Annotated in this window: 62 protein-coding genes and 1 pseudogene (1 of these 63 running past the window's edge); 8 read left to right on the forward strand and 55 right to left on the reverse strand. The window is 36.4% G+C overall.

The features are described from left to right. Positions 1-510: 510 nt before the first annotated feature. The 3 genes from AZF04_RS04020 to AZF04_RS04030 are packed head-to-tail and all read right to left on the reverse strand — an operon-like array spanning position 511 to position 2664. Positions 511-1119, reverse strand: a complete 609-nt coding sequence (locus AZF04_RS04020) for a YesL family protein (RefSeq protein ID WP_061947674.1) — start codon at positions 1117-1119, stop codon at positions 511-513. Positions 1120-1132: 13 nt separating this feature from the next. Next, on the reverse strand, positions 1133-1930 hold the full coding sequence (locus AZF04_RS04025; RefSeq protein WP_061947675.1) for an inositol monophosphatase family protein: 798 nt from the start codon (positions 1928-1930) through the stop codon (positions 1133-1135). 8 nt (positions 1931-1938) lie between these two features. Continuing rightward, the gene (locus AZF04_RS04030; RefSeq protein WP_061947676.1) at positions 1939-2664 is read right to left on the reverse strand and encodes a GntR family transcriptional regulator; all 726 of its coding nucleotides are present in this window, start codon (positions 2662-2664) and stop codon (positions 1939-1941) included. A gap of 249 nt (positions 2665-2913) precedes the next feature. On the opposite strand from AZF04_RS04030, the gene AZF04_RS04035 reads away from it, so the two are divergent. The 5 genes from AZF04_RS04035 to AZF04_RS04055 are packed head-to-tail and all read left to right on the forward strand — an operon-like array spanning position 2914 to position 8487. Next, on the forward strand, positions 2914-3876 hold the full coding sequence (locus tag AZF04_RS04035; RefSeq protein WP_235599920.1) for an ABC transporter permease: 963 nt from the start codon (positions 2914-2916) through the stop codon (positions 3874-3876). Continuing rightward, positions 3876-4739 (forward strand): carbohydrate ABC transporter permease, encoded by an 864-nt coding sequence (locus AZF04_RS04040; RefSeq protein WP_061947677.1) that lies wholly within the window; start codon positions 3876-3878, stop codon positions 4737-4739. Before AZF04_RS04035 ends, AZF04_RS04040 begins: the two co-directional genes overlap by 1 nt. Before the next feature lie 23 nt (positions 4740-4762). Continuing rightward, complete coding sequence (locus AZF04_RS04045; RefSeq protein ID WP_061947678.1) at positions 4763-6319, forward strand: type 2 periplasmic-binding domain-containing protein; 1557 nt, start codon at positions 4763-4765, stop codon at positions 6317-6319. A 30-nt stretch (positions 6320-6349) separates the two neighbouring features. Further along, positions 6350-7108 carry a PHP domain-containing protein gene (locus AZF04_RS04050; RefSeq protein WP_061947679.1) on the forward strand — a complete coding sequence of 253 codons (759 nt, stop codon included), beginning with the start codon at positions 6350-6352 and terminating at the stop codon, positions 7106-7108. Then, entirely contained in the window at positions 7105-8487 is a 1383-nt protein-coding gene (locus AZF04_RS04055) for a sulfatase family protein (protein WP_061947680.1), read from the forward strand. Before AZF04_RS04050 ends, AZF04_RS04055 begins: the two co-directional genes overlap by 4 nt. A gap of 97 nt (positions 8488-8584) precedes the next feature. Here AZF04_RS04055 and AZF04_RS04060 read toward each other — a convergent pair whose 3' ends face one another. Next, positions 8585-8812 (reverse strand): hypothetical protein, encoded by a 228-nt coding sequence (locus tag AZF04_RS04060; protein ID WP_045486868.1) that lies wholly within the window; start codon positions 8810-8812, stop codon positions 8585-8587. 148 nt (positions 8813-8960) lie between these two features. On the opposite strand from AZF04_RS04060, the gene pdaB reads away from it, so the two are divergent. Next, positions 8961-9722: a polysaccharide deacetylase family sporulation protein PdaB gene (gene pdaB / locus AZF04_RS04065; protein ID WP_061947681.1), complete on the forward strand. Its 762-nt coding sequence runs from the start codon at positions 8961-8963 to the stop codon at positions 9720-9722. 431 nt (positions 9723-10153) lie between these two features. Here the strand turns inward: pdaB and AZF04_RS04070 are convergent, their stop codons facing one another. After that, entirely contained in the window at positions 10154-10831 is a 678-nt protein-coding gene (locus tag AZF04_RS04070; protein WP_061947682.1) for a KinB-signaling pathway activation protein, read from the reverse strand. 143 nt (positions 10832-10974) lie between these two features. Here AZF04_RS04070 and gerD point away from each other — a divergent pair, with 143 nt between their 5' ends. Beyond that, positions 10975-11595, forward strand: a complete 621-nt coding sequence (gene gerD / locus AZF04_RS04075) for a spore germination lipoprotein GerD (RefSeq protein ID WP_061947683.1) — start codon at positions 10975-10977, stop codon at positions 11593-11595. Positions 11596-11650: 55 nt separating this feature from the next. Here the strand turns inward: gerD and AZF04_RS04080 are convergent, their stop codons facing one another. The 31 genes from AZF04_RS04080 to AZF04_RS04220 form a co-directional block, all read right to left on the reverse strand. Next, positions 11651-12718, reverse strand: a complete 1068-nt coding sequence (locus AZF04_RS04080; protein WP_061947740.1) for an Mrp/NBP35 family ATP-binding protein — start codon at positions 12716-12718, stop codon at positions 11651-11653. An 81-nt stretch (positions 12719-12799) separates the two neighbouring features. Continuing rightward, positions 12800-13537, reverse strand: a complete 738-nt coding sequence (gene cwlD / locus AZF04_RS04085; protein WP_061947684.1) for an N-acetylmuramoyl-L-alanine amidase CwlD — start codon at positions 13535-13537, stop codon at positions 12800-12802. A gap of 78 nt (positions 13538-13615) precedes the next feature. Next, positions 13616-14059, reverse strand: coding sequence for a DUF2521 family protein (locus AZF04_RS04090; RefSeq protein ID WP_061947685.1), 444 nt, complete (start codon positions 14057-14059; stop codon positions 13616-13618). Positions 14060-14200: 141 nt separating this feature from the next. Beyond that, on the reverse strand, positions 14201-14770 hold the full coding sequence (locus tag AZF04_RS04095; protein ID WP_061947686.1) for a glycerol-3-phosphate responsive antiterminator: 570 nt from the start codon (positions 14768-14770) through the stop codon (positions 14201-14203). Positions 14771-14789: 19 nt separating this feature from the next. Continuing rightward, positions 14790-15581 carry an HAD-IIA family hydrolase gene (locus tag AZF04_RS04100; RefSeq protein ID WP_061947687.1) on the reverse strand — a complete coding sequence of 264 codons (792 nt, stop codon included), beginning with the start codon at positions 15579-15581 and terminating at the stop codon, positions 14790-14792. An 11-nt stretch (positions 15582-15592) separates the two neighbouring features. Next, on the reverse strand, positions 15593-17317 hold the full coding sequence (locus tag AZF04_RS04105; protein WP_061947688.1) for an ABC transporter permease: 1725 nt from the start codon (positions 17315-17317) through the stop codon (positions 15593-15595). After that, the gene (locus AZF04_RS04110) at positions 17314-18441 is read right to left on the reverse strand and encodes an ABC transporter ATP-binding protein (RefSeq protein WP_061947689.1); all 1128 of its coding nucleotides are present in this window, start codon (positions 18439-18441) and stop codon (positions 17314-17316) included. The genes AZF04_RS04105 and AZF04_RS04110 overlap by 4 nt, the downstream gene beginning before the upstream one ends. 45 nt (positions 18442-18486) lie before the next feature. Next, positions 18487-19518, reverse strand: a complete 1032-nt coding sequence (locus AZF04_RS04115) for an ABC transporter substrate-binding protein (protein ID WP_045486836.1) — start codon at positions 19516-19518, stop codon at positions 18487-18489. 247 nt (positions 19519-19765) lie between these two features. After that, the gene (locus tag AZF04_RS04120; protein WP_061947690.1) at positions 19766-21421 is read right to left on the reverse strand and encodes a glycerol-3-phosphate dehydrogenase/oxidase; all 1656 of its coding nucleotides are present in this window, start codon (positions 21419-21421) and stop codon (positions 19766-19768) included. A gap of 181 nt (positions 21422-21602) precedes the next feature. Beyond that, positions 21603-21800, reverse strand: a complete 198-nt coding sequence (locus AZF04_RS04125; RefSeq protein ID WP_045486893.1) for a hypothetical protein — start codon at positions 21798-21800, stop codon at positions 21603-21605. 211 nt (positions 21801-22011) lie between these two features. Continuing rightward, a complete protein-coding gene (locus tag AZF04_RS04130) occupies positions 22012-22944 on the reverse strand; it encodes a peptidoglycan recognition protein family protein (RefSeq protein ID WP_061947691.1) in 933 nt (310 codons plus the stop codon). Then, positions 22928-23185, reverse strand: coding sequence for a phage holin (locus tag AZF04_RS04135; protein WP_061947692.1), 258 nt, complete (start codon positions 23183-23185; stop codon positions 22928-22930). Before AZF04_RS04135 ends, AZF04_RS04130 begins: the two co-directional genes overlap by 17 nt. 12 nt (positions 23186-23197) lie before the next feature. After that, entirely contained in the window at positions 23198-23443 is a 246-nt protein-coding gene (locus tag AZF04_RS04140; protein WP_235599921.1) for a hemolysin XhlA family protein, read from the reverse strand. A gap of 66 nt (positions 23444-23509) precedes the next feature. Next, entirely contained in the window at positions 23510-23641 is a 132-nt protein-coding gene (locus tag AZF04_RS20525; RefSeq protein WP_082795304.1) for an XkdX family protein, read from the reverse strand. Continuing rightward, on the reverse strand, positions 23642-24022 hold the full coding sequence (locus tag AZF04_RS04145; protein WP_061947694.1) for a hypothetical protein: 381 nt from the start codon (positions 24020-24022) through the stop codon (positions 23642-23644). It abuts the gene before it with no gap. A gap of 15 nt (positions 24023-24037) precedes the next feature. Continuing rightward, positions 24038-26812 carry a pyocin knob domain-containing protein gene (locus AZF04_RS04150; protein ID WP_061947695.1) on the reverse strand — a complete coding sequence of 925 codons (2775 nt, stop codon included), beginning with the start codon at positions 26810-26812 and terminating at the stop codon, positions 24038-24040. Positions 26813-26814: 2 nt separating this feature from the next. Beyond that, positions 26815-27084 (reverse strand): hypothetical protein, encoded by a 270-nt coding sequence (locus tag AZF04_RS04155; protein ID WP_061947696.1) that lies wholly within the window; start codon positions 27082-27084, stop codon positions 26815-26817. Then, positions 27081-27659 (reverse strand): putative phage tail protein, encoded by a 579-nt coding sequence (locus tag AZF04_RS04160; protein ID WP_061947697.1) that lies wholly within the window; start codon positions 27657-27659, stop codon positions 27081-27083. The genes AZF04_RS04155 and AZF04_RS04160 overlap by 4 nt, the downstream gene beginning before the upstream one ends. Then, the gene (locus AZF04_RS04165; protein ID WP_235599922.1) at positions 27646-28722 is read right to left on the reverse strand and encodes a baseplate J/gp47 family protein; all 1077 of its coding nucleotides are present in this window, start codon (positions 28720-28722) and stop codon (positions 27646-27648) included. The genes AZF04_RS04160 and AZF04_RS04165 overlap by 14 nt, the downstream gene beginning before the upstream one ends. Then, positions 28712-29131, reverse strand: a complete 420-nt coding sequence (locus tag AZF04_RS04170; protein WP_061947698.1) for a DUF2634 domain-containing protein — start codon at positions 29129-29131, stop codon at positions 28712-28714. Before AZF04_RS04170 ends, AZF04_RS04165 begins: the two co-directional genes overlap by 11 nt. Before the next feature lie 15 nt (positions 29132-29146). Beyond that, a complete protein-coding gene (locus tag AZF04_RS04175) occupies positions 29147-29455 on the reverse strand; it encodes a DUF2577 family protein (RefSeq protein WP_061947699.1) in 309 nt (102 codons plus the stop codon). Beyond that, entirely contained in the window at positions 29452-30444 is a 993-nt protein-coding gene (locus AZF04_RS04180) for an XkdQ/YqbQ family protein (protein WP_061947700.1), read from the reverse strand. Before AZF04_RS04180 ends, AZF04_RS04175 begins: the two co-directional genes overlap by 4 nt. 8 nt (positions 30445-30452) lie before the next feature. Beyond that, the gene (locus AZF04_RS04185; RefSeq protein ID WP_061947701.1) at positions 30453-31124 is read right to left on the reverse strand and encodes a LysM peptidoglycan-binding domain-containing protein; all 672 of its coding nucleotides are present in this window, start codon (positions 31122-31124) and stop codon (positions 30453-30455) included. Beyond that, positions 31117-34938: a phage tail protein gene (locus AZF04_RS04190; RefSeq protein ID WP_061947702.1), complete on the reverse strand. Its 3822-nt coding sequence runs from the start codon at positions 34936-34938 to the stop codon at positions 31117-31119. The genes AZF04_RS04185 and AZF04_RS04190 overlap by 8 nt, the downstream gene beginning before the upstream one ends. Before the next feature lie 14 nt (positions 34939-34952). Beyond that, positions 34953-35108, reverse strand: a complete 156-nt coding sequence (locus AZF04_RS21375) for a hypothetical protein (protein WP_169802514.1) — start codon at positions 35106-35108, stop codon at positions 34953-34955. Between the two features lie 29 nt (positions 35109-35137). Beyond that, on the reverse strand, positions 35138-35596 hold the full coding sequence (locus tag AZF04_RS04195; protein WP_061947703.1) for a phage tail assembly chaperone: 459 nt from the start codon (positions 35594-35596) through the stop codon (positions 35138-35140). 55 nt (positions 35597-35651) lie between these two features. Next, entirely contained in the window at positions 35652-36098 is a 447-nt protein-coding gene (locus tag AZF04_RS04200; RefSeq protein ID WP_061947704.1) for a phage tail tube protein, read from the reverse strand. A gap of 3 nt (positions 36099-36101) precedes the next feature. Continuing rightward, positions 36102-37448 carry a phage tail sheath family protein gene (locus AZF04_RS04205; protein WP_061947705.1) on the reverse strand — a complete coding sequence of 449 codons (1347 nt, stop codon included), beginning with the start codon at positions 37446-37448 and terminating at the stop codon, positions 36102-36104. Between the two features lie 3 nt (positions 37449-37451). Next, positions 37452-37691: a hypothetical protein gene (locus AZF04_RS04210; RefSeq protein WP_235599923.1), complete on the reverse strand. Its 240-nt coding sequence runs from the start codon at positions 37689-37691 to the stop codon at positions 37452-37454. After that, positions 37688-38131 carry a hypothetical protein gene (locus tag AZF04_RS04215; protein WP_061947706.1) on the reverse strand — a complete coding sequence of 148 codons (444 nt, stop codon included), beginning with the start codon at positions 38129-38131 and terminating at the stop codon, positions 37688-37690. The genes AZF04_RS04210 and AZF04_RS04215 overlap by 4 nt, the downstream gene beginning before the upstream one ends. Positions 38132-38139: 8 nt before the next feature. Beyond that, a complete protein-coding gene (locus AZF04_RS04220) occupies positions 38140-38646 on the reverse strand; it encodes an HK97 gp10 family phage protein (RefSeq protein ID WP_061947707.1) in 507 nt (168 codons plus the stop codon). 346 nt (positions 38647-38992) lie between these two features. On the opposite strand from AZF04_RS04220, the pseudogene AZF04_RS04225 reads away from it, so the two are divergent. Beyond that, positions 38993-39268 (forward strand): annotated as a pseudogene (locus tag AZF04_RS04225) (3-oxoacyl-[acyl-carrier-protein] synthase III C-terminal domain-containing protein); the annotation flags it as partial. A 110-nt stretch (positions 39269-39378) separates the two neighbouring features. Here the strand turns inward: AZF04_RS04225 and AZF04_RS04230 are convergent. The 19 genes from AZF04_RS04230 to map all read right to left on the reverse strand — a co-directional run. Continuing rightward, complete coding sequence (locus AZF04_RS04230; RefSeq protein ID WP_082795306.1) at positions 39379-42378, reverse strand: phosphatase PAP2 family protein; 3000 nt, start codon at positions 42376-42378, stop codon at positions 39379-39381. Positions 42379-42859: 481 nt separating this feature from the next. Then, positions 42860-44248, reverse strand: coding sequence for a hypothetical protein (locus tag AZF04_RS04235; protein ID WP_061947709.1), 1389 nt, complete (start codon positions 44246-44248; stop codon positions 42860-42862). Positions 44249-44879: 631 nt separating this feature from the next. Further along, positions 44880-45839: a hypothetical protein gene (locus AZF04_RS04240; RefSeq protein ID WP_061947710.1), complete on the reverse strand. Its 960-nt coding sequence runs from the start codon at positions 45837-45839 to the stop codon at positions 44880-44882. 95 nt (positions 45840-45934) lie between these two features. Then, on the reverse strand, positions 45935-46126 hold the full coding sequence (locus AZF04_RS04245; RefSeq protein WP_061947711.1) for a hypothetical protein: 192 nt from the start codon (positions 46124-46126) through the stop codon (positions 45935-45937). A 271-nt stretch (positions 46127-46397) separates the two neighbouring features. Beyond that, the gene (locus AZF04_RS22005) at positions 46398-47585 is read right to left on the reverse strand and encodes an ABC transporter permease (RefSeq protein WP_082795441.1); all 1188 of its coding nucleotides are present in this window, start codon (positions 47583-47585) and stop codon (positions 46398-46400) included. A 1054-nt stretch (positions 47586-48639) separates the two neighbouring features. Further along, complete coding sequence (locus AZF04_RS04255; protein ID WP_061947713.1) at positions 48640-49944, reverse strand: PQQ-dependent sugar dehydrogenase; 1305 nt, start codon at positions 49942-49944, stop codon at positions 48640-48642. A 356-nt stretch (positions 49945-50300) separates the two neighbouring features. Beyond that, the gene (rpsI, locus tag AZF04_RS04260; protein ID WP_045486824.1) at positions 50301-50693 is read right to left on the reverse strand and encodes a 30S ribosomal protein S9; all 393 of its coding nucleotides are present in this window, start codon (positions 50691-50693) and stop codon (positions 50301-50303) included. Positions 50694-50713: 20 nt separating this feature from the next. Then, complete coding sequence (gene rplM / locus AZF04_RS04265; protein ID WP_045486822.1) at positions 50714-51151, reverse strand: 50S ribosomal protein L13; 438 nt, start codon at positions 51149-51151, stop codon at positions 50714-50716. A 192-nt stretch (positions 51152-51343) separates the two neighbouring features. Further along, positions 51344-52093 (reverse strand): tRNA pseudouridine(38-40) synthase TruA, encoded by a 750-nt coding sequence (gene truA / locus AZF04_RS04270; protein WP_061947714.1) that lies wholly within the window; start codon positions 52091-52093, stop codon positions 51344-51346. Between the two features lie 14 nt (positions 52094-52107). After that, positions 52108-52902, reverse strand: a complete 795-nt coding sequence (locus AZF04_RS04275) for an energy-coupling factor transporter transmembrane component T family protein (RefSeq protein ID WP_061947715.1) — start codon at positions 52900-52902, stop codon at positions 52108-52110. Between the two features lie 6 nt (positions 52903-52908). After that, a complete protein-coding gene (locus tag AZF04_RS04280) occupies positions 52909-53772 on the reverse strand; it encodes an energy-coupling factor transporter ATPase (RefSeq protein ID WP_061947716.1) in 864 nt (287 codons plus the stop codon). Beyond that, positions 53748-54581: an energy-coupling factor transporter ATPase gene (locus AZF04_RS04285; RefSeq protein WP_061947717.1), complete on the reverse strand. Its 834-nt coding sequence runs from the start codon at positions 54579-54581 to the stop codon at positions 53748-53750. The genes AZF04_RS04280 and AZF04_RS04285 overlap by 25 nt, the downstream gene beginning before the upstream one ends. A 120-nt stretch (positions 54582-54701) precedes the next feature. Beyond that, positions 54702-55064, reverse strand: coding sequence for a 50S ribosomal protein L17 (gene rplQ / locus AZF04_RS04290; protein WP_045486813.1), 363 nt, complete (start codon positions 55062-55064; stop codon positions 54702-54704). Positions 55065-55137: 73 nt separating this feature from the next. After that, entirely contained in the window at positions 55138-56082 is a 945-nt protein-coding gene (locus AZF04_RS04295) for a DNA-directed RNA polymerase subunit alpha (RefSeq protein ID WP_045486811.1), read from the reverse strand. 165 nt (positions 56083-56247) lie between these two features. Beyond that, on the reverse strand, positions 56248-56640 hold the full coding sequence (gene rpsK / locus AZF04_RS04300) for a 30S ribosomal protein S11 (protein WP_045486809.1): 393 nt from the start codon (positions 56638-56640) through the stop codon (positions 56248-56250). Positions 56641-56660: 20 nt separating this feature from the next. Next, entirely contained in the window at positions 56661-57026 is a 366-nt protein-coding gene (gene rpsM, locus AZF04_RS04305; protein WP_045486801.1) for a 30S ribosomal protein S13, read from the reverse strand. A gap of 19 nt (positions 57027-57045) precedes the next feature. Then, on the reverse strand, positions 57046-57159 hold the full coding sequence (gene rpmJ / locus AZF04_RS04310; RefSeq protein ID WP_003322638.1) for a 50S ribosomal protein L36: 114 nt from the start codon (positions 57157-57159) through the stop codon (positions 57046-57048). A 92-nt stretch (positions 57160-57251) separates the two neighbouring features. Then, a complete protein-coding gene (infA, locus tag AZF04_RS04315; protein WP_003322635.1) occupies positions 57252-57470 on the reverse strand; it encodes a translation initiation factor IF-1 in 219 nt (72 codons plus the stop codon). A gap of 102 nt (positions 57471-57572) precedes the next feature. Then, positions 57573-57671: the 3' end of a type I methionyl aminopeptidase gene (map, locus tag AZF04_RS04320; RefSeq protein WP_045486797.1), read on the reverse strand. 651 nt of this gene lie beyond the right edge of the window; 99 of the gene's 750 nt are visible here — the last part of the coding sequence; its start codon lies off the right edge, out of view; its stop codon occupies positions 57573-57575.

The raw sequence follows: 57671 nt of genomic DNA on the forward strand, positions 1-57671 counted from the left end.
ATCAAACTCTCCGTTAAAGGATAAGCTGATTCGCTCATAATTTGCTGGCCTCGATTTTCATCGATGTTCCATTTTGCATTGATTTCTCAATGACTAACAATTGACGAGATACCTTGTATCTCTTTAATTCGCTTGGCTTTTGTTCAGTTTTCAAAGAACTTATATCGCTTTAATAGCGACTTTCACATCGTATCAAACGAGCAACATTTTGTCAATAACTCTTTTCAAAAAACTTTGTTGCTGTCTTAGCGACAAGAAATAATATACCACCCTCAGAAAATAACTGCAAGTGTTTTTTTAAAATAATTTATATTTCTTATATTAACCAATCACGACCTTAAAATTCAACACCCATTATTTATCTTAGAAAAACATAAATAAAATCTATATAAAGCCACTGCACAAATAAAAGGAAGCAAGCACCGCGCCCCTAAGAAAAGGCACAATCAACTCACTTCCATATTTCGTTCAAAATCACCGCTCAAGAACAGCATTTATCAATTGTGCAATCTAAATCTTAAATTCAGATTCAAGCTTTTTTATGGCGGACATAGAGAAAACAATGAGCACCCAGCTAGGTAAACTAGCCAAAAAGAAAGGTAGAAATGCTGGAAATACACTAAATAGATAATATAAAAAAAGCAATGATACGATTTTAGCCCCAGTAATCACAGGGAAACTAAACGTTAAAATAAAAGCCGCTTTCATGTATGCCAAAGGAGATAAATGATAATGAACATACAAGGCAGGCACATACACCGACACAACTAAAAGGATACATGTACCTACTAGAAAGACTAGCCACAATATACTATTTAACTGTTGAATCTCACTCACAGCATTAAATCCCAAGTAGGCAGCAAAAACAAAACTCCATCCATATAAATTGGACTTCACTAATTCCTTTTTAAAAATTCGAAAAAACCGACCTTTCCATTCAGTGTTTTTACCTAGAAACTCATCTCTAAAAAAGGTCAACAAAGCAACACTCGCAGGAAAGATACCAAAGAATCCAAGACCTAAAAGAGTATAACCTAGCCAAAAGAGGTTCAAAAGAAACAATTTATAAATCCACTGACAAACCAGAAGTAATCGGTCCATTAGAGCTGTTTCTTGCATATGTAACACCTCACTACAATTGAAGAGTATTTTGAAGCTTTTTATGTATATAAGAATTACCAGCAACCACACATACCGGTTTAATTGGCATGGAAGACGAATTTAATTCAGAAATACCACCACCTGCCTCACTTACTAGCAAACGACCCGCCATAATATCCCACGGCTCTAAATCATAATGCCAAAAGCCATCCAAACGACCTGTTGCAACTAGAGCAAAATCTAAACATGAGGACCCTGATATACGAACACTTCTGCAATGAGACAATAGAAACTCTAATTTATGTAAGGTTACTTTCTGATGGTTCTTTACTCCATCAGAAAATCCAAAACCTATTAAACTTTCTTCTAGTCTAGCTCGGTTTGAGCAGAATATCCTTTCGTCGTCCGCATAAGCACCCTTTCCTCGTTCAGCTTTATACATTACTCGATTACTCAAATCATAAATCCAACTTAAATAAGGCTCTTCACCATAACATAGAGCAACCGATATACAATAACGCTGATTATCATGAACAAAATTCACCGTTCCATCTAGCGGATCAATCACCCACGTCCACTGAAATTCTTCAAGCATCGTTTGTGAGCATGTCTCCTCTGACAATACCTTCCCTTCAGGAACAAGCTCCTTCAAACCTACTATTAAGTTCTCTTCTAATTCGCGATCAACCGATGTTACAAGATCACTTCTACTTTTCTTTGTGTCAATTTCAATTGGAGTTACATCATTCATAGCTGAATCGCCAATTCTTCTAATCAACTTCTCTACATTTAGAGCAACTTCACTTAATAACATGGTACGAACCATCATACCCACCCTCACCTTTTCCTTCGAATCATAAACTTAAAAACATCATTTCTTAAATAATCAATCGAATAAAAAACAGGTCGATTAATTTCATCATAATGAACTTGTTTCATTAATAGCACTGTCGTATGAGGATGGACTAATAGTTTTTGACAATAACGGTCCGTATGAAGCGGAACAACAATTTCAGTGTCTGCTTGTTCTATTTTGACACGACAATGCTTTTCAATAAATTGGAGCAAAGAACCTGAAAATTCCTTTTTCTCGAAAGCGTCTCCAATGAGCGCCCGCGGAATAATATTCAAAGAAAAGACAACCGGTTCGCCATCAGCTGTACGAATACGCTCATGAAGAATGACTGGATCCCCCACTTTAACTTGTAAATTTTCTGCCCATTCTGGTTCACACAACATTTCGGAAATCTGCTCACTTCGATCTCCCTCTTGCAAAGAAGCCGCCCTAATAATATCAGTAATACTTGTTAACTTTTCCAAACTACTCGGAATGGTTTTTAGTGGCGTTGTTACAAATGTTCCGACTCCCCTTTTTACAACCACTCGACCTTCTTTTTCAAGCACTTTAACAGCCGAACGAAACGTTTCCCTGCTTACACCATAGGATTTCGCCATTTCTATCTCAGAAGGGAATTGATCTCCAATACAAAACTCACCTTTTTCTATAGAAGCAAATAACTTGTCTCTTATTTCCATATAACTTGGCCTTAACGACTTACCCATCACTTACACCTCTAGACATATTAAAATTATTTAAAGTTTACCATATAGCTCATTTAAAGAAATACTTAATCATTAGCATAATAACATTAAACAAGTAAAAACCTTATAAAATAAACCGTTTCCTCAATTGTTAAAGTTTTATTAAGTAGACAAAATGTTTTTTTATCTTTTATTAACAACTAATTTACATGCGATTGTTAGAATATGTACTTGTAAGATGTCTAGACAATAAAGAAAGGAGACATTAAGGTGAAGCCAACTACATTGCATAATAAGAAATTAAGCTCAACGAAATCTATTCAAGCAGAACCGAACTTAAAACGAAGGCTTTTGCAAGGAATTCCCCTTTACATCATGATGTTACCTGGGATTTTGTATTTCCTTCTATTTAAATACGGTCCTATGATCGGCTTATCGGTTGCTTTTTTTGAATATGATCCGTTTAAAGGGTTTTTAAATAGTACGTGGGTAGGCTTCGAACATTTTGAACGTCTTTTCACAGAGAGAATTTTCTTAGACTTATTATGGAATACAGTCGTTTTAGGTATTTATGACGTTATTTTTTATTTTCCAGCACCGATTATCCTTGCTCTTCTTTTAAATGAAATTAGAATACGTTGGTTTCGTACTAGTATACAAACGATCCTTTATACCCCGCACTTTATTTCATGGGTTGTCATAGTCGGAATAACAACAGCTTTATTCTCAACACAATCAGGTGTCATTAACCAACTTCTGCAAACAATGGGCTTAGATAGAATAGAGTTAATGACAGATCCTAGCTATTTCAGGCCATTATGGGTCATCCACAACATTTGGAACGGAATGGGCTGGGACGCCATTATTTATTTAGCCGCCCTATCATCGATCAACCCCCAATTATATGAAGCAGCAAGAATTGATGGTGCTACTCGTTTACAAATGATTTGGCATATTACCCTACCTTCAATTGCCAATTTAATTATTATCATGTTCATCTTAAGACTTGGAGGATTTTTAGATTTAAGCTTCACTCACGTATACTTACTGCAAAATCCATTAAATCTACACGTTTCCAATATCTTTGATACATATGTATATCGTGCAGGAGTTCTAGGTGGCCAATACAGCTATACAACGGCCGTTGGCTTGTTCAAATCAATAGTCGGAATACTAATGGTCATGGGAGCTAATCGAATCGCAAAGAAATTAGGAAAAGAAGGTGTTTATTGATGCGGAAGCTCAAGATAACAGAGGATCGACTGTTTGATATAGCTGTTTATACGATTATATCTATTATTACACTATCAGTTATCCTTCCCATCTTATACGTGTATACAAGTTCATTTGCAGCGAGAAGTGAGTTTATTACTAGAAGTTTTTTTCTGATTCCGCGTAACGTTACATTTGATGCATATCGTTACCTCCTTTCTAGTAGTGAATTTATCGTTGCATTTAAAAATGCTGTTGTTATTACCGGCATAGGAACATTTATTAATATGTTCATGACCACATTAATGGCCTATGCCTTATCAAAAAATTGGTTACCTGGAAGAAAGCAAATCAATTTCTTAATTTTATTTACGATGATTTTTACTGGCGGAATGATTCCATTATTTCTCATTGTTTCTAATCTTGGATTAATCGATAGCTATTGGGCGTTATGGTTAACATCAGCGATTTCACCATTTTATTTGATTGTTATGAGAAGTCTCTTTACTAACATTCCTAGAGAGTTGGAAGAGGCCGCAAAAATTGATGGCTGTGGAGAATGGCGCCTTCTACTGACCGTAGCATTACCTTTAGCAAAACCAGCCATTGCGACGTTTACCATTTTCTATATGGTAGCCCATTGGAATTCTTATTTTGACGCAATTCTTTATTTACAGGATCCTAATAAAATGCCTCTTCAAGTTTTATTACGTCGGCTCCTTATTTTAGATGAAGATTTAATTACTAGCGACAACGATATTTTATTCAGCCCGGCAGTTGGAATGGCCGCTATCGTCATTACGATTACACCTTTAATTATCCTATTTCCGTTTTTTCAGAAATATTTCAACAAAGGGTTTCTCTTAGGTTCTGTGAAGGATTAATCAACTATTAGGAGGATTTAAAAATGAAAAAGATAAGCTTATTTCTCGCTTCTATTCTTATGCTAGTAGGTTGTGCAAGCGGACAAGGACAAGAACAAGAAGAATCACTATCTAACAATCAAACATCAGCAGACTCTTCGGAAAATACCGAGGTCGATCCTTATGATTTCAGTGAGCACTTAACGATCTCATTTCTTACAACGGGTTCACCTGTAAGTGAGGAGAACAATGCAATTTATGAATATATTGAGGACAAATTTAATATCACGATGGAATGGACGTACTATGACCGTGATAATTTCGGTGAATACTTTAATACGCTCGTTGCTAGTGGAAATGTTCCTGATGTATGGCGATTCGGTTATAACGATCCAAAAGAATACATTGATTGGGCAGAACGTGGCATTCTTTATGATGTTAAGCCTTTACTAGATGATTATCCCGGCTTAAATGATCATATTCCAGAACAGGCATGGGAACAGTTAAATCCTCCTGGCCATTATTTTGGAGTGCCAGAATATCGCTTGCAAACGAGAAATATGCTTGCCATTCGTCAAGATTGGTTGGACAACCTCGGGCTAGAAGTTCCTGATACAATTGAAGACTTTTATGAGGTCGCATATGCATTTGCACACGATGACCCAAATGGAACTGGAATGAATGATACAATCGGCTTTTCTTCTATTGGCTTATTTGATGATGTGACCGGTACAGCCTGGCGCGGTGGAGCATTTGGACTTGCTCGCGATTGGATTGACATTGACGGTCAGCTCGTTCCTTACCAAGCTCAATTAAATGAGCTTGAAGAATATATTGGTTTTATGAGAAAGGCCTATGAAGAGGACGTTTTAGACAAAGACTTTATGCTGCATTCCGATTGGAGAGATGCAAACGACCGCTTAAGTATGGGAATTGCCGGAATTGAGTATGTAAATCCAAACAGTGTTCATCGCAAAGAAGCTGAGGATATAAAAGAGATTGACCCTGATGCCGAGTTAACGTTTTTTATTCCACCTGCCGGACCAGACGGCTCACGAACAACCCCATCGCGCCCTAGTTATTTTAAATCTGTTCTATATTCTGATATGAGCGAAGTGAAAGCTCGCAGACTATTAGCTTTATTTGAGTGGAATGTAACAGAAGGTTATGAAATTACTCGACATGGACTCGAGGATATACACTGGGTACAAAATGACGATGGTACTTATGAACAATTAGACAAGTGGGATGAGGACGAACCGTCTACAATCGGAACGAACATCTTACGACCTTGGAATCCATTACACAAATCTTACTGGTGGTTAGGAGAGGATTTCCTCGAAGAGTTAGCTGGCTATTATGAAACAAACGAAGAGTACTATTGGGAAAGTGATAACCCTAATTTAATCTCAGAAACCGATCTTAACCAGGGTGCTCAGCTTAATGCGGAATTCGAACAAATCTTAACAGAGATTGTTGTTGGAAGACGTGAAATAAGTGATGTGAAAACAGCTGTTGATCAATGGTTGAATAATGGCGGGCAAGACATTATTGATGAAATGAATGAACAGTACAAGGTTTACAACGAAGAAAGAAGTTAAATGTAATAGGATAAAGAGAGGATGATTATAATGAATATTGATTTTCATACCCATGGAAAACTGAGTAAAAAAACTCCCTTTTCTCTTAAGGATTTTTCTGAATCGATGAAAGAAGCTAAACAGGCAGGACTTGATGCAATTGCTTTAACAGAACATTTTAATGCCCATCATTTTAAAGAAACATACGAACAAATAGATGACACATATACTTATCAGTCAGGACATTATATGGTTGAAGGTATCAAGGTATTCCCTGGTGTTGAGGTTGATGCAAAGGAAGGTGGTCATTTCCTTTTTATCGGTCATCGTGAGGATATACGGGAATTTGTCGAGAAGCTACAGCCGTATTTAACTAAAGAAAATTTCCTGCCAATTGCCGATTTATTTGCTTTATCCGTTTCTTTCAATTTCTTAAAAATTGGTGCTCATCCTTTTAGAGAGTCCAACCCTTTAACTCATCATGATCATTTTGTCTTTGGACATTTAGATGCGGTTGATCTTAATGGAAAAGATATTTATAAATACGGTAGAAAAATGAAAGAAACTTTGCAAATTTGGGCTTATCAGAAAGACCTACCTATTGTAGCTGGAAGTGATACTCATCAACACTTACAATATGGTTGTGTGTATAATACGTTTGTTAAAGACTGCAAAAACGTTGAAGAGCTTAAAGAAGTCATTCAATTAGGTCATTATGATTTTCATATCTCTCCACATTTAGAAGTTCAGGTAAAGGCGGCGAGTAAATTAAAGAAAGTTCTAAAAGCTTCTTTAGTAGGTAGCCAATGATAAATAAACAGCCAAATATTCTATTCATTATGCTTGATCAATGGCGATTCGATTGGTTTGGTATTCATGATGAAAAGATTTACACTCCCAATATAAATAGGCTTGCTCATAATGGTACGTTTTTTAAAGAGGTCATATCGAATAGTCCGACTTGTGTTCCGAGTCGGGCTTCCATTTCGAGCGGTCTTTATCCTTTCCGATTAGGGATTTTGAATAATGATCATCATTTCCCACTAGAGCAGCCTACCTTTTACCAACAATTACGTAAAAACGGCTACCAGGTTGGCGGGTTTGGAAAATTCGACTTCCAAAAGCCTTCATTAGATTTTAAAAACGGACAAATGCCTTTGAATTACCACTTAGGGTATACTCATCCATTCGAAGTAGAAGGGAAAATGAGTTCAGCAAAAAATCGAACAGGACAACTTATGCAATCAGAGAACGAAGCGTTAATAGGACCGTATCAGGCCTGGCTAAAAAAACAAGGACTTCTCCAAACACATCTAGATGATTATCGTAAACGAAACCGGCAAAATACCTGGTATACAGAGGCATCTCCTTTTGACGAACAAAAAACATTAGATGGTTTTATTTTAAGCAAAGCCAAAAAATTTTTAAATGAAGTCGAACCCTCTCAGCCATGGTTTTGTGATGTAACCTTTGTAAACCCTCATGATCCTTGGGATCCACCTGAAAAATGGGCTACCTTTTATCAAAACACCTATTTTTCGGATTCAATTAAAAAGGAAACAAAGGCAAAACCGCAGTGGGTTCAGCAAAGACAAGGGACTTATTCCGACATGACTGCTGAAGATATTCAACAAGTGAAACGTTATTATTCTGCTATGGTTAGCCAAATCGATCAATATATTGGTGATTTAATAAATCTTTTAGATGAAAAAAGAATTTTGGAAGAAACGATTATTATTCTTACATCCGATCATGGAGAAATGCTTGGCGATCACGGCCTTTTACAGAAACAAATCATGTATGAAGGCTCTGTTCGAACCCCACTTATTATAACTGACCCACGCATTGAACAAATTGATCAGGTAGAGGAATTAGTTGAACTTGTTGATTTATTTCCAACCATTTTAGATTTTGCTGGAATCCAATATAAAGGAGCTTTAGACGGAACAAGCGTCAAACCCCTTTTAACAACTTTAAAAGAGCATAAAGCAGACCAATTATCTGTATGGGAAAACACTGAAATGCTTCGCACAAAAGAATTTAAGTATATCCATCATTTTAATGACACAGATGAATTTTACCATCTTGCAACTGATTCGTTTGAGCTTAATAATCTTTCAAATCATCCTCTTAAGCAGGACTTTAAGAAAAGACTGAAAAAGAAAAAAGGCTCCTATCCAAAGTATTAAATGAACTCTCCAATTCCTCCTTACAAATCAAGTACTGGTTTTAAATTGCAGTACTTGATTTTCTATTTAGTATTATTTTAAACATTCTTATATCGATTTATTTATATCCTCTTTTTGTTTTAGGTAAGACATATTTCATTTTATCTTCTGGTGTTCCAAATCTTTTATAAATTCCATAGATAATTTCGTATTTTTCTTCCATCACAAGCTTTACCACTTCATCAATTCTTGGGTCACTTAAATCTAATAAGATTTCCTCTAGCTCCCTTTTCAAAACAAATTCTACCTCTTTAACTTCTTGATCTGATAATAGTACACCTAACATCCAACGACACCTCGACTTTTAGTAACTGTTCGACCGTACCTTAGAAAAAAATGGTACCTTACAATTCTTTTCTTACTGACCAAGTTTTATTCATATCTTGTCCTCTTTTGCATAAGATATTTTAAGGAAAATTGAAGGAGGCGTGTGAATGAATCTCTTTTGGGTCATTAATGCTAAACGAATAAAGACTGCTTCTATTATTGTGCTTACTGCATTTGTTGCCGCTATTTTTTTATATGTAGAGCGTACTCATTTATCTGTTTTCGCTACACCTGAAGGACCACAGGCATTTTATCGAGCAGAAATCGAAGAGAAGGAAGTTGCTCTAACTTTTAATATTAGCTGGGGAGAGCAACGTATCGGACCCATCTTAGAAGCATTAGAGCAAAATAACATTGAAGAAGCTACTTTCTTTGTTTCAGCTTCTTGGGCAGAACGTTATCCAGATTTAGCTAAGAGTATCGTTGAAAAAGGCTTTGCACTCGGAAGTCATGGTTATCAATATAAAGATTATACCAATTGGGAGAATGAACAAATTCTGAAGGATTTACGGAGAGGACAGCAGGTTTTGTCAGAGATTACAGGAGAGACACCTCACCTATTGCGCCCACCAAATGGTGCCTTTGATAAAAGAGTTCTTCAATTGGCTGATGAACAAGGGTTAAGTGTTATACATTGGAGTATTGATTCTGGAGATTACAAAAACCCTGGCGTTGAACAAATTATTCAAAATGTAGTATCAGAAACTAGCGCAGGCGATGTCTTACTTTTCCATGCCTCTGATTCCGTTAAGCAGACCCATGAAGCGCTTCCTGTCATTATTGAACAGCTGAAGGAAAAAGGATACTCTTTTATTAACCTCGATCAAATGATGGACAATGCTCATACGACCAATAAGGAGATTTACTAAACAAGAGAGCGCGCGATTGTAAATCCTAAAGCATTAGAAAAAACGCCTTTGAGAAATGAAAACTCAGAGGCGTTATAATATTAATCGGAAAATTAGACCCTTCTTATTTATTTCAGCCTTTTAAAGGTGAATAGGATTCTCCCATACCCTTTTTTGTCAGCACCGTTCTTTTTCGGCAAATAGAGCTTTCTCTTTTGAATCCATTCCCTTGGCCCTGCCTTTTTCATTCATAAAAGGCTCTTTTTTATGCAAATAGAGAGCCGTATCTTGCTATTCGCCTGCCCGAGAGTAGTTCAATTTCTTTTCGCCAAAAATGTCCCCTGCACCTAAGGGGAGGTCAAAAAGATGCTCGTGAATTATCCTTAAGCCTGTCCATCATCTCGCTTTACGAGACATTTATCGACAGGCTGAGACGAGCAGTGGACTCGACTTTATTTCTTTTTCTTTTTTTTCTTCTTTTTACTATTCTCCCTAACAAGGACAGCAGGTTCTTGACCAGGGTTTCCTCTTTTACTTTTACCATCATCACTACTTTGTAATCGATGAAGGATTAATAACTGCCAAGTATTGGCTGCAAGAAGCGGTGTAAAGTATACCCATAACCACTTAACATTATTTTCAATAAGAGCAGGTACCCACTCAATAGATGTTACGACTACCATAAAGAATAAAGCCGGAATAAAGGCTGCCTTATTCGTATCCTTTGATTTCAAGAAGGCAATCAGAACACAATATAATGTGAAAAGAAGAGGCATTAGCATATAATGAAAAATTGTTTCGTCACCTGATGCAAAAGCAACATACCTGAAGTAAATTAAATCAAATATAACAAAAGCAATTAGAATGATTTGAACAGCATTCCAAAGCCTAGCTGTTTTAAATAACCCTAATCCAAACCGATGCACCGTTAAGTAAGCAAAAAAGCCCATTTGAGCAATTAAGGTGAAGGATGCGGTAATTCCTAATAACCAAACTAATCCAAAAAACAGGTTTAAAAACCCATCTCCTACTAATAAATCGTAATCAAAGAAAAACCCTACTATCGTTCCACTCAGAGAACCGATAACAAGAGTTGACCAAAATAAAAAAACCACTTTTCTACTATTCACAGTACTTTCCTCCATGTTTCAATCATACTTTTTTAATTGTATCAAAATTTCTCATATAATTACCACTTGTTCTTAATCTTGAATGAATAAAAAATGATAAAATGTCTCAAATTAATGACAAATGACCGAAAGGAGCAGCAAGAATGAACGCACTACGCAAATGGCTCTTTCTATGTTTATTCATTACTTTGCTTTCAGGCTGTGCCGCTGCAGAAAATAGCGGACAAGCTGATTATGATACCACAAAAAAAATGATGGTTGATATGCTAAAAACCGACGAAGGAAAAAAAGCCATACAAGAACTTATGCATGATGAAGAGATGCGTCACGATTTAGTCATGGACAATTTTTTTGTGAAAGAAACGATTCAAGAAACACTAACTACTGAGCAAGGTAAAGCGTTTTGGCAGCAAACGATGAAAGACCCTGAGTTCGCGAAAACATTCGCAGAAGCTATGCAATCAGAAAATGAAAAGATTTTAAAGGGACTCATGAAGGACCCTGAATATCAAACGATGATGGTTTCTATTCTTCAAGATCAAGAAATTAAGGATTCGATTTTAGAGCTTTTAAAGTCAAAAGAATATCGTGAGCAGGTCATGACCATCATGTCTGAATCCTTTGAAAGTCCTTATTTTATGGCGAAGATAAATGAAATTCTTTCAAATGTCACAGAGGAACAGCTGAAAAAGCAGGATGAAGAAGGCGGATCAGGCTCTTCTGAAAGTGGACAGGATTCAAGCCAAGAAAGTGAACAAGAATAATCATTAAAAAAACTGCCCTTTTATAAAGAAAAGAGCAGTTTTTTTGTTGTTAAAATTAAGCTTTCGTTTTTCTTTTTGTTTTTTCAATGACACGCTTCGCTATTTCTATATAGACGGCTCCGATTTTATCTGATTCTGAATAGATAGATGGAGCAAATTCTTCTTCGTCCAATTCAGGCTGCCCTAATGGAATTCTTCCGAGGATTTCTGTCTTTAATTCCTCTGACAAGCGATCGCCCCCACCCTTTCCAAACACATATTCTTTCTCGCCTGTTAACTCACTTTCAAAATAAGCCATATTCTCAACAATACCAAGAATTTCATGATGTGTTTTTATTGCCATTGTCCCCGCTCGCGCAGCGACAAAAGCAGCTGTTGCATGAGGAGTCGAAACTAATATTTCTTTGGAATGTGGTAGCATTTTATGTATGTCTAACGCAACGTCACCTGTCCCAGGTGGTAAATCTAAAATTAAATAATCCAACTCTCCCCATTCTACATCCGTAAAAAATTGATTAATCATCTTTCCTAGCATTGGACCTCTCCATATAACAGGAGCGTTATTCTCAACAAAAAAGCCCATAGAGATGACTTTTACACCAAATCTCTCAACAGGAAGAATCCGATTTTCTACAACTTGTGGGCGTTCATCGATTCCCATCATATCAGGAACACTAAAGCCATAAATATCAGCATCAATAATTCCTACTCTTTTACCGAGACGAACAAGGGATGTTGCTAAATTTACAGATACCGTTGACTTACCAACACCACCCTTACCGCTTGTAACCGCAATAAAGGTAGTTGGACTTTCTGGATTTAAAAGAGCTGGGCCTTCATATTTAGGTTTTGGAAATCCTCCTGCCGCTTCTATTTCATCGTCTGATAATTGATCAAAACGAAGTCCAACTGATGAAGCTCCCTCGTTTTTTACAATTTGGACGATTTCTTGTTGAAGCTCCATTTGTGCGCCTGTTCCCATTTTTGAGACAGCAATTTTTAAACTAACTCGATCTTCATTTATTTTAATGTTACGAATTCCACCAATTTCGACAATGCTTTTATTTAAATCACGATCTTTTACCCTTTTCAGAGCATCGATAATTTTCTCTTTTGCTAGCACTTCAAACACCATCCTTCTCCATTCTTAACCCTTTTATTTAGTATAGCACACTAAGCTAATCAGACGTGAAGCGTTTGCACCCTATTCATACTCAGGAGAGGGGGGCACTTCATCTGTATAAAAACGAATAATTCCTTGATAAATGGAAGCTGCTACCTTTTGCTGATATTGATCTTTTTCTAAAAGGCCCGCTTCTATTTCATTAGACAAGAATCCCGCTTCCACAAGTGCTCCTGGTATTTTCGCATTTTTTAATAAATAGATGTTATGAATAGGCTTGGCAATTCTCTTCGTATTTTCTAAATTTCGGGTTAACTCATCTTGAATAAAATTAGATAAATGTTCATTCTCAGAAAAAGAGCGGTGGTAAAAGACCTGCGCTCCACTCCACCTTGGTGATGGAATAGCATTTAGATGCAAGCTAATAAATAAATCAGCATCTGTTTCATTCACAATGTCGGCTCTTCTTTTTAAATCCTCTTGCTTACGATGTCTAATTTTTTCTGTACTAGCATCAGCTAAATCATAATCCTCTTCTCTAGTCATTACGACTAGTGCTCCCGCTTCCTGTAGATAATCACGTAAACTCAAGCTTATTTCTAGCGCGACATCTTTTTCCAATAGTCCAGATTTTGACATCGCCCCACCGTCGATACCTCCATGTCCAGGATCTAGAACAATCACCTTACCAGATAACGGTAAATTCCATGTTGACCAAGAATCATTACTAATAAATTGAAATTGAATAATAAAAAGGATGGCGACTATACCTATTGCAAAAGCCGCTCCTTTTAGCCACTTTTCTAATGACTTTTTCAATCATAATCCCTCCTGTCTCTTTATACTTATGTATATTGGGACAAGATGAGCATTATGAGCGCCTTTTTAGCCATTTATTTAGTGCAATTTCATCCGATACCTTTTCTTTCCTTCCTGTAAACCACGTTCCCACCAATAATCCACAAATGTGTCTGATAAAATGGATAAGGATTCTTCGTTCGAACCACCTTTCGTATCAAACCAACCGTATAAAATATGAAATAACGAATGAGAAAGCTCTTGTAACTCTAATTGGCACCGCAATTTAACTTCTTCATCCGTTTCCCCTAAATAGCAAATACGACTAAACTCAGCACCAATTAAATAAGCATCGATAGCTAAATCCATAATCGGGTCTAATAAAAAGGGGTTTACTAAGAATTGAAATGGCATAATCGGTCTAAAATGCTGTTCCACATGCTTTTTTAACCCTTTAATGGATAAATGTCTGAGTATACCCCGCTCAAATTTCCATTGCTTTTGTCTTCTTTTATCTGATAAATTTGTGATTACTGAAGCCATTATTTCCACTCCTCTCATGACTTTTTAATAGTATAAGGAGCTAATAAATGACTCATGCAATGGTTTATTTACCATTAAATCCAGAAAAAATTATTTAAAATCAAAAAGACTAGACATCTATTTCGTCTAGTCTTTTTATCCCTATAAATTTAAATTCCATAAATTAGTGCTTCCTACCGAAATAGCCAATGCGCCAGCCCGTAAAGAAGAAAGAATTTCCTCTTCTGTCTGAATTAAACCTCCAGCTATTAATGGTAGGGATACTTTTTCGGTTAAATCATAAATCACTCGGGGCATAATTCCTGGTAAAATTTCTAATGCATCCGGCTTTGACTTCTCTACCATGCTAATCCCTTTTTTAATAGCACTATTGTCTATTAGAAAAAGTCTTTGGATAGTAACCATTCCTTCTTCCTTAGCAAAACGAATTAAATGACTTTTCGTTGTAATAATTCCTACTGGCTTTAATACTCGAGCAATATACTTAATCCCACTTTTGTCATTAGAAATTCCTTCTATAAAATCTAGATGGACAAAAACATGCATATCTGCATCTTTTAAGCGTTGAATATACTTAGGTAAAGATAAGATATCACCCGTTAATAAGAAAGCGACATTAGATTGACTACGAATAGCGTCATCAATTAATTCCGGTTTATTGATTGCAGAGATTACCTGAGATTCAACTAAATCAACCATCGAATTTCCCATTTTATACACCTGCTTCTTGTCATGACATTAATTGCTTCATAATAGTAGGTACTTCTTTAATACTCTTTAAAGTATAAGTTGGTTTAAAAGGTGAGTTTTTCAGCATCTTCTCGTTCGTTATCCCTGAGAGAACCATAATCGTCTTCATTCCCACCTCAAAGCCCATTTTTATATCTGTTTCTATCCGGTCTCCTATCATAAAGCATTGGTCATATGTCAACTGAAGTTGATTGACTGCAGCTTCAGCCATAAAGCGTGAAGGCTTCCCGATTACAGCATCAATTTTTTCTCCTGTCGCACCTTCTATCGCACCTATGATCGCTCCACAATCAGGAATTTGTCCTACATCTGTTGGGCAAGTTCGATCTGGATTTGTGGCAAACAGCTTTGCACCAGCTTGCCATGCCTTATATACTTGTAATAGCTTATGATACGTAAAGTCACGGTCCCATGAAATGATTACATAATTAGCGTTTTCCGGGTCATGGGTAAGAGGAATTTGGTGAAGCTCTAATTCCTTAAGTAAAGCCAATTCGCCCAGCACCCAAACCTTCTCTCCAGGCAACATGTTATTCTTTAGATATTTAGCCACTACATAGCTAGAGTTAATAATTTCATCTAGTGTAACAGTGATATCCATGCTCTTTAGTTTATTTACGTACTCTTCTCTAGAATAAACCGAATTATTTGAAAGGAAAACCACCTTATCGCCTTGTGTACGTATATATTCAATCGTATCTTTAGCACCATCAATTACTTGATTACTTAAATAAACAGTACCATCTAAATCAAATATATATCCTGTTGTCATTCAATTCACCTCTAATATAGAGAGTTCTTAGTCATCTTACTTGCAATATATTGTAATAATAAAACAATAACAATAATTAAAATGGCCATAGCTGAAGCGGTATAAACCTCTCCGCGTAATAAATTCTGAAATACAACTAAACTCATCGGTGCCCAATCAGAAGGAGCCATCAAAATTGTAACAGATGTTTCCTTAATGACGGTAACAAACACAAGGATGGAGCCTGCTGCAATACCTGGAAGCATTAAAGGTCCAACTACCGTTAAAATCGCCATTAGCTTTGAAGCACCTAGATTAACAGAAGCTTCTTCAATATCAGGCTTTATAGACATCATCGTTCCCATCGTTGAACGAATCATATAAGGCATTCGCCTTATTGCATAGGCAATAATTAACAGAGTAGCCGTTCCAGTTAATTGAAGAGGTGCCGTATTAAAGGTTTGAATATAGGCAATCCCTAAGGCAATTCCTGGAACAATTAGCGGAATAGAAGAAACAAAATCTAATTTCACCGCATTTTGTCGCACAACAAAGTAAGAAACCAGCGTCGAAACAATAACACTTAATAGTAAAGCCCCTATCGCTAAGATAATACTGTTCATTATATTACTCGTAGAACGATTAAAAATCGTTTTGTAATGATCTAAAGTAAAGCCGCGCGGTAAAAGATCCGCTCCCCATGTGGTAGCAAAAGATTGTAACCCCACGGATAAAACAGCTAATAAAGGAATTAATACAATTATTCCTGTATATATAGCCAAACCAGTAGTAACCCATTTGTTATCATTCAACTTTAATTGCTTTGGTTTTCCTGATAAGGTTCCGTAATTTTTCCCTTTAGTAACAAGTCTTTGTAACCAAAAGAAAAAGGCAGCTACAATGACCATTACAACCGTTAAAATCGATGCTCCAGCCCAGTTGAAAAATCCAGAGATTTCTCGATATGCCTCAACAACAATTAGATTTAATCCATCGGGTGCTAGGATAATCGGTGTCCCAAAATCAGAAAAACTAACTGTAAAGATAAGAAGTGCACTCGATATAATCCCTGGTATAGCTAACGGAAAGGTAATAAAAGCCATCGTAATCCAGTTCTTCGCCCCTAAATTTTGGGAGGCTTCTTCTAACGATACATCACTGAGCTTAAATGCTGCTACCATCGGCCATAGAGCGAACGGGAAGAAGAAGAAAATTTGAACTAATACGATTCCTGTCATTGAATAGACATTAAAAACGGTCCCGTCTCCTCCTAATGATTGGTATAAAGTTGTCACCCAGCCTGTTCGGCCGAACATAATAATAAAGCCCGCTGCCGAGATAAAGGTTGGTACTATAATTGGCAACGTACATAATGCAGCATAAAACTTTTTTAAAGGCATCGTTGTACGAGCGAAGCCATAAGCAATCGGCAAGCATAACAAAATGACTAAAGTTGAAACTCCTAAAGAGAGCATAAGACTATTGATTAAAGCGTTGTAATAAGTCCCACCAGCTAACAGCTTTTCATAATGTTCAAAGGATGCATTGGAGAGCCTTTCAATATTAGTTTTTAAAATATCTGGGTTAACAAGAGATCCTAGAATATTTACCGGTTGTCCTGTAAAACTTACTAAGAAAACTGAAAACAATGGCAATATTAAGAATAAAAAGAAGAATACAATTACAAGCCATTTCATACCAGATAAACTATCGAATCTTGAGAGGAACGAGCCTTCTTTTAACTTACGTTTACTCATATTATTAACACCCTCTCTGGGTCAACCGTTACCTTCACATCCTCGCCATTTGTCAGGACTCGTTCTCCAGGAACATATATTTTTTCAATTCCGATCTCATGTTTACCTACTTTTACATCATACCGAATATTCGGTCCAAGATAAGTGTGCATAATTACTTTTCCTTCAATAATATTTTCATGATTGACAGCAGTATCTTTCGCATATATTTCCATTCCCTCTGGACGAATTAATACTTTAATGTCTTTATGCTCCTTCGAAAAATTCGATTTTAACGTAAAATGTTCCATTTTCACAACAGAGCCTGTTGCGGTTCTTTCAACTATTTGGCCTTCAAAAATATTTGATGACCCTACAAAATCAGCCACAAATGGAGTCGCAGGGTTACTATACAATTCAGTAGGTGTTGCATTTTGGATAATTTCTCCATCTTTCATAACAGCAACACGGTCTGCCATACTCATCGCTTCTTCTTGGTCATGTGTAACAAAAATGGTAGTGATTCCAACATCTTGTTGTATTCTTCTTATGGTCGTTCGCATTGTGTTTCTTAATTTTTTATCTAAGTTAGAAAGAGGCTCATCCATTAACAATACAGATGGTTCCATAACAAGAGCACGAGCTAATGCAACACGCTGCTGCTGACCACCTGATAATTCGTTTGTCCCACGTTCAGCTAAGTGACCTAACTCTACATAATCAAGTGCCTCAGAAACTTTGTCAACAATATGTTTAGGCGGCTTAGCTAAACGTCTACTTAGTAAACGCGCAAAGCTAGAAATCTTCGAACCAAAACTCCCATTATAAAATTCGCGAATCGTTAACCCATAGGCAACATTTTCGAACACATTATAGTGTGGGAATAAAGCATAGCTTTGAAAAACCATTCCACAATTCCGTTTATTAGCTGGTACTTTATTCACTACTTTATCATTAAAAAGAATTTCCCCAGACGTTGGTGTTTCAAAGCCTGCAATACATCGCATGGTTGTCGTTTTCCCACAGCCTGAAGGGCCAAGAAGGGCAAAAAACTCCCCTTCTTTGATTTCAATGTTTACGTTATTAAGTGCCGTAACATCACTATTATATTTTTTCACCAGATTTTTTACGATTACACCACTCATTATTATGCCCTCCTAAGTTACATTCCTTACCAATACCTCACCTAGTTATTGGTATCTTTCTCTCCACTCATTGCGTATACGATCATAGTTTTCTACAACCCAATCAATATCTAAATCCATCGCTTTATCTTGAAGACCATCTAACGTTAACGGTGATTTCCCTTCAATACTAGGGTCAACAGGAATGTGGAACCAATCTGCTTTAATCTGCTGCCCTTCTGGAGAAAGCATAAAGTCAATAAACTTTTGTCCGCCTTCTGGATTTGGTCCGTTTTCAATAATAGCTGCAGGGTTTACAAGAACAGGTGTATTTTCTGGAATATGAAAGTCAACCGACTCACCTCGATCTTTCATTTGGTAAGCCATAAAGTCAAATCCAACACCAATTGATGCTTCACCTGTTGAGGCTGCTTGAGCAGGAGCTCCACCCGAGTCTGGGAAACTGCTTACATTTTGAACTAAAGCATCAAAGTATTCCCAACCAGCCTCTTCTCCTTTTTCCATTAGCTGACTAAGTACTAATAATGTTGCCGTCCCTGAGGCTGCAGGGTTTGGTATTTGAATTTCTCCTGCCCATTTTTCATCTAATAACTCGTCCCAAGTTTGCGGTAGTTCTGACTCATCTACTAAGTCTGTATTATAAATTAAACCTAGTACAAACACTTCAAGGCCTACCCACCTGAAATCTTCATGTCTCATTTTGATTCCATCTTGATACACTTCCCAATTTTCTGCAATTTCAGGAGTATAAGAACCGATGAATCCTCGGTCAATTGCAGATTCAAATGGTAAAAGTCCACCTCCACCATACCAAACATCAGCTTGTGGATTGTCCATTTCAGCAATCATCTGATTAACTAAAACATTTGTCCCTGCATATTGAACATTAACAGAAATTCCAGTTTCCTCTTCAAAAGCCTCCGCAATTTCACGTGTCATATCAGGTGTCTCTGGTGAATATAAAGTAACGGAACCTCCAGAGCCTCCATTGGAATCATCTGAATCAGAGCCTCCGCAAGCTGCCAAAGCAACGACTGAAACTATTGCTAACATTAGTAAACTAGTAAAACGCCTCATTTTAAAAACCCTCCCCTAATATAATTAAAACGCTTTCATAAGAAGCAATATGATCTTATCATACATCCGCAAAAAAAATAGAAGAGAATTTTCCACAACGAAATAAGGTCATTTCGCTGAGGGTCTTCTCTTCTATTCTCTACCCAAAATATATGATTAAATAAATTATACTTAAAGTACACACTATTTTCAATATTTATTTAACAAATAGTTAAAAAAGTTTGTTAAAATGGAATATTATGCTTTTTTATAAATCAGTAGGCTTCTCAGCAGCCTTTATTCTATCTAATAACTCTTGCTTATATAGAGCCTTCTCTTGTTCATTCCATTTTAGTGTAACACCCATAAATATGATAACGTGCTCCGACCACCTCTTAACCCAATCGATATCAAAAAACAAGGAGCCTGTTCGGTTTATAAAGAAATCTATCGGCTTCACGACCATCTCATTTTCTATTCCATAACACAGCTGCATATAGATATCTAAGTCAAGATTATGCTTTTCACCCTCGTGCCAATCTTTGCTGTATGAAAAGACTCGCTCAATATTTGAACCATAAAGTCTAACTAGCTTCTCACTACTCTCTTTCGTCAGTCCTAAGACCATTCCTTGCTCTACCTGCTTTTCAATAAAAGCGGGATACCCTGCTGAGCCACCTACATCTCCTCCAGAAATCGGCAATTTCTTCGTTTGACATCCCGAATACAGGATATTATGTTCCTTTTCTAATAAATCAGCCACTAAATTAATAGTTAATTCAGCCATTTTCCTATATCCTGTTAGTTTACCACCTGCTATCGAGATTAGCCCTGATTCCGACTGCCAAATTTCATCCTTTCTAGAGATTTCAGATTCTTTTTTCCCTTCCTCGTAAATCAACGGCCTTACTCCTGCCCAGCTTGATTCCACATCTGATTCATCAATCGATAAAGAAGGAAACATGTAATGAATACTATTTAAAATATAAATACGGTCATCCTGTTCCATCGTTGGATTAGAAGTATCTCCGTTATAAAAAGTATCGGTTGTACCAACATATGTTTTTCCCCCACGAGGTATCGCAAAAACCATTCGCCCATCAGGTGTATCAAAGTAAACAGCTTGTTTTAAAGGAAATTTTGATTGGTCTAAAACGATATGAACACCTTTTGAGAGCTTTAACTGCTTTCCTTTTTTTGAATGGTCTAACTCACGAATCTGATCGACCCATGGGCCAGCTGCATTAATCACTTTTTTAGCAAAAATTTCGATTTTCTCACCTGTTAGTAAATCCCTTACGACGACACCCTTTACTCGACCTTCCTCATAAAGTAAGCCTTCTACCTTTGCATAATTAGCAGCAAGAGCACCGAAACGAATTGCTTCCTTCAGAACCTCAATCGTCAGCCTAGCATCATCGGTACGATACTCTACATAGTAGCCGCCGCCCTTTAACCCTTCTTTTTTTACAAGTGGCTCTTTTTGTAAAGTCTCATTTATGGAGAGCATCTTTCTTCTTTCCTTTTTCTTTACTCCCGCTAAAAAATCATACACTCTTAACCCCAATGAGGTTGTAAACTTTCCAAAGTTCCCCCCCTCATGAAAAGGTAAAAGCATCCATTCAGGTGTCGTGACATGTGGGCCATTTTCATATACAATCGCTCTTTCCTTGCCTACCTCTGCTACAAGTCCAATTTCTAATTGCTTTAAATAACGTAAACCTCCATGAACAAGCTTTGTTGAACGACTTGACGTTCCCGCAGCAAAATCTTGCATTTCAATAAGGCCAACTTTCATCCCTCTTGTACTGGCATCAAGTGCAATCCCTGCCCCCGTAATTCCACCACCGATAATCATAACATCTAAGCTATTCTGACTCATTTCTTCTAATATGGACTTTCGACTATTACTTGAAAAATTCATGCTCTTCGCCTCCCATATTGGCAAAAAAAGACCACACTAAACACAAAGGAAGGCTCCTTATGTGTAGTGTGGTCTCTCTTATTCTCTAACCAACTTTATGATGTTACGTCTAATATACTACCCAATGAATCATTTTGCAAGACTACATGGCATTAATTGTCGTTATTCAATGAAAACGAAATTAATAATAGTAAGGTGGATAGTATGGAGGTGGATATGGATAAGGGTATGGATAGCCATATCCAGGGAATAAAGCGTTCGCCGCTAATCCTCCTAAAAAACCACCTACAAAGGGACCACCAAAGCCGAAGCCAGGTCTTCCTCCCCATCCAGGTCTCCCTCCCCAACCCGGACGACCTCCCCATGGTCTTCTTACCATTGAATGGTCAACGGATACCTGTTGTTGGTGCGGATACCATGTATAATGCTGATTTTCTTGATTATTCATCGTGATCTACCTCCTTCAATGGTATCAGTATATGCATTCGTCTAAATTTGCTTTGGGCAGGTGACTAGTAAAGGAGAAAAAGACAATGTAAACGAACATATATGCAATTCACTTAATATAACTTATTAGAAAATAAGTAATTTTATATTTTAAATAAATAAGCCCACGTATTCTGTCCCACTATACCATCAACAATAAGGTTATTATTCTGTTGATAGTCACGTACTGCTTTTTCTGTTATTGGTCCAAAGATACCATCTGCTTTAATTCCCAATTTACGTTGTACCGCTCTTACATCTTCACCCCGTATATTTGGACGAGTCAATCGAAGTAAACGATTATATTTAAATTTAGACTCCCGTTGCATGTTCAGTTCTGCCCATGTTTTAGAACCGACGATTCCATCCTGTGTTAATCCTTTTGCTCGTTGAAAGGCTAAAACCGTTTTGTGTGTTTCCTCTCCAAAATGGTTATCTGCCCCAAATACCGGTAAAGGAAAACCATGAGCAATTAAACGTTTCTGCATAGTTCCCACAGCTTTACCTCTCGAACCTTTTTTTAAGGTAGGTGTAGGATTGTTAAACTTTGTACCTGCAGTTTTTGGAGGAGGAGGCATTTGGGTACTAGAGTTTAACTGCTGCCTTACTGTATTCATATCAATTCCCGGACATAAAGTATTTGCGCCAGAGTATTCTCTATGGCCTTTCACATTAGCAATTCCTAAATTAAAACGTTTCATATTATATTCGACTCTTTCAATCCATGCTTCTTCTTGCTCATCCGTAAAATCCCCATTACCTACCAAACAAATATGATAGGTATTGTTGTTGTGATTAGATATTCCGTTTGTTATAACATTCGGATCATAGCACAGTTGTACTTTACCATCTGGTAGAATTATTTCATGATAACCACCCGTTTTCCATCCTAAACCCCTCCAACGACCAGTCCAAAAAGAAAAGTAGTCACCGCCCTTTGTAGCGGAATGGTGACGAGCAATTGATGTGATACGAGTTAATACCCTTTTAGAAAAGCCGCCGTGTGTATGTTTACGAATATCAAGTATTTTGCTCATATTTTACCACCTTGATTAACCCTTGTTCTTGTAAAACTTCTTTTTGTTTTTTCCCTTTTTCCGTCACATAGTTATTATTGAACCAAGCGATTGACGCAGCAATTGCTGTAACGATTGTACTAATGATTTCATACCACACCACTTCATCTCCTGGGACTGGAGTCAAACCGAAACTTGTAAGGATTTGGTTAACTAAAGCTAATAATAAAACGATTGTCCTTATAAATGTTCCTTTATCCATGCAAGTACCTCCTTATAAATTGGCATAAAATAGAGCAATTGCACCACCTAAAACACCGGTACAAATTGCTCCTATAATAGCTGTTGATATAGTTCTTTTAATCCATTTAGTATCATCAGCTATACTATCTAACATTTTATTAATCACTGAAATTTGCTCATCATGTCTAATAATTTCTCGTTGCAAATCTCTAACATCTTTTTCAATAACTTTAAAATTATTTTCTAATTTTAATAATTCTTTTTGTGTTTGAGCCATACCACTTACCTCCTGCAGCATACTATCCCTCCTTTTTATCCAAAATAAAAACACCCTTTTAGGTGTTTAATCTTGATATTCTTCATTTGTAATTAATTTGTATTCAACGGCTGTAATAGCACCTAACTGTACAAAGCGGACTAACTGGTCTTTGCGGCACCAATTTTTTTCGTAACGTTCTTTTAATGAATGAAACATCTAATTCACCTCCAACATCAATAACCTTAATTCCATATCTGTCTGAATTTGACCCTGTATCATTTGTTCAATATGCATATCTGTAATTTGTTGACCTTGCTCCATACTTTGAATTTCTAAATCTGTATTTTGTTGCGCAAGTAATTCCAATGGTCCTGGAACATTTAGTGGGGAATTTAATTCATTTAATTCTTCTTCTGTTATAGTTTCTACCCATTCATTTTTGTCTTTATCAAAGATTGGTTTCCAGTTAGGTTCAGGCAAAGGTACTAATGTTACATTAGGTGGTAAAGGTCTGTCTAAATCTGATTCATCAATAAGAATTTGTTCAATAATTTCACCTTTAGAATTAAATCTTAACCCTGTTTTTAACTCTTTCATGTTTCTATCCTCCTATTAATATAAAACTTGAGCTTTAAATTGAATCATAAAATTAGTATCTCCTGGATGACCAGATCCAGTTCTTCTTATAATTCTACAGCTCCCAGTGTTACTTATTGTTAACGTACCAATGCCATCATCCATATTAACTAAAAATCCTCTATTAACTGCTACTCCAGACATGGAATACGGTCTAAAAGCACTCGGTAATGTAAAAGCAATTGTATTATTACCTCCACCTGATATCCTTCCAATTATTGAAACATTACCAACTGGATCCTTTGAAATTTCTAAGTCACCTGTCCAGCCATTACTTAAAGATGGTCTAGTAATAGAAGTATCACCCTCATTAATTAACCTATTCCATTCTCCCCAACCATCAGTTGTACCGGATGCATATCTTACCATTAAAGCAGACCAGCTACTTCCTGTTGGATAAAACATTTGGTGAGCAGCTGTATTTGATTCAATATTTTTAACTGTAATAACTGAACCAGCCCAACCATTTGAAGGTCTTTCTCTTTCAGCTCTTTCTACTGTCATACCTGTAGGATAAGATTCAGGCATCCTAGTAGATGTCCATTCTATTTTTGGTGAGAAAGCTTCTCTTAAATTCATTGGAGTTATTGATTTATTATTAGAAGCTCCATTAACTACTTCTGAAATACTAGCAAAGTCGACATTTAAAGTTCTATTTGATGCTAAGCTTCCACCACCAGTTAAACCGTTCCCAGTTGCTATTGTTCTACTTTCAGTTACAGCATTTCTACCATCAACATTGAGTCCTGCACCTAAAATCCCTATATCGACGGCATTCCCTCCACTATAAGGGGTAACAGACGTTACCTTCGGGTCATTTCCACGAACTGCTTTTAAATCTTCCGGGTGTATTGACTCCCCCCTAAAATACATATAGTCATAGCCTGAAAACTCTCCCCGCTCAATAAGAAACCCTAAGTAAGGGTTACCATTATAAGTAATCTTAACAAGACTTGTCCCCCCTCTTTGCATTTCTTGGGTGATAACAGATAAACCGATATTATCATTATCAGAAGTACCCCTACCGCCAGTCACAAAATATTGACCTACAGTATTATTACTAGAGCTACTACGGACTCCTGTAATCGCTCCTACGGTTCTACTATACGCATCCGCACGACAAACAATAACGATGATGGATGTATTTCCTTCACCTATTAGGTTTTGTGTATTTAATAATTTTACGGTACTCGTATTAATCGCTGGACTTGAGGAAAGCATCATAGAATCTAAGTCATTCATGCTTAAAAGTCTTTTCCAAGGTCGCCATAATCCGTTAGAGCTTGATGACCTTGTGTATACATCTGTTGAGTTAAATGGTATTAACATTTGCATGCACTCCGTTAATCCTTGCTTAATAACCATCATGTACACCCAACTAGTTGATAATAGATCGCTCGGTAAATTTAGAGGCGCTTGGACTCGATAAAATCCCGTATCGTATACTATATTTAAGTCATGACCATTACTTAGAGATAGCCCAACTCCATTATCATTCGTTACTTTATGTTTTTGTGCTTGAGATATAATCGCTTGAGCTACTCGAAGTGGGGTCATAACTTTACTGTTATTCGAACCTGCTGAAGCTTCGGGTTGATTAGCAAAATCATCTGAATCAAGCATATCTTTCCATGAGGTCCAACCACCAGCATTCGGTGAACCACCACTAGCAAATAACCCCATTCTAAACTTAACTTTACTTCCTCCATAAGAAGCATTATAAGGGATATATTGTTGGAAAACTGAACCATCATTAACATATGTTCTAGTAGTAATGATGGTACCAAAACTAAACCATCCATCAGATGCTTGAACGAACACAGCACTAATTCCTACTGGATAGCTCGCTGGGGCATCATTAGCATTTTTTGAAAAGTTAGGTAGTCGATTTATGTTAGCTGTTGTCGCTTTAGATGTAATGGCTTGAGAGGTCCTAAGTGGCGTCATAAGAGCTGTATTAACAGTTCCTTCTTCTGCCTGTGCTTGGGAAGCCAATCCATGATTCGGTACGCTTCCTAATCCTACTTGGGCTTTTGTTACATTATGTGGGTTATTAGTTAAATTAGCATGTACATTCACCTTCTCTTGAGCACCTGCTTCAGTTTCAGTTTGTGTCCAAGCTGTCCATACACCAGAAGACGTTTGAGTTCTTACGTGTAAATGTCCCTGATTTCTAGTATTGGTCACAGGCATAGCTAACTGAGCAGATGAACTAGTTGATTTATATGTGGTAATAACACACCATGCATCAGGGAATCCTACAGATTCAAGAGCGTCACCGCTATACATCACACTCACACCTGTAGGGTAACTATTAGCAGGTTCATTTCCATCAAAATGTCCTCTTGGTAAGACATTTAACTTTTCACTAGTAGCCAAAGATTGAATAGCTTCAGCTACTCTCAAAGGAGTCATAAATCTACTATTAGAACTCCCTGATTTTGCTTCAGCTTGACTCGCTACAGCGTTATTTGGAACATTACTTAAACCAACTTGATTTTTTGTAACATTATGCGGATTGTCAATATTATTAGCATGGTTATCGAAATCACTCTTTGGTGCTTGCTTCACGTTATCAACATTGCTTAATCCAACTTGGTTTTTGGTTACTTGATGGGGATTATTTCTTTGATTTTTAAATTGATTAAGGTTATCATGGGAATCTTTTATTCCCTGTTCGATTCGATTATAATCTTGTTCTGTTATCGGATCGTCTGGTAACCAATTTGTTTTGGCATTGTAATCGGACATATTTAAATCACCTCGAATGTAAATCTAAAATCTAATGAACGGTTTTGGCTGACATCCAATACAGAACTTCTTTCTGTAATGACATCTCCATTTTCATCTAAGACCTTTATGTTTCTTACTTGTGTAGCACCTTCTGCTCTTTGGGTTAAAATCGTAATCTTTCGCCCTTCTCTAACTTTAGAAATAATTTGAACATCCTCTTCGTTCAATTGGACACTTTTTAAGCGTTCATATAAATCAATAGCCACTCTTTCTAAATAGGCTTGATTCATCGCAAAATCACCTCATTATTATCACGTGTAACCGATAACCCTACCCTCATCTCTCTAACTCTTCTATATCTACGAAAATTAATAATTACTTCATTTTGTATCTTAATACTGTTATTTAATGCTGCTCTCAACGTGTATACTAAATGCGCTGGCTTCATGCTTTCTAAAACTTCCACTATCATATCGATGTACTGCATGTCATCCATATTCATGTCCACATTTAACTGATAATCTTCAGGAACTAACCTGATAAAAGCTGAAGGATTCTTTAGAAATCGATTCACCGCCCTTTCTAGAGAGCGATAAGTAACCGGTGGAATATTAGATGTCTTATTAAGACACCTAGCCCTTCTGTTCTCGATTGTATCGTTGGCTATCCTTTCAACATTTAATTTGTGTTCCCAACGATTTAATGACCAAGTAGCAGTCGAAATAAAGAATTGATCCAACGTATCAAAAATGAGGTGCTGCTGATTTTCAATTTCTGGTGCTTCGCTTAATAAAATTTCCTTCATTTCTCTTAGTTCAGTTAAAAATAATGGAAGATAGCTCGACATTTCCTCAATTTTGCTCATGAATGATGACCTCCTGAAGAAGAGGAATTTCTGTTTCTAGTAACTCCAGGTTATCAGCAACACCATTAATGAGAACATTGCTATAATCACTAACTGATTGTGCATGATAAAGAATGTTCATAATCTGACTGAGTCTAACGACATTTTCTTCAAAAGCAATACGCCTAAAAAAGCTTTGAAGCTCATACTCTACCTCTCTTTTTACATCATCAACGGTTCTACCTGTCACAGGTAACACGTCAGCGGTAATTTGAACCTGTTTGTATACAGCACTTTCTACTGTCAAAGTAGCTCCGATCGGGGCTTGTCCTTCCCCTTGTCCTGGCATAGGATCAATATAATTTCTAACGGAATCAAGTAATGCTTGAGATGCCGGTTGCATATTTGCATTAATGATGACGATTTTTACAGTTCCATTTCCATTTGACAGTGGAAATACACGCGCTCGTCCAACTCCGTCCACTTCCTCCGCCCATTGACGATAATGTTCTTTATTGCCACTGACCGCTTCACGTCTTACTCTCACTAAGTAACGTTGATAAAGCGAGGAATCTTCTTCTGCATCTCTAGCAGGAATTAATTGGTCACCAATCTCTGCAATTGTTAAATTGGGAATCGTATCAAGAGGTTGTAGTAATTGGCCCAATAGATGCCTATTTCCTTCTTCTCCTGCTGTCTCACATTGTATTTGATTATTGGTTAACGCAACAAAGTATAATGCCTCCGCATAGAAACGTGTGCCAGGTGCGATATCAATATTAAATAACCCTTGCCAAACAGCCTTAGTTGCAGGTTGGCGTTCTATACCTGCTTCAATGGCTCGTTTTTCTAAAAATTCCCCTTGTGCGGTATCCGCAAATGCTTGGTCAAAAATATTTTCAATCCAAATATATGATTGAGCTAACTCTGCAGCTGCAGGTGATAAAGCATTCCAAATAACGCTATTCTCGCGCTTATCTAAGTTATCTGGTATACGCTCTAACATTCTCTCCATAATAGCTTCAAACGTTTGTGACTCAAAAAAGGCTTTCGCTTGCTGAAAATTCATCTCTTTAAGCAACATTTATCACCTCTTCTAATTCAATCGATCCTTCGTCTGTTTCTACTACAAAAGAAACATAAAAAGCATCTTCACGTTTGATGATTGCAAAATCTTGTACACTTATAATTCTTTCATCATAAATGAGCGACTCTTCTATTAACCTTGGAATCTCCATTTCTTTGTAAACGTCAGTAGTTTCCTTATCAGCTAAAGTTTCTTCCAGTTCATTTCCTATATCATGACTATAAATAGGATAAGCATAACGTGCTGTTCGTAATACCATATACACAAATTGTTTGATAGCCTCTAATCCACTTATATGATTGGACTCTATTCGTCCATTTACAAAGTCAATCGCATAAGTATTAGAAGGCTCAATAAACTCTTCTCCTTCTACTGTTTCTGAAATTTCAACTTCTGGTGATAGCATATTTCTCACTCCTTTCTAAATTTTATCGATCACAAAAATAGATTGGCCGCCTTGCAAAACAGCGACCATGACACGGTTACCAGGAGATAAGTCATTGTAAAAACGCATTTGTTTATCTTCACCATCAACCCTAATTAATCTTGTATGCTCCCTTAAATGTTGAGCGATCGTAATAAGAGAATGAGGAATGACAAGCTTTTGATGATCACCTAATCGAATAGACAATGGATTTACGGTTATAACTTCGGCAGGTACAAGCTCTAATGGGCTTATTGATTGATGGTACCTACCAATAAATGTTTTTAATTCATTGGTTATACTCATGCGCTACCCTCCGGAATAGCATTAGTCCTAATGACATTAAGTACCATTGTATGGGTATTGCCACGAAATGTATGAATGTCTTTATCTACCCAATAGTTTTGGTTCACGGAAATTTCAGGTATAATGACTCTTACCGGTAAACCGCTTTGAACTTCATCAATCCCAATGGCTTGAATACTACTTAATTTTCTTTTTACTCCGCGACGTTGAGATTGTCGTACGTTTGCTCGTTGTTGGAGCTGTGCTTGGTTCAAATCTTCTGTCACCGTTTCGGTATATTGCAAAATACCATATTTATTTCGACCAGCAGAATCATTAGCAACTGCTGTGTAAGTCTTATCCTCTTTTTGCATTCTCAGTTTAACTTTTGTAGCAGTATCTTCATCGATACTCGTAGAATAATCATATGAAGTGATATTGGCACTCTCTTTGTCACCAGTTTCTAAAACCCAAATTTCACTTGGATTTGGCCAAGCCCTTAAACCTAACTTTCCCTTACTAGAATAAAGCTGATAGATATTCCCTGTTTGGCTTCTAGTCTCACTTAGAGCTTTTAGAATAATGTCATATAGATTGGTATCATTCTTAAAAAGTAGAGATTTTATGACGAAGCCAGTATGGGAAATCGTTGTCATTGGAATTTGAAAATCATTACAAATGCGTCGCGTAATTTGATCAGCTCGTTGATTAGAAAACACGTAGACATCTTGGTTTCCAGTTAAATAACGAAGCATATCATAAGCAATAAAAGACACCGTACTTTCGTCAGGGACTCTAGAAAAAACAGTTCCTCTAAACAACTCTTTTCCTCTCCATTTGAAGAGAACGGTGTCTCCCTCTTCAACACTGTGGTAGGTTTGTGTTCCTTGCCTAATGACAATTTCAACAGAAATCTTACGAGCAGCTGAAAAACGTTGTCCTTCCCAAACTACTTCAGACGTAACTAACTCAAGATGTTCATTGGTTTTTATGTTCCATATTTCAATCATTTCATCACCTATTTTGGGATTACTAATTTAAAGCCAATATGAATCCAGTGACCTGGTTGTCTGTTATTTCGACTATCCCGTTTAATTAAGGCAGCTTTGTTAGCGTTCCAAATTTTTTTCCATTCTGTACCCTTACCATAATTTTTAACAGCAATCGCCCATAGTGTATCGCCACGTTTTACGGTATACGTTTTAGGAGCCGGCTTACTTGGCCGTTTGGTCGTTGTCGTTACTTTTTTCTTAACTTGCTGTTTAATGCGTCTAGGTTTTGCAAACTTATATTCTTTTAAAGTAACCGTAAAATCCCAATCACCGATGTCCTTTGCGCCTTCAAAGTAATCAAAGGTTTCAATGCTACATTCTAAATTGATTTTAGTCTTGGTTATCATAAACCTTATCGGCTTATTACTTTTTCTCCATCCCTCTACAATTGAAATGACTCTTTCTGGATGAGGAATATTTCTATATTCACAAATGCTTGAATAATTAAGCGGAAAAAAAGAAGCAAAGGAAATCTCCTTCGCTCCTGGTACATTCATGACCGTTAGATCGCCAAACTTAGCCACTTTTACTGATTCATTTTGGTACATATTTTTAATATTTAACTGTTCTGGTAATACAGGAAGGCGAAGCTTCTCTTTTCCTTGACTTAACCAGAATTCGTAAACAGATTTAGTCATAAACCTCACCCCCTATACCGTTGTTGTTGGCTTCCACTAAAATCTCTTGGATTGCTTTTATAACTTTTTGAGTTACTTTTTCTGAATCTTGATCATCGGAATAGTAATTATCACCATTAATATGGACAACAATATCTCCTGGATTTGTACTAGATGAAGCACTCTCTTGCTTGTGGATATACCTCATTTTTGATTCAGAAACTGTTTTACTAGATTGGTTTCCTTCCCTTTTATCATGTACACTCATACCGAGTTCATTTGCAGCACGCTTTAGAAGCATTCTTCCTCGTTCACGATAAGTATTAGTAGGAATTATATATTCTCTGCCTTGTTCACCTATCCAGCTCAAAGTTTTACTATTAATAACTCCACCACGATAATTTTTATCTGGGGTTATACCCGTTATTTCTTCACCACGAGAAGTAGTTTTACTTATAAACTTAACAACATTTCCTCCCCAACTTTTTAAGGTGTCTCCCCATCCTTTTACCGTATTCCAAGCGCCTATGATTTGATCCCAGATAGGTTTAACTACTGCCCATGCCGATTCAAACGCTCCTTGGATGCCTTCACCAACAGACTCTACTCCTTCTTCAATAGGTGTCCATACCGTTTCATTAAACCATTCTGATACATCGTTCCATACTTCCGTCACATAATTCCATCCATTTGAGAAAAATTCTCCTATAGAATTAGTCAAGTTTTCTACATCAAGCGAAATCGGTTCCCATATATTCACATTAAACCATTCTTTAACGAGCCCCCAAATTAATTTTATACCTTCCCAAGCCATAAGAAAGCCTGTACCAAGCGTTGTCAATAAAATATCAATATCTTCTAATAATGGCTCCCATACCGTTTCATTAAACCATGTACTTAAATTAGCCCACTGTTCAATGACCCAATCTTTAGCAGCAGTCCACCGCTCTGAAATCCAGTCTGTTACCAATTCTACTTGTTCTTTTATAGGCTCCCATACCGTTTCATTAAACCATTGACTAAAGGATAACCATTTCTCCATAACCAAATCCCTTACAGCATCCCACTTTTCGGAGAGCCAATCGGTTGTTGAGGTAACCCCTTCCTTTAATGGTGTCCATACAGCTTCATTAAACCAATCAGAGAACGAATTCCATATAGATGTGACCCACTCTTCTGCGTATGCCCAAAGCCCAACAAAAAAATTCATGGTATTAATCCCTACATTCTTTAACGGATTCCATACCTTTTCATCGAACCATTGACTAAATGTGCTCCATTTCCCTTTCACCCAATCTTTGGCATTATCCCACGTATCAGAAAGCCAATCAGTTACTGAGGAAAACCCCTCTTTTATCGGTTCCCATATTTTTTTAGAAAACCAACCCTCTAAATCAGACCAGATTCCTTTTATTCTTCCCATCGTATCTGTCCATTTTTCTTCTATTTTCTCAAAAACATTATTATCATTGAGCCAATCGACAAACTTTTCTCCACCAATAGCTCCGCCAATTCCTCCAGCTAATCCACCAATTACTGTTCCCACACCTGGTATAAAAGAACCAACTGTTCCACCTACCGCAGCTCCAGCTAAACCTCCAGCAACACTTCCTATTGCTTTTGCTCTTTCTTCTTTAGGGGCTGCTAAAATGGTTCCTGCTCCTAAAACTGCTCCTAAATACGGGATTTTTCTAGCAACTTTTCTTAGGTTTCCACCTGATTTCTTATTTTTAGTTGACTTATTCCAGTTAGGTTTTTTCTTCTTATTGAGACAAGGATTTGTATAAACAGGGTTTTTAACGGTTTTTCTTTTCCCATCATTCTTGCAAAATGATCCAAACCAACTATTTCTGCCTTTACTTTTTCGCTTATCATTTCTTGGATTTTTCTTTTGTTTTGGGTTTGATTTTTTAAAAACCTTCTTTAAAACATTTCCTATTGGTTGATAAGCTTTCATTAGTTTTGCTACTAAGCCAATCACTAATGCATCCGCTATTAAAGCACCAGCAATAGAACCTTTATTAATTAACTCTTCATTACCTGTTAATTTCCCCCATAAAGATTGAAATCCACCCCAGTTTATTTCAAGAAACTTCTTCCCAATTTTCTTAAATAAATCTGCCGGATTAAGAGCTTCCAAAAAGCTTTCAACAAATTGTTTTCCTGCTGTTGCGCCAATATCAATAAATCCATTACCTGTAGAATTATGATCAACACCTAATAATCCATTGATAATTCCATTGATAATTCCCCCGTAGGTATCCCCCCCATTTTTAGCCATATTATTAAGACCAGGTTCTCCTACATTATTCCACCACTCACTAAAAACATCTTGAGTATTATCCCACACGATTTCCCATCTGGCTTTAAATGTTAAATTACTATCTGGTTCAAATAGGATTTGAAGCTGATCACCAATAAACTCAAACACTTTTGAAGTTGGGTTCAAAATAGCTTGAGCAAGGTGCTCACCAGCATTCTCAATTTGCTTTTCTATTTCATTAATTATATCTTTATTTTCACTTGTCCACTCACGAAACGCTACCAAAGCAGGTTGAAAAGCATTACTTAACCCCTTACCCCATGGTATGATTAGGCTATCTTGAAATAAATCCTTAATACCTTTAGATAAGACACCTATATTATTAGACATATTTAACATCGTACCACTATAACGATCAAATTCGCTTGTCACATTAGGCCATATATCACCTATATCGTCTCCGCTTTTAGCAAGCTTTTGAATCCTTTTCATTGACTCTCCTGAAATAACTCCCATATCTCGTAATGCTGTGGTTGCCATTTCAATTGAATGTCCAGATTCTAAATCATCGTATAAACGCCCCATCCAAAACGAAACATCTTTAAATGATTTTTGTGTTCCCGTAGCAATATCTCCTACTAATGTTAAACCATCAGGTGTAGATAAGGCATTTCCAGTTGATATCTGTAGCATGTGTGAAGCTTCAAAGATTTCATCTTTCGTAAACGGTGTTTGTCTTGCAAATGAACTTAATTCGTCTAACCTTTTATCTGCCGCCTCACGACTTCCTAACATTGCTTCAAACGAAGTAGTCTGATTTTGTCTGTTAGCTACCATCTTAAGAGGAGCGACAACACCGCCATTCATTACACTAGTAGCTGAATTAGATATTTTCTTTAAAGGCTGAGTAGCAAAATCTATTAGTCTAACGGTTAGTTTTACACCTTTATTAAGATACGTGGATGCAAATGTATAAATCCCCTTTGCAGCACGAGTAAATTGATCAATGAGACGTACAGGAACATTGAAACCTGTGGAAAATGTCGCACGTACTCTTGCTGCGATACGACTAACTGTTTGACTAATTCGATCTATAGCTATTAAAGGTGCTGTAAATCCTCTAGCAAGATTTCTTTTAGCAAATTGATAGACACGCTCCATTGTTTTACTAGCTCTATCCTTGGCAATAATTCCAAATTCATAGTACCTTCCAAAACGATTGATTAAATTCTGACGTAATCTTGTAATTAATGGTGAAGTTTTATCAATAGCTTTAAGAATTAATTCATGTGTTTTAGGTAATCTTCTCAAAATAAAATCATTCACACGTTGAATTTGTTTTGTGGCTAAATCTCGCACTCTTATAATAATTTGATGAGATCGTAAAGCTTTTTGGTTCATATACTTCTCGATTTTTTTCATGCCTATACTTACACGATCTTCTATTCTAATGATAAAAGGTCGTTCTAATTTCTTTCGACGAAATTCCAATCGATTTAACTCACCATTAATTCTTTTTAGTTTCTTAGTTATTCTATCCTCAAGATCAAACCTTGCAGTTAAACGAGCCATTAATCCCCTCCTCCCTATCTTTTCTTTTCAGCCTTTTTTGATTCTTTTGCTATGACTTCAAGCTTATGGTCAATCATTCCATATAATAGTGCTTTATAGTTTTTCGGTGCTTTATATAATTCTTCTAGAGCTGCAGGGGAGTAATGTAGTTCATGTAGTGCATAATACATATAAACGGCATCCCTCTCCCCCGACTCAATTAGTTTTTTGCTAATTCCTGAAGTTCATCTAAATCTTCATCAAACCCGTTCACTTCCATTGCTTTATTAATCCAGTTTGTATATTCACCACCTACACTTAAAACTGTTTTTGCAATATCTATTGGATCTGGGGACTTATAGGCACTTGTAAATTCTTTACTTTTAAAATTAGGGTAAACCGTTGTCTCCACCGCAATCCTTGCAGAAAAGCGTGCAGCATCAAAATCTTTAACTCTTCCAACACCTTTTTTATTTTTAAAAGTCGTACAATCTTTCTCAAGCTCATCAATTCTGTCTGTTGAAATAGCCTTAAAGATAAAAGGAATTACTTCGTTATTTTTTTTAAACCGTTTAGATATTACAGCCGTCATTTCTTGAGGCTCTTCATAGTTTCCAGGCATAAAAATAGAAATATCTTGTACAAACTGTTCTAGATTATTATCATTATTTTTATTCATTAAAAATTCTCTCCCTTTAATAAGAAATAAGAGGCACTTTTATGTGCCTCATTAATTAAAATGTATCGTTTAAAGCATTATCTAAATCAATATCTTCAAAAGTGAACGGTAATTCTTCCTCTAATGCCTCCGCTTCAACATCGAGACCAGCAACTTTTACACTATCAAAATTTACGTCATATAAAGTTACTCGCTCTACTCCACGGTCAGAGGAAGGATCATCAATCACTACTTGCATTGTAAAATATAAATCTTGACCGTTCTTTATATATTCCAACATAATCTTAATAAATCGACTAGTTACCTTATAGAAAGTAGTATTTCCTGTTCCACTTGCACCTGTTGTTTTATGACCTTCCATTCTTCGACCCATAATAGGGATAGCGGCTTTATTTTTTTCTATTGTTGCTTCTATATTTTTTAAATGAGCCATCTCTTCCCCATCGAGAAAAAGTCGACCCTCTTTACCAGATATGGTATTTTGAGCACGTAATTTTGACATGAATTATCTCGCCTCCACAGTAAAATAGAATTTTTCAGCTGCATCAATTGGTTGAATAGCTATATCAATTAAAAACCCATCACGATCACCATTAAATCGAATCACAACATCTGTTTCTGAATTAAAATTCTCAATCCCACCTGATGTTTGTAAAGTAATCATATATTGATTAATTAATGATTTTATATATGCCATTCCATCTTGTGATGCGGGAATATCTGCCCCTGATTCTTTCCTAAGTTTAATTAATTTCTTGATTTCATGTGTCAAATCATTATTTACAGCATCTAAAACACGTATGATTTTATTTTTGGCCATCTTATTACTCTTATTTGAGGAAAAGCTAACAAAAGAATTTATATCCTTCTCTACTGATACGGTCTTAGTACGTGCATCATATGTGAACAAAAACTCACCATTTTTTAATCGTTCAATAATTTCTTCATTATCGTAGCGTTCAATTACATTAGTAGCTCCTTCATATTCTAAAAAAGTTAAAGATTGATTAAACGTTGCACCAGCAGACGCGCCAGCAACCCAGGCAGTGGCTTTATCAGCTGTAATTTCAGTACCATCTTCAAGCATAACTCCATTTGTGACATTTACAATTCCCTCATAGTCTCCAGCATAATTAGATAATACTCCAATAATTTTCTGACCTTGTTGTTCCCTTAATCGCTTGAGATAGGATACAAAAGTCGCCTTAAGCTGTTGATTCTCTTTTACAGGAAGAGCAATTACATCAAAGTATTCTGTTTCAGCTGCTTCTAAAAAGCTCATGTAATCTGAGTTAGTAGCAATACCATCAGAGCCACCTAGTAATCTAGTTCCTGCAGTAAAATCGGGAATACCTTCACCTTCAAATCTCAAAAATTGATTCGGCTTTAGTTCTTCTATCGTTGTAATAATTTGGCGATCGACTTCATTAACACCCACATAAGTTACAATATCTTTTTTATCAGTATCTAAAACGTTTTCCGTCACTTGTACAATAATTTCATTTCCCTTGGAACCCCCATGTTGAGCAATAGCAGTGAACTCTTCTCCAATAACCGCTCTTGCTGCCTCACCTTCATTTAAACGATAAAGCATAACTGTCTTAGCTCTCTTCATTGCTTCTCGTAGTAATAATAATTTAGGCTCATCTATTCCTAGCCCTACCTTCTGTTGCAAATCTTCTAAGTTAGAGATAGAGAAAAATGTCTTGGCCTCTCCCCAATTCATAACTAAAGGTAACGCAACAATTCCTCGTTCTCCTAATACTACTCTTTGTTGTGCAATAGATTTAAAGTTAAAATAAATACCTGCTCGTTCTTTCTCTACTCCAGGCGTAAATGTTCCACCATTCATAATTTAGTTAGCCTCCCTTGTTAGAAATAATCGAATATATCTTTCCACTTGTGATTTTGTTATCTGATTACCTTTAATATTAAAAAGAGCACCGTCAATGACTTCAGGCTTAATTCCAAAAAGTCTTCGACTGTGCTCTCTTAATTCATTTAAGTAAAATTCATTAGTTAAATGTTGTTCTATGAATTCATCATTTTGTTTCTTTTTATTACCTTTTAAATCTACCTTCTTGACTTTTGTCATCTTTTCACTCCGTTATTTATTCCCACTCCTTTAAGTGGTGGAAACTCTGGTTTTGTATATTGATAACGACTACTCCAATTTAATATAAGGCTTGCAAAATTTTGATTAGAACCTCTTACTTCTACATTACGAATAATAAAAGAGTTACCAATTGATTGTACAGTACCATCTACAATAGTAATAAGCATACGATTATTCCTTATTGCATCAGCTAACTTTTCCGTCTCTTCCAATGCGTGTACAGAAGATGTATGAAAAACTTTAATGTTGAGTGTATACGATAGGTTATATGTGCTTACCGTATCAATACCATTAGTTACTGAAGGTTGAGGAATATAAATAGATGGTATCTCATGATTAGGTTCCAATTCATCTATATAAATTGGAACATCTAAATTCTTAGTTAAAAATTCTCCAATTAACTTTACTTCTGAATTCAATGTATCCCTCACTTTATTTCGTTTTTAGAAACCCAATGGACTAATTTTTTTTCTAAATTACTTGCAAACATCTTTCTAAACATGGACAACGAGATATCCCAATAATTAAGACCATCCATCCATTTAACTGTAAACATTAGACCCAAATTTGACTCGGGAAAGTATTGAAAACTATCACCTTTTTGTATACCTGGTATCCAAATTTGTTTAACTAAATTTTTAGAATCCTGATAAAAATATCCATCATTTATATGTTGAGCGTACTCTACATCAGTTCCAATTTCTAAAGTTAATCCACCTTCTCTTGAAATCCAAACATTTTCACTATGACCACGCTCAAAGGCATTTAATAAAAGGTTCATATCAGTTATCTCAGTTAGACGAATTTCATCCTCTACAACATCTAAAAAATCCAGCCCAATTTCTTCTAGCCATAATTTCATTTCATTTTTTAAATGACCGTTAGCTGCTCTATTTAAAGATTTCATAAATTTTTGTAACCCATCAATTTTCATTTATTTCATCTCTCCTTACTTTATTGAGAAAATAGAAAGAAATTAATGCTAGATGCTGAAATAACTTAGGATTTGTTTTATAAAGAAATATCAAGACTATTAGAATTTATTTAACCATTTAAATCAATCCCTTTCTATTTCCATTTTTAAATTGAAATATTTAGCTAAAGTATTTCTTATATATAGGTGGCATTCGTACTACAAAAGTATAAAATTTTATATTAATTTGCGACCCAACCTATAAATTTTGTAGTGTTATTTGAAGGGAATTATCTATAATAACCTTATGATACTGGCCTTTTTTTGAAAAAAGTATTTAATATTTAACTTTGAGTATGTTCTATATGAGATGTTTATCCCGCATAGTGCTAACTTACGGCTAATTGAACCAATTTGCGAGAAAATAGGATTTTAAATGGAAAAGATTCTATATAGCTTAGAAAACTTTGGGAATACTTCAGCAGCAACAGTCCCCTTAGCACTTGACCTTGGGATTCGAGATGGAAGAGTTAAAAATGGTGACCGAGTTTTGATGTACGGTTTTGGTTCTGGTTTAGTACAAACTGGTCAATTGTTGGAATTACATTTGGACGATCAAATCAATGAACCAAATCCATTTTAGCGGATACTTATTTACTACAAAAAACCACTCTGCTGTAGAAGAGCAGAGTGGCATAGACTTAACAAGTAATTAAATATATATTTCTAACCATAAATTAAAAACAGTTACGATTATGCTCTTCTTCTTTTCATAAAGAGAAAAAACACGCCACTTAACAAGAGTACAAACCCTACTAATAAATATTGATAGACGGTCGTAGCCGTTTCCGGTAGTTTTTGTCCGTCGTTCGCAACAGGCTGTTTCTCTTCTGCTTCCTTTTCAAAAACGGTATAGGTACTAAAGTGGTCGGTTTGTGCCGTCACTTTTCCTTTCTGCCATTCTCCGCCGATTGCTTCCCATTCTTCGATTTCAGGATTCAAATAGAACAGTTGCACCTGAGATTCATCATTCACTTTGTCACTATCTACAGAAAAGGTTAGCGTCACTTTTTCATCGAAGGTATTTAATTCTTCCTTACCCTGTCTTATTTCAAAGTCATAAACTACACTTAAAGCTTGTTCAATATCATCCAATCGTTCTAGCTTGAAGGTTGCATCCTCGGATACATCTGTGAAATTGGAGGCAGCGATTTGCAAGCTGACATTTTTCAATTGAATGAAAATTGTTATATGATGCTCTTTCAACCATTTTATTTGTTCAGAAGTAAGCACTAAATTTACAGAATCATTGTGTTCGTGCAAATCAATCCGTAATTCCCCCTGATCAGCTAACTGATTAATATCATCTGTTGAGATCGTTGCCTCTCCATTAATAATCTCAGGCGTTAATGTCACGCTAGGTTGTTTCTTTGTGTCTTTTGAATCGTCTGGATTCTCAGGTTTTTCTGGAACTTCAGGGTTTTCTGGGTTCTCCGGGTTCTCTGGATTCTCTGGGTTCTCTGGGTTCTCCGGATTCTCTGGGTTCTCCGGATTCTCTGGACCCGGTGTTACTGGCTCAGAATGATCCGTTGTAACGATATGAGCTACTACACTATTTTCATCATAATTAACTGTTACCTCGTAATCATCTGCTGTTACATGGTCGAATGCACCATGCACCTTGTCAGCCGTCATTAATGTAATCGTTGTATCTTTGTCTATTTCATAATCAGAAAGGTCCAGATTCAGTTCCCCACCATCAAGGTATACTAGTCCATCTACCTTAAGTTGAGTACTGTCGTTATTGACTACAATATTTAAGCTACCTGCATCCATTGTTACATGACCGCCAATATTTAGAGAACCATCTACATTTACTAAAACTGCACCATTCTCCACATAAAGATCACCTTCACCAAACGCAGTTGCAGAAGTAGCCTCTAGCGTTCCTTCTTGTAGTAATGTACCACCTGTATAGCTATTATTTCCTGTCAATGTAAGGGTACCTGTCCCTTGTTTAGTAAGCATACCATTACCTGTGATGTTATTTCTCCACCAATCATGAGCATTAAATCTTCCTTTTGAAGCATCCATATTCACTGTTACATTGCTTAAAAACGCACCATATCCATCAGATGCTGTGACCAAATCAATTCTTCCCCAACCATTTGATTCGTCTATAACAGGATATCCAGATTCAATTTCTGTCGTATATAATACTCCTCTTCGCTGTTCATCAGTCAAATAAGGCTGACGAGTTTTCAATAATACTTCAGCACCTTTAGGGACTACAGGGTCTAACCCCTTTACACCTGTTTGAGGTAATCCGTAGGTAAGCTTTTCTCGATAGAATGCTTTATTTGCTTCATGATCTTCCCATTCTTGTTCATCATATGCACTTTCAAATGTATACTCCTCTGTTACTGTATGTGCATATTCATATAAGCTCATTCCTTTTGAATCAGCTACTTCACCAAATACTTCGCCAGTATTTTGATAAGCTTTATCCAATACCACTTGGTTTGCTGGTAGATTGTAAGCATATGCAGTCATCGCAGTTGATTGTATTCTTCCTCCGATAATATCGAGTGGTGAGTGCATGCCCGTTACGACTCTATTTTCTCCCATTTGAGCTGCTCTTGTTAAAAATTCAGCATATCTTTCAGGTGTTGCATAGGCGAATCCAAATGTTGATAAATAAGCGGCACTCGTATGTCCACTTGGAAAAGCACCGTCTTTTCCTCTACCGTCTTCCGCTATTCTTTTCACATATTCTAATGCAGGCATGACTACCACATTGGTTTCATATTGCTGGTAATGTTTTTCTCCGGTTACTTTTTTACCACCTGAAGGTAATCCTTCTGATATAATTTCACCACTGCCGATCGTGTCCCAAACAGGTAAACCGTTCTCATCAACTACTTCTATTACCTCACCATTTGAATTCATTCTATAAGGTCTTGGAGATGAGTAAAAATATTTAGCCGGATTTGATGAAGAAGGGTTTCTAAATCTAATTAAATCAACTAAATCTAACGCATCCTCTAGTTTCGTTCCCTGCCATTGGCCCATTCCTTGGCGCTCATCCTCAACAGTCTCTTCTTCCAATAGTACATTCATTTCCTCTTTTGTTCGGATGACATTTGTAACTGGGTTAACAATTTTTACATAGGTATTAGCCAAAGGCCCATAAGCATCCATCATACTATATACCTTATCTCTTTGATCGTCATAATAGGCTGCTAGCGCCTCTTCATCCGTTCTATTTTTAGTAACATCCTCTACATATTTAATATTAGCTCTCCAAGTCTCTGGATCTCTAATTTCTACATTAGCGTATGTTCGTTTATCCGCTACTACCTTCGTCTTATCATTTTTATATCCATCGAAATAAACCGTAGGCCCGTCACCATAATTAGCAACGCTACCATTTGCACCTGGTACTCTTAAGGCTGTTCCGTCTCTCCAGTCTGGTTGATTCATCGACCAGACTTGATCAAAACCATCTAGAATACTGATAAATGGATTCGTCTCAGCTAGATTTTTTAATATTGCATCATTAGCATTTCCGCCATTATCCACTGCAGGAAGGGGTTGCTGAACCTCTGGAGGATCTGTATTTAACTTTTCAGTCGTCCCTTCTGGCTTTGAAGGCTTTTGAGTTTGATCAGCTCCCTGTACAGGAAGCTCGAAATTCCCCATAATTAATAAAGCAAGTAGTAGTATGATCGATATTTTTTTCATGAATCTCATACTTGTTCATTTCTCCTTTTCTGCTGTATATTTTCAAATCACTTAACCTAACTGATTACTGTAGTCCAAATGTTCCACCACTTACATTTCATTTGTTTTTTACAGCGGCTATACATTTATGTATTGAAAAATCCACTGTGAGAAACACCGCTCTGTTGATAGGCCCGTCCCTCTAATTCTAGAAAATCGATCCTTCTCAAACACTGATAAGCAGCCGGGGTGGTTAAAACATTAGCTGTAATCATACACTCATTCATTTTAAGGATTGTATGTTAAATGATTGTAGGGAAAGTGTAAAAATTATGTAATTATATGTAGAAGAGATGAAACATATCGCGAAAATTGAACAAGAAAAACCTCCCTGCTTCATAAGAGCAAAGAGGTAATCCTTTGATATATGTATTGAGAATTTTTAAATAAAACTTGTACTTCTTATACAGTCATATTTTAATATGATCTTGCATTACAAAAAAACCTCTTGTTAAACATTCTCGTAATTTTGAGAATAACTACTAACCTGTTTCTCTTTACAATACTTACATTGGTGGATCATTTCATATGTTTTTCTTTTTCCAGGTATGTATTGCTCAGTCGTTCCTATCACTTCGCCGTTCAAATTTTTTTGCTTTAATTCCTTCTTTATTGAGATATCAGCAACGTTAATTAAATGGTTTTTTACTTTTTTCATGGCAAAAAGCTTATGACAAGATGTACATCTCCCCAATTTATCTAAAATCATATCAAATAATACTGTTGAAATTTTGATTAATACAAATAAAATAACAAATGCAAAAAGGAAAAATATTAATATTGAGGTTGTATAATTCTGAATGATTTCCGTTCCCACAGCCAAAATCCCATACTGTTCTATCGCATTCTTTATTATTATCCCTTCTAATTCGGCAAATTCAAAAAGTAATAGAATGGATATTACAAAAGAAACCATCACTATTAGAGACCATCCTATTACTTTTATAGGGAATTTCCTTATTTTCCTTTTAGACTGATTCGATTCCCTTGTCGCTTCAGTGTCATGCAGGTCTAGCTTATTCTTTAAGGCGTTTACTAGCCTATTAGATCGTTGCATAATGAGCTTATTTACATTTATTAAATATTCATTCAATTCATCATTATGATCAGGTAAAAAAGATTCAGGTTTATCTAGGGACATTTTATTTTGAGCAAGTAAAGGTTTATGTTTCTTCAGTAAGGGTTTAATACTATAATTATCATCCATATTAACAAAGTCTTGTAAATAAAATATTTCAATATATTCTTTAAATGTCTGGGGGTCTACATTTTCCTTTATCATTTTTAAAGACAAATCAAAAAAATCATAGACAAAATATTTATTAGTTTCGTTACCTCTAAACCCTCTATATTGATTAAATGATTTCTTATCATTTTCAAAATCGATTTTAAAAGGTACAAGTGTTAAATTTCCAATCGTATGAGTCAATGTAGCGAATTTTTGTAAATGCTTATTTTGTTTAACTGATGATTTATTATCCGAATTTATCTTTATAGCTTGTCTATATATAGTAGAAAACGAATTCATCGTATCGCTTCCTAACCTATCCCAATCATTATTAAATTTAGTGTAAAGTTCAGATGGTAAATTCATTCTATTTCTAAAAGACCACCCCCATAACTCCTTGTAAATACTGTCTACAAAATCACAAGTACCATTAGAGTTATCACAATCAAAACTTAAAGATGTATTTCTATTACAGTCCTTATACTTTTGTATCTTTTGAATAGGAGCTTTTTCAGCATTCACTTCATCCCATGGAGATTCGTTTTTAATATCATAATTCACTAAATCTTCTATCGGGTTTTGCTCCAAAAATCTATTTAAACTTTTAAACATAGAACACCTCAAACTGCTATTATTTATAAAAAACGAATCAATTTCATCATTCCTATCTTTTAATGAAAACCAAACGATTAGGTTTTGATTTTCACTTTAGGTAGATGCTTTCCCAAGGGCTTGTCTTCAGCTAACTCTGACTACGCAAAGCTTCGTCAGAGCGGATCTTCACACTGCGCTTTTTCCTTTGGGAGTCACTACCTACCGTTACAATCATCGAATAAATTCACTCAAATGAATATTTATTATTCGTTTACTTAAATGGTTCCTCGCTAGTGTAGGCTGGTAGAAGCTTTTTAATAATAGATTCTATTCTACTTCATCGGAATTTAGGAGGATTGAAAAGGAAGAACTTAGGATTCATTAAATCATTATATAGTAACTTTCCATAATAAAAATCCTTTTTTTTAAAAACTCTCTAGTTTCTTCTCTCTTTTTGATTATATTCATCCTAAGTTGACTTTCTAGAAGACACTCAAATTTTATTATTCAAAATATAGATATTGCCTGTGTGTCCAACCGATTTATCACCTTTTGGAATTTATGCAAAAAAAAGCACCAGCAAGATGCTGATGCTTTGAGCTTGTTAATTTCTTATCGTTTTACCAAATTTTAAATTGAAAACAGACATTTATTGACCATACTTATTAATCATCTTATCAATAACCTCTAAGTTATATTCCTTTTTCTCTACTTCTTCTTCGCTATAATTACCACCTATTCGATAAAAATAACCATCATCTTCTTGCCAAAACCACTCTGCATAAAATCCATCATCTACAATGATTACCTCTTTACCGTTGTTTGTGGTTACATTCTCCTGTTCCTTATAATCAGGTATTTCAAATTCTTCTGCACTTACACCTATATCAATAGCATCATATTCGCCTGCATCTGGATTACGATATCTCACTTCAAAGGCATTTAAGTTTCCTCCCCTGAGCCATAATTCCGATACATTGTAATTCGATTCTGCGTTATCGAAAAATTTAACATCTTCATATGTAAATCCTAACGATTCTTCTAATTCTTCCTCTGTTAAATCTTCATCCCTAAATTCTAAGCTATCTAATTTTTCCTTTGCTTCCTCTATATCCATATCACCTAAATCTATGGTTGTCCTCATAACGGAATCGTAGTGCACAAAATATTTGAAACCATGACCAATATCTCCTAATGTTCCTTCTAAACCATTAGATAACACGTAATCCTGTTCATCCTTTTCAAACTCTCTTTCCGTTGTGGACTCTAACATGCTTATCTCAACTTCATTATCGCCCGAATCCCATGTATAAGATCTCAGATCATATTTTCCAAACCGATTAATGCCTATTACATAATTCTCATCTTTTAACAGTCGGTCTGTATATTTGTTTGCTTCCTCTAATAAACTTTCAAAGAGCTCTTTCTCAGTTACTACACCTTTATCCCCATCATCTTCGTCTAAGTCATTATCATCGTCTTGAGCTTGATTGTCACTCGAATTGCTATTACCATCATTGGATGAAGTATCGGTATTTTCTGAACTGCAACCGACAGCAATAAGTAATAATGTAGCAGTTGTTAAAAATAGTAATAATCTTAATTTCAATTTCTCCACTCTCCTATGTTTTGTCTGTACGATGCGAATCCTTTTGTTGATTGTTCCAATGCTTGGACTGAGACTAAGCCAGTAACGGCAAAATGCTACTCTATTTGGCGAGCCCTCCAATGCCTATTGACCATCGGTATGAATACAGCCCAAATAATGAACGTGCCAATTATTGAATTGACTACATCAAACCAGTTAAGATAGCCACGAATCGAGAAGCTAAACACTGCAGTTATTAATGCAACGATAATACTTGCAACAATTGCATTTATAATATTCTTCCTCATTTCGCACCTCTGTTCATAAGTTAATAGTTTACAATAACAATACCTTTTTAACAAATTTTTCAAACTTTCATTACAGAAATAAGGTACCTCTCACAAAGATCAACTACAGAGATGTTCCAAAATCACATAAGATTTTGGAAAGAGGAATTCCATAAAAAAACCACTCTGTCTAGAAAAAAGCAGAGTGGCATAAACGTTGAGTATAAAAAAACTTCGAAATCTAACTCAATTACATGATGATAGATGTTAGTTGATTACCACACTATTGTTACTACCTGAGATTGACTCTTTTTGATACAAAGATATTTACAAATACATAAATAAATAGAATTCCAATTACAAGATAGTATATTTTAATAGTAGAAGTATGAATGAACATAGCAAAATACAAAATGAAAAATTGTACATATAATAGAGACATGACAACCTTTAAGAAAGAATCTTTTCTCTGTGATTTAGAAATAGGATAAAGGAATACCGTTTCTTTCATTTCATGTTGTAAAGGAATTACTTGAAATCCAGTCATAAACAAAATGAGAATAGTAAAAATCAAAGCACCTGTAGGGATAGCATAATTAGCGAATATACCAATTAAAGTTAGTCTTAAATAAAGGTAAAAGTAATCATTATATCTTATAAACAAGTGTGAGTATAAATATAGGAATGTGTGGCTTTGACTATACGGAATACAACTTTTCAGAATGATAGTGAGCCACCGCCTACTACGAAAAGAACGTTTAAGAGTAGGGACATCAATGAAAAAATTTATAAATTTAAAATTCCTTATTAAGGCACCTTGTTCTTCATCTATGAGCCACTGCCAATTCAGAGTTCTTTTTTTTCCAAAGAAGTAAATTAAATAAACAAAATTTATAAGCAACAAAATAAACTCAAAAACCCATTCATGACTAAACATAAAATAACACAGTAAAAATATGGAGAAAAACCTAATGAACCTATGTAACCACAATTGTACAGGGCTCTCTAACCACTGTTCAACCCACTTCATTAAAATGTTATAAGCAACAATCACCACTACTAACAAAAGGGCGAAAAGATTTATATTAGTAGTGTGCAAAAATAAGGATAAGAAAATAGTAATAAAACAAAGCAATTTAATAACATCGATAACAAAGCTATATAACAGTGATTTTAAAAAATACGACTGTAATTTTACTTCCATTGGCAATAAAAAAATGATATCTGCGCTTTTCATAAATGTGCGGATCTTTGTCCGTGTTAAAAGGAACGTTACAAATAGAGATAAAATTACTTCAACAGATATTTGCGGAGACACCGAATTAATGAATAAATGAAAATAATAAATCAAGATACTACTAATAATCAGAAAAAAGTAGAGAACACTTGCACCAATAATTGAATAGTATTTATACATTTTTCTATAAAATTCCTGAAGCCTTGAACCCCACAATGTTTTTATATCCATTAATCCACACATACTTTCATTCAATAATATTCAGATTGCACTATATGTGAATCCATTTCATCATTCATATTTTATAGTGAAAACCGAACGAGTAGGTTTTAATTTCCACTTTAGGTAGATGCTATCCCAAGGGCTTGTTCTCAGCTAACTCTGACTACGCAAAGCTTCGTCAGAGTGGATCTTCAAACGGCGCTGATCCTTCGGGAGTCACTACCTACCGTTTCAATCAGGAAGTTAATTCACAAACGTTTTAAAACATATTTTATAAGAAACGTTCGGTTTTATTCGTTTATAGAGCAATTATGAAATTCACTCATGTATCATTTATTTAGTCATTCAATTAATGAGTGAACTTGACCCATTTTTTGAACAAATCTTTAGAATAAATACCTCAATATGGAATGACCTCCACAATCTAATCATACGATAATTCTAATCATCACACTACCAAAATTTGTATTTATTTTATAAATTTATCTAAAAAAAGGAGTGGTGGGTTTCTTCGAATAGAACCTATTTCCTTCAGACTAGTAGCTTTAAAGCTTCGATTAATCTCTTTATGACTTTCATGTCTTTCATCGATGGTTGGTTTAATGTCACGCTTATATACTAATTTGATATTATTTATTACAAATGTGACAAATGAGAAGAAAGCGATTAGGTGAGATGCTCCAAAAGTACATGAGTTTTTAATAAGGGGTATTCATTTTCTTTTTCATCAATAAAAAACCACTCTGCTGATTAAGAGCAGAGTGGCATAAATCTTGATATACCAAGTATATTAAAGTTTTGAGAAGTATCAAGATAATTTTCATATACACTCAATCAAGCTCAATCCATCTATATCAACATCTCGGGAATTGTTATATGGATAAGAATGTATGAAGGAGGATTGAAATTGACATTCATGGATTTCCATGAACACCTGCTTCTTTAATATTGTCAAGCGCCTTAAGTTAATGACATCGACATAAGGTTAGGTGCTTTTAGAGAATAATAAATTATTCAGCGCCTCGTCTTCATCAGTATCAACATCATCTTCTTCTGTGCCTTCAAATACGTCACCTTAACCTGCTGCAGCAATCTTATAAATCAGACCGCCATCAGTGATTGCAATAAGCGCGCCATCCTCAGTTACAAGAATATCACGGAAACGTTCGCCTTCTTCAGTTAAAAGACGTTCTTCTCCAACGACAAGGTCATTTTCAATAACGACACGTACAATATAGTTCGGTGCTAAACCACCGATGAACAAGTTGTTCTCCCATTCAGGAATTGCGTCGTTATCATAGAATGACATACCACTTGGTGCACTTGTTGGATCCCAATAATATACTGGTTCAACAAAGCCTTGCGCTTCGTGTTCTGAAATACCATCATTGATTAATTCACCACTGTACTCGATACCATAGGAAACAATTGGCCATCCATAGTTAGAACCTGGTTCAATAATATTCAGTTCATCCCCAGCTTGTGGACCGAATTCAACAATCCATAAGTCTCCTGTTTCAGGGTGGAAGTCCACACCTTGAATATTACGGTGACCGTAGCTGTAAATACCATCTAGTGCGTCTTCATCTTCAATAAATGGATTTGTATCTACTGCTTCTCCATCTTGTGTAATGTGAATGACTTTACCTAAGTAAGCATCTAAGTCTTGTGCACGTTCTCGAATTGGATCATCTGAACGCTCACCAGTTGTTAAGAATAGGTTGCTATCATCATCAAAGATAATACGACCACCATAGTGTAAGGCACCGTCATATGCTGGTTCTGCTTGGAAGATTACTTCAAAATCTTCAAGTGAGGCTTCATCCTCTGATAAGACACCTTTACCGACAGCAGTTACAGTACCACCTTCAATATCTTGAGCAAACGTCATAAATACTAATCTTGATTCGTCAAAATCTGGTGCAATGGTTACATCAAGTAAACCACCTTGACCTTCGTCATTTACTTCTGGTGTACCTTCAATTGGATCTGAAACAGAGCCATCTTCAAGGTTTATAATAAGAAGTTCTGCTGAATCTCTTTGCGTAACAAGTAACCGGTTTGTATCAAACTCTTCCATACCCCAAGACACGCCAAGACCCTCAACAACAACTTCCACATCAAGTTCTGCCTTAGTCTCTACTTCTGGTGCTCTTGTTTGTTCTGGAAATGCTGGTTCAAACTCAGTAACTTTTGGTTCAGATTCTGCACTTGTATCTGTACTTTCATCAGCACCCTCGTCAACACTATCTTCTGTTGCAGTATCCGAGTCATCAGTTGATCCTTCGTCTGAAGTATCATCATTGCCACACGCTGCCAAAGTCAATACAAAGATTAGCATTGTAAAGAACATTAATCTTGACCACGAAACTTTCGTCATTGTTTTTCCTCCCATTTCAAAATATGAAGCTGAATATTTAATATGAAAATCTTAACCAATTTTTGATACTGGGTTTCAGGGGACTGAACTTTTCTAAAAAAAAAATGAAACTCCCTTGAAAATAATGCTATCAATATTATTTCCAGATTGCAAAGAAATGTACCTGAACACAAATATGTTTTTATGTATCAATACGGTTAGGGCACATAAATATCCAAACCAAACAAAATTACTATCTAGAATTAATGCCAAAAAAAAGCACCAGCAAGATGCTGATGCTTTAAATCTGTTAAGTTCTTTATGATGTTCGAGCTGATTTGCACCAACTTGAACCAAAAAACCTTTGTAAACGTTGATTAACGTTTTGAGAACTGAGGTGCACGACGTGCTGCTTTAAGACCGTATTTTTTACGCTCTTTCATACGTGCATCACGAGTTAAGAAACCAGCTGTTTTTAATGCTGGACGGTTGTCTGGGTCTACAGTTAGTAGAGCACGAGCAACACCGTGACGGATTGCACCAGCTTGACCAGTGTATCCTCCACCATTAACATTAACGTGAACATCATATTGACCTTCAACGCCAATTTCAACTAAAGGTTGTTTAACGATTAGCTTTAATGTATCTAAACCAAAATATTCATCCATTTCACGGCCGTTAATAACGATACGACCATCACCTGGCAATAGACGTACACGAGCAACAGAGTGCTTACGACGACCAGTACCATAATATTGTACTTGTGCCAAAATAATACCCTCCCTATCTATTAACCACGAAGTTCATATGCTTCTGGTTTTTGAGCTTGATGTTTGTGTTCGTTGCCAGCATATACGTGAAGTTTCATTCCTTGCTTACGTCCTAGGGTGTTCTTTGGAAGCATCCCTTTGATTGCAAGCTCTAGCATACGCTCAGGCTTATTTGCACGCATGTCACCAGCAGTCGTTTGTTTTAAACCACCTGGGTGTAATGTGTGACGGTAGTAAATTTTATCGTTCAATTTATTACCAGATAACTCAATTTTTGATGCATTGATGATGATTACAAAATCACCAGTGTCAACATGTGGAGTGAAAGTTGGTTTGTGCTTTCCACGTAGGATAGACGCTACTTCTGATGCTAAACGACCAAGAGTTTGACCTTCTGCATCAACAACATACCACTTACGCTCAACTTCGTTTGGCTTTGCCATATATGTTGTACGCATGTATTTAACCTCCTAAAAACGCTCGCGTTCAATTCTTTTTTATTTGATAAAATCATAAGTCTACTGTAACATTCCGTAACCCGGGGCTAGTGGGTTTTAGAATTACCATCTAACATCATATAATATTCAAAAGCCAATGTCAACAGCTTGTTACACACGGCTTCGTTGTTTTTCAAATTTTTTTTATAAAAATTAAAAATAAATCTCTTCGTAGGAAACTTTATTTAGATACAGACCGTGACCAGGAGCTGTTTTTCCAGCCTCCGTTCGATCTCTTTCCTCCAAGATTTCCCTTACTTCTGAGGGCTTTCGTTTACCAGTCCCAACCTCAATTAGGGTTCCAACTATAATCCTTACCATATTGTAGAGAAAGCCACTTCCTTCTACGGTAAAATGAATCTCATCGTCTACCTTTTGAATATCAAGCGTTTCAATCGTTCGCACTTTATCGACAACACTTGTATTAGCCGCACAAAATGAGCTAAAATCATGGGTTCCTAATAAGGATTGAGACGCCTCTCTCATTAAGTCTAGCTGTAAAGGTGTAGGAACGTGATACGTCTGGTTTCTACGAAACACATCTCGTTCTTTTCTCGCCAAAACTCGATAAATATATTGCTTTTTTTTGGCAGAATATCGGGCATGAAAGTCACTAGGAGCTATTTTAGTTGCTAAAAGTTGGATATCTTCAGGCAATAAGGCGTTTAAGGCCTTTGTCCAGCGTTCTTCTGAAATCTGCATATTCGTATCAAAATGAAAGACTTGCCCTTTAGCATGAACGAAGGAATCAGTTCTACCTGAGGAGGCGATCCGAATAAATGTACCTTTATGCATTTTTGAAAGAGCTAATTCGATTTCAGCTTGAATAGTGCGTTTTCCAGGCTGTACTTGATAGCCGCTATAACCAGTTCCTTCATAAGCTACTTTACATGCTATTCTCATACGATTACCTCCTATTACCTCACTAACAGAATCGATACGGTTAGCAGCCCTACTATACATAAAGAAAACGTATCATTCCATTTCCAAATAAGCTCGCGGATGTTTGTCCGCCCTTCTCCACCATCATAACCTCTTGCTTCCATCGCAAGAGCTAGCTCTTCTGCTCTTTTAAAGGCACTCATAAATAATGGAATAATTAATGGTAGAAACGCTTTAATTCTATCCTTCCATGGCCCTGAACGGAAATCGACTCCTCTAGCCATTTGAGCTTTTGAAATTTTGTCCGCTTCCTGCATAAAGGTTGGAATAAACCTTAATGCAATCGACATCATTAAAGCAAGTTCATGAGCGGGTAACCCCACCTTTTTAAATGGTGTAAATAAATACTCCAGACCATCGGTTAATTCAATGGGACTAGTCGTCAGCGTTAAAATGGAAGTAATGGTGACCACTAATATTAAACGAAGCGAAATAAAAAAACCTTGGATAATTCCTCCAGAATAAATCGAAATAGGACCCCACTCCACTAATAACTGACCATTATTCGTAAAAAAAACGTGAAGGAGGAAAGTAAAGAAAACAAGAATTAAAATAGGCTTGAGGCCTTTATACACATATAAAATAGGTACCTTGGACAGCCCGATTACTATTAAAATGCATATGGAGAAGGTCAGCATCATAAACCAATTATTAATGAGGAACACGACTAACACTAATACAAAGGTAGCAATAATTTTGGCACGAGCGTCTAAGCGATGTAAGCAGGATGAAAGGGGCATATATTGACCAATAATCATGTGAGAGAACATATTTTTTTACTCCTTTTCACGTAAGTGCTTATCAACATATGCGGCTATTTGATCCATTTCAAAATATAAACGGTCATCATGAAGTCGAAATCTCTTTTTGAAATTCTGTAGAAAATCAATCTCAGCCGGCATGGCAAGTCCAAAGCTTCTTAACGTTTCAGCTTCTTTAAAGATGTCTTCTCTTGAACCGACCATTTGTACGTTTCCATCATTTAAAACGATAAAATGGTCAGCTAATTTTACGGCATCCTCCATATGATGAGTAATAAAGACAGTCGTTACCTTATTTTCATCATGATACTGTTTAAAAAGCTGAAGCATTCTTTTTCTACCAATCGGATCTAGCCCCGCAGTAGGTTCGTCTAATACTAGAATTTCTGGACGGCTAATCAATACACCCGCAATCGCCACTCTTCTCATTTGACCACCACTTAATTGAAAAGGAGAGCGTTCCAATAGTTCTTCAGAGAGTTCTACCTGCTTTAAAACTTGTGACATTCGCTGATCAATTTCTTCCTGGGTAACACCAAAATTTAATGGTCCAAACGATATATCCTTTTTGACCGTCTCTTCAAATATTTGATGCTCAGGGAATTGAAACACCATCCCCACCTTTTGTCGTAATTCTCGCATCTGTTTGAACTTTTCTCCTGCCGTTATCGTGAAGTCCCCTATTGTTACCGATCCTTTGGTTGGTTTTAGCAACCCATTAATATGTTGAATGAAGCTCGACTTTCCTGAACCAGTATGGCCTATAATTGCCGTAAAAGAGCCTGAAGGAATTTCAACATTGACATCCGTTAATGCGACTTTTTCAAAGGGAGTCTTTTCCATATAAATATGCTCTACTTTTTTGAATGATATGTCCATAGTTGATCGAGTAACTCCCTTTCTGAAAGAGCTGGTTGATGCAAAGAATGCCCATAGCCTTTTAATCGCTCTTGTAGTCTCATCGTAAATGGCTTCTCTAAGCCCACCTCTTGAAGTAATGCATCATTTTGGAATAGTTCCCTTGGAGTGCCGTCTGCGGCTAATTCACCAGCTTGAAGAACAATCATTCGCTTTGCTCTAGCTGCTTCTTCCATATCATGAGTGATCGAAATAATTGTAATTCCTTTTTTTGAAAGCATGTCCATTAATTCTATCATTTCTTGACGACCAACTGGATCTAGCATGGAAGTGGCTTCATCAAATATAATGACCTTTGGCTCTAATGCTACGACACCTGCAATCGCCACTCTTTGTTTTTGGCCACCTGATAATCGATGAGGCTCCTTATCTAGTAAATGAGTAATATCTAATAGATTAGCGTACCTTTCAATTCTAGTGAGCATATCTTCTCTTTTCATCCCTTGATTCTCTAAGCCAAAAGCAATATCATCCCTTACTGTAGTTGCGACAAATTGATGCTCAGGGTTCTGGAAAATCATTCCTATTTTATGACGAATCCTTTTATGAGCTTGAGCATTAGACGTGAGATCTTCCTCAATATATACCTTTCCAGCTGTAGGAAGGTTTAAAGCATTTATCATTCGACCTAACGTCGATTTACCGGAGCCATTTTGCCCAACAATAGCGACCCACTCTCCATCCGTAAAAGAAAGTGAAAGATTTGATATAGCTGAAGTATCATTTTCCTCATAACGATAAGTAACTTCTTCAAATGAAATGAAGCCCATCCTTTACCACCCTTTTCATCTTTAGAAAAATAAAAAGGGCTCCACAGCCAGAGCGCGTAGCCCTATTCTGTCGTGCCCTTTGTCGTAAAAGAAAAGATGAGAGCTGTTTAACAAAAAATGTTAAACTAGCTCAATAATAACCATTGGCGCACCGTCTCCACGACGAGGTCCAAGTTTTAGAATACGAGTATATCCACCTTGACGCTCTTCATAACGTGGTGCGATATCAGAGAATAATTTTTGGATTGCATCTTGGTTCTCTTCTTCATTCGCTACTTCACGACGAATGAATGCTGCCGCTTGACGACGTGCATGAAGATCTCCACGCTTTCCAAGTGTAATCATTTTCTCCACGATTGAACGAAGCTCTTTTGCTTTCGCTTCAGTCGTTTCGATACGCTCATTTATAATAAGGTCAGTCGCTAAATCACGGAATAATGCTTTACGCTGTGAACTCGTACGACCTAATTTTGCGTATGCCATGTTCTATTCCCTCCCTTTATAATACTTTCCTACAAAAGGCAAAGTAAATTCTTGTTGTTCCTTTGAATGGCTATTAGTCTTCTTTACGAAGACCTAAACCTAGTTCACCAAGCTTCTCTTGAACTTCTTCTAAAGATTTACGGCCAAGATTACGTACCTTCATCATGTCTTCTTCTGTTTTTTGAGTTAACTCTTGTACAGTATTAATACCCGCACGTTTTAAACAGTTGTAAGAACGAACAGATAAATCTAGCTCTTCAATAGTCATTTCAAGAACTTTTTCCTTCTGATCTTCTTCTTTTTCGACCATAATTTCAGCATTCTGTGCTTGATCCGTCAAACCAACAAAAATATTGAGGTGTTCTGTTAAAATTTTCGCACCTAAAGAAACAGCTTCTTCAGGACGAATACTTCCATCAGTCCACACATCAAGAGTAAGTTTGTCATAATTCGTTACTTGACCTACACGTGTATTTTCTATTTGATAGTTTACACGAGATACAGGTGTATAAATCGAATCAATTGGAAGAACCCCTATTGGTTGATCTTCATTTTTATTACCTTCAGCCAAAATGTATCCTCGACCACGTTTAGCAGTTAAACGCATACGAAGGTTAGCTCCTTTTGCTAAAGTAGCAATATATAAGTCTGGATTTAATACCTCGATATCACTATCATGAGTTAAATCTCCAGCCTTTACTTCACCTTCACCTTGAACATCGATTTCCAATGTCTTCTCTTCATCAGAGTAGATCTTAAGAGCTAGCTTTTTCAAATTCAGAATGATTGTCGTAACATCTTCTACAACACCTTCAATAGTTGAAAACTCATGTAGTACGCCATCAATTTGCACTGATGTCACAGCTGCTCCTGGAAGTGATGATAGAAGAATGCGACGTAAGGAGTTTCCTAGAGTTGTACCATAACCACGTTCTAGTGGTTCAACTACAAACTTTCCGTATTTTGCGTCTTCACTAACCTCAACCGTTTCAATAATTGGCTTTTCGATTTCAATCATTAAACAAACCCTCCTTCAAAACGTCGAACTCCGGTAGACTGTTAGGAAAGCCTAACCGGATATCCTATTAGGCATTCCCAACCGTTTGACCTTACTTGTCAACTGGATTTTTCCGTCTTATCCATTATTGACACATTCAGGAAATCTATACAATGATTGATTCCGTTACACTCTACGACGTTTTGGCGGACGGCAGCCGTTGTGTGGAACAGGAGTCACGTCTTTAATCATGTTGACTTCTAGCCCTACAGCTTGTAATGAACGAATCGCAGCTTCGCGACCCGCGCCAGGACCTTTAACAGATACTTCAATTGTCTTCATGCCATTCTCCATTGCTGTTTTTGCAGCAGCTTCAGCAGCCATTTGAGCAGCGAATGGAGTAGACTTACGAGAACCTTTGAAACCTAATGCGCCAGCGCTAGCCCACGAAATAGCATTTCCATGCAAATCAGTAATCGTCACGATTGTGTTGTTGAAAGTTGAACGGATATGTGCCACACCCGATTCAACATTCTTACGTTGACGACGCTTTGGACGAGTATTCGTTTTCTTAGCCATTGCTTATACGACCTCCTTTACTACTTCTTCTTGTTTGCTACCGTACGACGTGGACCTTTACGTGTACGAGCATTGTTTTTAGAATTTTGACCACGAACCGGTAAACTACGACGGTGGCGGATACCACGATAAGAACCAATTTCAATTAATCGTTTAATATTTAATGAAACCTCACGACGAAGGTCTCCTTCTACTGTATGAGCTTCTACTGCTTCACGAATACGACCTAACTCTTCTTCTGTTAAATCACGAACGCGAGTATCCTCAGATACACCAGCTGTAGCAAGTACTTCAATTGACTTCGCTTTTCCAATTCCATAAATATAAGTGAGTGAGATTACCACACGCTTATCACGAGGAATATCGACACCAGCAATACGTGCCATGAATTAGCACCTCCTTATATTAACCTTGCTTTTGTTTATGTTTCGGATTTTCACAAATAACCATAACCGTCCCTTTACGACGGATGACTTTGCATTTTTCACAAATCGGCTTGACTGATGGTCTAACCTTCATTATTGTTACCTCCTTATGGTACGGAGTGCATTAGATTTATTTGACTTCAACAGATCTAAGTGTTAATTGAACAATAGTAATCAATGTAGCTATTATTTATATCGATACGTAATTCGTCCGCGAGTTAAATCATAAGGAGAAAGTTCTACCGTCACTTTGTCTCCTGGTAAGATTCGAATAAAGTGCATTCTAATTTTACCTGAAACATGTGCCAAAACTTTATGCCCATTCTCTAGCTCTACACGAAACATCGCGTTAGGAAGTGGTTCAATTACTGTACCTTCAACTTCAATAACATCCTCTTTGGCCATACGATTCACGCTCCTTCCTTCAGTAAATCTTATCTATTAAAAGTCGTAAAAGACAGCCTTTTTCAACTTTCATTAGTGACACGATAGTGTTTCTAAGCTATTTCAATCAGCTTTAGTTAGAATTTCATAGCCCGTTTCCGTTATCGCAATAGTATGCTCAAAGTGTGCACAATTCTTTTTATCTACTGTAACTACAGTCCA

The sequence above is a fragment of the Alkalihalobacillus trypoxylicola genome, assembly GCF_001590785.1.
GTDB classification, from domain to species: Bacteria; Bacillota; Bacilli; order Bacillales; family Bacillaceae_D; genus Alkalihalobacillus; species Alkalihalobacillus trypoxylicola.

Excerpts from the sequence above, each read along its gene's own strand:
- AZF04_RS04220 (WP_061947707.1), bottom strand. The coding sequence starts at position 38,646 with ATGAAAATTGATGGGTTACAAAAATTTATGAAATCTTTAAATAGAGCA.
- AZF04_RS04285 (WP_061947717.1), bottom strand. The coding sequence starts at position 54,581 with ATGGGCTTCATTTCATTTGAAGAAGTTACTTATCGTTATGAGGAAAAT.
- AZF04_RS04045 (WP_061947678.1), top strand. The coding sequence starts at position 4,763 with ATGAAAAAGATAAGCTTATTTCTCGCTTCTATTCTTATGCTAGTAGGT.
- AZF04_RS04040 (WP_061947677.1), top strand. The coding sequence starts at position 3,876 with ATGCGGAAGCTCAAGATAACAGAGGATCGACTGTTTGATATAGCTGTT.
- AZF04_RS04200 (WP_061947704.1), bottom strand. The coding sequence starts at position 36,098 with ATGTCAAAATTACGTGCTCAAAATACCATATCTGGTAAAGAGGGTCGA.
- AZF04_RS04140 (WP_235599921.1), bottom strand. The coding sequence starts at position 23,443 with ATGGCTCAAACACAAAAAGAATTATTAAAATTAGAAAATAATTTTAAA.
- AZF04_RS04060 (WP_045486868.1), bottom strand. The coding sequence starts at position 8,812 with ATGTTAGGTGTACTATTATCAGATCAAGAAGTTAAAGAGGTAGAATTT.
- AZF04_RS04125 (WP_045486893.1), bottom strand. The coding sequence starts at position 21,800 with ATGGTAAGAAGACCATGGGGAGGTCGTCCGGGTTGGGGAGGGAGACCT.
- AZF04_RS04135 (WP_061947692.1), bottom strand. The coding sequence starts at position 23,185 with ATGGATAAAGGAACATTTATAAGGACAATCGTTTTATTATTAGCTTTA.
- pdaB (WP_061947681.1), top strand. The coding sequence starts at position 8,961 with ATGAATCTCTTTTGGGTCATTAATGCTAAACGAATAAAGACTGCTTCT.
- AZF04_RS04185 (WP_061947701.1), bottom strand. The coding sequence starts at position 31,124 with ATGACTAAATCTGTTTACGAATTCTGGTTAAGTCAAGGAAAAGAGAAG.
- rpsM (WP_045486801.1), bottom strand. The coding sequence starts at position 57,026 with ATGGCACGTATTGCTGGTGTCGATATTCCTCGTGATAAGCGTGTGGTA.
- truA (WP_061947714.1), bottom strand. The coding sequence starts at position 52,093 with ATGAGAATAGCATGTAAAGTAGCTTATGAAGGAACTGGTTATAGCGGC.
- AZF04_RS04130 (WP_061947691.1), bottom strand. The coding sequence starts at position 22,944 with ATGAGCAAAATACTTGATATTCGTAAACATACACACGGCGGCTTTTCT.
- AZF04_RS04110 (WP_061947689.1), bottom strand. The coding sequence starts at position 18,441 with ATGAGTGGTGTAATCGTAAAAAATCTGGTGAAAAAATATAATAGTGAT.
- AZF04_RS04205 (WP_061947705.1), bottom strand. The coding sequence starts at position 37,448 with ATGAATGGTGGAACATTTACGCCTGGAGTAGAGAAAGAACGAGCAGGT.
- AZF04_RS21375 (WP_169802514.1), bottom strand. The coding sequence starts at position 35,108 with ATGTATTATGCACTACATGAACTACATTACTCCCCTGCAGCTCTAGAA.
- AZF04_RS04055 (WP_061947680.1), top strand. The coding sequence starts at position 7,105 with ATGATAAATAAACAGCCAAATATTCTATTCATTATGCTTGATCAATGG.
- AZF04_RS04090 (WP_061947685.1), bottom strand. The coding sequence starts at position 14,059 with ATGGCTTCAGTAATCACAAATTTATCAGATAAAAGAAGACAAAAGCAA.
- AZF04_RS04155 (WP_061947696.1), bottom strand. The coding sequence starts at position 27,084 with ATGAATCAAGCCTATTTAGAAAGAGTGGCTATTGATTTATATGAACGC.
- AZF04_RS04190 (WP_061947702.1), bottom strand. The coding sequence starts at position 34,938 with ATGGCTCGTTTAACTGCAAGGTTTGATCTTGAGGATAGAATAACTAAG.
- AZF04_RS22005 (WP_082795441.1), bottom strand. The coding sequence starts at position 47,585 with ATGTGTGGATTAATGGATATAAAAACATTGTGGGGTTCAAGGCTTCAG.
- AZF04_RS04175 (WP_061947699.1), bottom strand. The coding sequence starts at position 29,455 with ATGAGTATAACCAATGAATTAAAAACATTTATTGGTAGGTACCATCAA.
- infA (WP_003322635.1), bottom strand. The coding sequence starts at position 57,470 with ATGGCCAAAGAGGATGTTATTGAAGTTGAAGGTACAGTAATTGAACCA.
- AZF04_RS04275 (WP_061947715.1), bottom strand. The coding sequence starts at position 52,902 with ATGTTCTCTCACATGATTATTGGTCAATATATGCCCCTTTCATCCTGC.
- AZF04_RS04230 (WP_082795306.1), bottom strand. The coding sequence starts at position 42,378 with ATGAGATTCATGAAAAAAATATCGATCATACTACTACTTGCTTTATTA.
- AZF04_RS04120 (WP_061947690.1), bottom strand. The coding sequence starts at position 21,421 with ATGAATTTTTCAAGTAATAGTCGAAAGTCCATATTAGAAGAAATGAGT.
- AZF04_RS04145 (WP_061947694.1), bottom strand. The coding sequence starts at position 24,022 with ATGAAAGAGTTAAAAACAGGGTTAAGATTTAATTCTAAAGGTGAAATT.
- AZF04_RS04280 (WP_061947716.1), bottom strand. The coding sequence starts at position 53,772 with ATGGACATATCATTCAAAAAAGTAGAGCATATTTATATGGAAAAGACT.
- gerD (WP_061947683.1), top strand. The coding sequence starts at position 10,975 with ATGAACGCACTACGCAAATGGCTCTTTCTATGTTTATTCATTACTTTG.
- rplQ (WP_045486813.1), bottom strand. The coding sequence starts at position 55,064 with ATGGCATACGCAAAATTAGGTCGTACGAGTTCACAGCGTAAAGCATTA.
- AZF04_RS04170 (WP_061947698.1), bottom strand. The coding sequence starts at position 29,131 with ATGCTATCACCAGAAGTTGAAATTTCAGAAACAGTAGAAGGAGAAGAG.
- AZF04_RS04255 (WP_061947713.1), bottom strand. The coding sequence starts at position 49,944 with ATGACGAAAGTTTCGTGGTCAAGATTAATGTTCTTTACAATGCTAATC.
- AZF04_RS04245 (WP_061947711.1), bottom strand. The coding sequence starts at position 46,126 with ATGAGGAAGAATATTATAAATGCAATTGTTGCAAGTATTATCGTTGCA.
- rplM (WP_045486822.1), bottom strand. The coding sequence starts at position 51,151 with ATGCGTACAACATATATGGCAAAGCCAAACGAAGTTGAGCGTAAGTGG.
- AZF04_RS04100 (WP_061947687.1), bottom strand. The coding sequence starts at position 15,581 with ATGACAACAGGATATATATTTGATTTAGATGGTACTGTTTATTTAAGT.
- AZF04_RS04020 (WP_061947674.1), bottom strand. The coding sequence starts at position 1,119 with ATGCAAGAAACAGCTCTAATGGACCGATTACTTCTGGTTTGTCAGTGG.
- AZF04_RS04150 (WP_061947695.1), bottom strand. The coding sequence starts at position 26,812 with ATGTCCGATTACAATGCCAAAACAAATTGGTTACCAGACGATCCGATA.
- AZF04_RS04160 (WP_061947697.1), bottom strand. The coding sequence starts at position 27,659 with ATGAGCAAAATTGAGGAAATGTCGAGCTATCTTCCATTATTTTTAACT.
- AZF04_RS04050 (WP_061947679.1), top strand. The coding sequence starts at position 6,350 with ATGAATATTGATTTTCATACCCATGGAAAACTGAGTAAAAAAACTCCC.
- AZF04_RS04095 (WP_061947686.1), bottom strand. The coding sequence starts at position 14,770 with ATGGGAAATTCGATGGTTGATTTAGTTGAATCTCAGGTAATCTCTGCA.
- AZF04_RS04210 (WP_235599923.1), bottom strand. The coding sequence starts at position 37,691 with ATGACAAAAGTCAAGAAGGTAGATTTAAAAGGTAATAAAAAGAAACAA.
- AZF04_RS04115 (WP_045486836.1), bottom strand. The coding sequence starts at position 19,518 with ATGAGGCGTTTTACTAGTTTACTAATGTTAGCAATAGTTTCAGTCGTT.
- AZF04_RS04235 (WP_061947709.1), bottom strand. The coding sequence starts at position 44,248 with ATGTTTAAAAGTTTAAATAGATTTTTGGAGCAAAACCCGATAGAAGAT.
- AZF04_RS04030 (WP_061947676.1), bottom strand. The coding sequence starts at position 2,664 with ATGGGTAAGTCGTTAAGGCCAAGTTATATGGAAATAAGAGACAAGTTA.
- AZF04_RS04105 (WP_061947688.1), bottom strand. The coding sequence starts at position 17,317 with ATGAGTAAACGTAAGTTAAAAGAAGGCTCGTTCCTCTCAAGATTCGAT.
- rpsK (WP_045486809.1), bottom strand. The coding sequence starts at position 56,640 with ATGGCTAAGAAAACGAATACTCGTCCAAAGCGTCGTCAACGTAAGAAT.
- rpmJ (WP_003322638.1), bottom strand. The coding sequence starts at position 57,159 with ATGAAGGTTAGACCATCAGTCAAGCCGATTTGTGAAAAATGCAAAGTC.
- AZF04_RS20525 (WP_082795304.1), bottom strand. The coding sequence starts at position 23,641 with ATGTTTCATTCATTAAAAGAACGTTACGAAAAAAATTGGTGCCGCAAA.
- AZF04_RS04180 (WP_061947700.1), bottom strand. The coding sequence starts at position 30,444 with ATGATTGAAATATGGAACATAAAAACCAATGAACATCTTGAGTTAGTT.
- AZF04_RS04195 (WP_061947703.1), bottom strand. The coding sequence starts at position 35,596 with ATGAATAAAAATAATGATAATAATCTAGAACAGTTTGTACAAGATATT.
- AZF04_RS04025 (WP_061947675.1), bottom strand. The coding sequence starts at position 1,930 with ATGATGGTTCGTACCATGTTATTAAGTGAAGTTGCTCTAAATGTAGAG.
- AZF04_RS04165 (WP_235599922.1), bottom strand. The coding sequence starts at position 28,722 with ATGTTGCTTAAAGAGATGAATTTTCAGCAAGCGAAAGCCTTTTTTGAG.
- AZF04_RS04295 (WP_045486811.1), bottom strand. The coding sequence starts at position 56,082 with ATGATTGAAATCGAAAAGCCAATTATTGAAACGGTTGAGGTTAGTGAA.